Annotated in this window: 45 protein-coding genes and 1 tRNA gene (1 of these 46 running past the window's edge); 21 read left to right on the forward strand and 25 right to left on the reverse strand. The window is 58.7% G+C overall.

The features are described from left to right. Positions 1-42 precede the first annotated feature (42 nt). Positions 43-546 (forward strand): hypothetical protein, encoded by a 504-nt coding sequence (locus HZB23_02720; protein ID MBI5843566.1) that lies wholly within the window; start codon positions 43-45, stop codon positions 544-546. Positions 547-972: 426 nt separating this feature from the next. On the opposite strand, the gene HZB23_02725 is transcribed toward HZB23_02720, so the two are convergent. From HZB23_02725 to mltG, 3 genes are all read right to left on the reverse strand, one after another. Then, positions 973-1,959, reverse strand: coding sequence for a glycoside hydrolase family 3 protein (locus HZB23_02725; GenBank protein MBI5843567.1), 987 nt, complete (start codon positions 1,957-1,959; stop codon positions 973-975). Between the two features lie 58 nt (positions 1,960-2,017). Then, entirely contained in the window at positions 2,018-2,779 is a 762-nt protein-coding gene (locus HZB23_02730; GenBank protein ID MBI5843568.1) for a hypothetical protein, read from the reverse strand. A 207-nt stretch (positions 2,780-2,986) separates the two neighbouring features. Then, a complete protein-coding gene (mltG, locus tag HZB23_02735; GenBank protein MBI5843569.1) occupies positions 2,987-4,051 on the reverse strand; it encodes an endolytic transglycosylase MltG in 1,065 nt (354 codons plus the stop codon). A 330-nt stretch (positions 4,052-4,381) separates the two neighbouring features. Between mltG and HZB23_02740 the strand changes: the two genes are divergently transcribed. Further along, positions 4,382-4,738 carry a hypothetical protein gene (locus tag HZB23_02740; GenBank protein ID MBI5843570.1) on the forward strand — a complete coding sequence of 119 codons (357 nt, stop codon included), beginning with the start codon at positions 4,382-4,384 and terminating at the stop codon, positions 4,736-4,738. A 136-nt stretch (positions 4,739-4,874) separates the two neighbouring features. Here the strand turns inward: HZB23_02740 and HZB23_02745 are convergent, their stop codons facing one another. From HZB23_02745 to pilM, 8 genes are all read right to left on the reverse strand, one after another. Continuing rightward, positions 4,875-5,912 (reverse strand): LysM peptidoglycan-binding domain-containing protein, encoded by a 1,038-nt coding sequence (locus HZB23_02745; protein MBI5843571.1) that lies wholly within the window; start codon positions 5,910-5,912, stop codon positions 4,875-4,877. 64 nt (positions 5,913-5,976) lie between these two features. After that, on the reverse strand, positions 5,977-6,246 hold the full coding sequence (locus HZB23_02750) for a hypothetical protein (protein MBI5843572.1): 270 nt from the start codon (positions 6,244-6,246) through the stop codon (positions 5,977-5,979). A 37-nt stretch (positions 6,247-6,283) separates the two neighbouring features. Then, positions 6,284-15,679, reverse strand: a complete 9,396-nt coding sequence (locus HZB23_02755) for a hypothetical protein (GenBank protein ID MBI5843573.1) — start codon at positions 15,677-15,679, stop codon at positions 6,284-6,286. Positions 15,680-15,763: 84 nt separating this feature from the next. Continuing rightward, the gene (gene pilQ, locus HZB23_02760; protein ID MBI5843574.1) at positions 15,764-18,322 is read right to left on the reverse strand and encodes a type IV pilus secretin PilQ; all 2,559 of its coding nucleotides are present in this window, start codon (positions 18,320-18,322) and stop codon (positions 15,764-15,766) included. Positions 18,323-18,326: 4 nt separating this feature from the next. Beyond that, a complete protein-coding gene (locus HZB23_02765; GenBank protein ID MBI5843575.1) occupies positions 18,327-19,124 on the reverse strand; it encodes a pilus assembly protein PilP in 798 nt (265 codons plus the stop codon). A 34-nt stretch (positions 19,125-19,158) separates the two neighbouring features. Next, on the reverse strand, positions 19,159-19,881 hold the full coding sequence (gene pilO / locus HZB23_02770; GenBank protein ID MBI5843576.1) for a type 4a pilus biogenesis protein PilO: 723 nt from the start codon (positions 19,879-19,881) through the stop codon (positions 19,159-19,161). Further along, complete coding sequence (locus HZB23_02775; GenBank protein MBI5843577.1) at positions 19,878-20,537, reverse strand: PilN domain-containing protein; 660 nt, start codon at positions 20,535-20,537, stop codon at positions 19,878-19,880. Before HZB23_02775 ends, pilO begins: the two co-directional genes overlap by 4 nt. After that, a complete protein-coding gene (gene pilM / locus HZB23_02780; protein MBI5843578.1) occupies positions 20,534-21,592 on the reverse strand; it encodes a type IV pilus assembly protein PilM in 1,059 nt (352 codons plus the stop codon). The genes HZB23_02775 and pilM overlap by 4 nt, the downstream gene beginning before the upstream one ends. A gap of 395 nt (positions 21,593-21,987) precedes the next feature. On the opposite strand from pilM, the gene HZB23_02785 reads away from it, so the two are divergent. The 18 genes from HZB23_02785 to hisA all read left to right on the forward strand — a co-directional run bounded on the left by HZB23_02785 (position 21,988) and on the right by hisA (position 38,340). Then, positions 21,988-22,063: transfer RNA gene (locus HZB23_02785), tRNA-Gly, on the forward strand. A gap of 252 nt (positions 22,064-22,315) precedes the next feature. Continuing rightward, positions 22,316-22,888 carry a ribosome maturation factor RimP gene (locus HZB23_02790; protein MBI5843579.1) on the forward strand — a complete coding sequence of 191 codons (573 nt, stop codon included), beginning with the start codon at positions 22,316-22,318 and terminating at the stop codon, positions 22,886-22,888. Continuing rightward, positions 22,889-24,283, forward strand: coding sequence for a transcription termination/antitermination protein NusA (nusA, locus tag HZB23_02795; GenBank protein MBI5843580.1), 1,395 nt, complete (start codon positions 22,889-22,891; stop codon positions 24,281-24,283). It abuts the gene before it with no gap. A 160-nt stretch (positions 24,284-24,443) separates the two neighbouring features. Beyond that, positions 24,444-27,386 (forward strand): translation initiation factor IF-2, encoded by a 2,943-nt coding sequence (gene infB / locus HZB23_02800; GenBank protein MBI5843581.1) that lies wholly within the window; start codon positions 24,444-24,446, stop codon positions 27,384-27,386. Between the two features lie 227 nt (positions 27,387-27,613). After that, a complete protein-coding gene (locus HZB23_02805; GenBank protein ID MBI5843582.1) occupies positions 27,614-27,901 on the forward strand; it encodes a DUF503 domain-containing protein in 288 nt (95 codons plus the stop codon). 167 nt (positions 27,902-28,068) lie between these two features. Next, positions 28,069-28,434 (forward strand): 30S ribosome-binding factor RbfA, encoded by a 366-nt coding sequence (rbfA, locus tag HZB23_02810; protein MBI5843583.1) that lies wholly within the window; start codon positions 28,069-28,071, stop codon positions 28,432-28,434. Between the two features lie 14 nt (positions 28,435-28,448). Further along, entirely contained in the window at positions 28,449-29,435 is a 987-nt protein-coding gene (gene truB, locus HZB23_02815) for a tRNA pseudouridine(55) synthase TruB (GenBank protein MBI5843584.1), read from the forward strand. Further along, positions 29,419-29,688 (forward strand): 30S ribosomal protein S15, encoded by a 270-nt coding sequence (gene rpsO, locus HZB23_02820; GenBank protein ID MBI5843585.1) that lies wholly within the window; start codon positions 29,419-29,421, stop codon positions 29,686-29,688. Before truB ends, rpsO begins: the two co-directional genes overlap by 17 nt. Positions 29,689-30,442: 754 nt before the next feature. After that, positions 30,443-32,578 (forward strand): polyribonucleotide nucleotidyltransferase, encoded by a 2,136-nt coding sequence (pnp, locus tag HZB23_02825; protein MBI5843586.1) that lies wholly within the window; start codon positions 30,443-30,445, stop codon positions 32,576-32,578. Next, complete coding sequence (locus HZB23_02830; GenBank protein ID MBI5843587.1) at positions 32,523-33,788, forward strand: insulinase family protein; 1,266 nt, start codon at positions 32,523-32,525, stop codon at positions 33,786-33,788. Before pnp ends, HZB23_02830 begins: the two co-directional genes overlap by 56 nt. Next, positions 33,785-34,243 (forward strand): dUTP diphosphatase, encoded by a 459-nt coding sequence (dut, locus tag HZB23_02835; protein MBI5843588.1) that lies wholly within the window; start codon positions 33,785-33,787, stop codon positions 34,241-34,243. The genes HZB23_02830 and dut overlap by 4 nt, the downstream gene beginning before the upstream one ends. 49 nt (positions 34,244-34,292) lie before the next feature. Further along, positions 34,293-34,640, forward strand: a complete 348-nt coding sequence (locus HZB23_02840; GenBank protein ID MBI5843589.1) for a cupin domain-containing protein — start codon at positions 34,293-34,295, stop codon at positions 34,638-34,640. Continuing rightward, a complete protein-coding gene (locus HZB23_02845; GenBank protein ID MBI5843590.1) occupies positions 34,637-34,909 on the forward strand; it encodes a hypothetical protein in 273 nt (90 codons plus the stop codon). The genes HZB23_02840 and HZB23_02845 overlap by 4 nt, the downstream gene beginning before the upstream one ends. A 46-nt stretch (positions 34,910-34,955) precedes the next feature. Next, entirely contained in the window at positions 34,956-35,216 is a 261-nt protein-coding gene (locus HZB23_02850) for a hypothetical protein (GenBank protein MBI5843591.1), read from the forward strand. A gap of 143 nt (positions 35,217-35,359) precedes the next feature. After that, positions 35,360-36,196: an MBL fold metallo-hydrolase gene (locus HZB23_02855; GenBank protein ID MBI5843592.1), complete on the forward strand. Its 837-nt coding sequence runs from the start codon at positions 35,360-35,362 to the stop codon at positions 36,194-36,196. A 104-nt stretch (positions 36,197-36,300) separates the two neighbouring features. After that, positions 36,301-36,900: an imidazoleglycerol-phosphate dehydratase HisB gene (hisB, locus tag HZB23_02860; protein MBI5843593.1), complete on the forward strand. Its 600-nt coding sequence runs from the start codon at positions 36,301-36,303 to the stop codon at positions 36,898-36,900. A gap of 1 nt (position 36,901) precedes the next feature. Continuing rightward, a complete protein-coding gene (locus HZB23_02865; protein MBI5843594.1) occupies positions 36,902-37,591 on the forward strand; it encodes a hypothetical protein in 690 nt (229 codons plus the stop codon). An 11-nt stretch (positions 37,592-37,602) separates the two neighbouring features. Beyond that, complete coding sequence (gene hisA, locus HZB23_02870) at positions 37,603-38,340, forward strand: 1-(5-phosphoribosyl)-5-[(5-phosphoribosylamino)methylideneamino]imidazole-4-carboxamide isomerase (GenBank protein MBI5843595.1); 738 nt, start codon at positions 37,603-37,605, stop codon at positions 38,338-38,340. Positions 38,341-38,350: 10 nt separating this feature from the next. Here hisA and HZB23_02875 read toward each other — a convergent pair whose 3' ends face one another. The 12 genes from HZB23_02875 to HZB23_02930 all read right to left on the reverse strand — a co-directional run bounded on the left by HZB23_02875 (position 38,351) and on the right by HZB23_02930 (position 55,511). Further along, on the reverse strand, positions 38,351-38,551 hold the full coding sequence (locus tag HZB23_02875) for a hypothetical protein (GenBank protein ID MBI5843596.1): 201 nt from the start codon (positions 38,549-38,551) through the stop codon (positions 38,351-38,353). 3 nt (positions 38,552-38,554) lie between these two features. Continuing rightward, entirely contained in the window at positions 38,555-40,162 is a 1,608-nt protein-coding gene (locus tag HZB23_02880; GenBank protein ID MBI5843597.1) for a hypothetical protein, read from the reverse strand. After that, on the reverse strand, positions 40,162-42,006 hold the full coding sequence (locus HZB23_02885; protein MBI5843598.1) for a hypothetical protein: 1,845 nt from the start codon (positions 42,004-42,006) through the stop codon (positions 40,162-40,164). Before HZB23_02885 ends, HZB23_02880 begins: the two co-directional genes overlap by 1 nt. Before the next feature lie 15 nt (positions 42,007-42,021). Then, on the reverse strand, positions 42,022-43,800 hold the full coding sequence (locus HZB23_02890; GenBank protein MBI5843599.1) for a hypothetical protein: 1,779 nt from the start codon (positions 43,798-43,800) through the stop codon (positions 42,022-42,024). A 26-nt stretch (positions 43,801-43,826) separates the two neighbouring features. Next, positions 43,827-45,350 carry an AAA family ATPase gene (locus HZB23_02895; GenBank protein ID MBI5843600.1) on the reverse strand — a complete coding sequence of 508 codons (1,524 nt, stop codon included), beginning with the start codon at positions 45,348-45,350 and terminating at the stop codon, positions 43,827-43,829. Then, on the reverse strand, positions 45,350-46,966 hold the full coding sequence (locus HZB23_02900) for an ATP-binding protein (protein MBI5843601.1): 1,617 nt from the start codon (positions 46,964-46,966) through the stop codon (positions 45,350-45,352). Before HZB23_02900 ends, HZB23_02895 begins: the two co-directional genes overlap by 1 nt. 67 nt (positions 46,967-47,033) lie before the next feature. Continuing rightward, the gene (locus HZB23_02905; GenBank protein MBI5843602.1) at positions 47,034-47,396 is read right to left on the reverse strand and encodes a hypothetical protein; all 363 of its coding nucleotides are present in this window, start codon (positions 47,394-47,396) and stop codon (positions 47,034-47,036) included. A 20-nt stretch (positions 47,397-47,416) separates the two neighbouring features. Beyond that, entirely contained in the window at positions 47,417-47,938 is a 522-nt protein-coding gene (locus HZB23_02910; GenBank protein ID MBI5843603.1) for a hypothetical protein, read from the reverse strand. Between the two features lie 75 nt (positions 47,939-48,013). Further along, positions 48,014-49,168: a hypothetical protein gene (locus HZB23_02915; GenBank protein MBI5843604.1), complete on the reverse strand. Its 1,155-nt coding sequence runs from the start codon at positions 49,166-49,168 to the stop codon at positions 48,014-48,016. A gap of 158 nt (positions 49,169-49,326) precedes the next feature. Next, a complete protein-coding gene (locus tag HZB23_02920) occupies positions 49,327-51,081 on the reverse strand; it encodes an AAA family ATPase (protein ID MBI5843605.1) in 1,755 nt (584 codons plus the stop codon). A 94-nt stretch (positions 51,082-51,175) separates the two neighbouring features. Next, positions 51,176-53,890, reverse strand: coding sequence for an AAA family ATPase (locus HZB23_02925; GenBank protein MBI5843606.1), 2,715 nt, complete (start codon positions 53,888-53,890; stop codon positions 51,176-51,178). Between the two features lie 19 nt (positions 53,891-53,909). Then, complete coding sequence (locus HZB23_02930) at positions 53,910-55,511, reverse strand: hypothetical protein (GenBank protein MBI5843607.1); 1,602 nt, start codon at positions 55,509-55,511, stop codon at positions 53,910-53,912. 324 nt (positions 55,512-55,835) lie between these two features. On the opposite strand from HZB23_02930, the gene HZB23_02935 reads away from it, so the two are divergent. Further along, positions 55,836-56,462 (forward strand): HAMP domain-containing protein, encoded by a 627-nt coding sequence (locus HZB23_02935; protein MBI5843608.1) that lies wholly within the window; start codon positions 55,836-55,838, stop codon positions 56,460-56,462. A gap of 104 nt (positions 56,463-56,566) precedes the next feature. Here the strand turns inward: HZB23_02935 and HZB23_02940 are convergent, their stop codons facing one another. Together HZB23_02940 and HZB23_02945 are read right to left on the reverse strand one after the other, a co-directional pair. After that, positions 56,567-57,337: an enoyl-CoA hydratase/isomerase family protein gene (locus HZB23_02940; protein ID MBI5843609.1), complete on the reverse strand. Its 771-nt coding sequence runs from the start codon at positions 57,335-57,337 to the stop codon at positions 56,567-56,569. 211 nt (positions 57,338-57,548) lie between these two features. Beyond that, positions 57,549-57,671, reverse strand: the final stretch of a protein-coding gene (locus HZB23_02945) for a 3-hydroxyacyl-CoA dehydrogenase family protein (protein MBI5843610.1). The gene runs 1,038 nt beyond the window's last position; 123 of the gene's 1,161 nt are visible here — the last part of the coding sequence; its start codon lies beyond the right edge, outside the window — the gene reads right to left on this strand; its stop codon occupies positions 57,549-57,551.

The raw sequence follows: 57,671 nt of genomic DNA on the forward strand, positions 1-57,671 counted from the left end.
CACCCGCGCCCTTCTGAGGGCCGCCAAAGGAAGGAAAGAAAAATGGGACGCATCGCCGACTTCAAGAAAATGCTCAAAGAACGGCGCGTTGGATTCGTGATGGACGAGACCATGAGCGGGCATCACTCCTTTGAACCGGGCCAGGGGCCCTCAGGCACCCTGCCCTTCGTGTTCAAGGGCACCTGGGGACCGCGCGACCTCGTAAAATGGATCAACCCCTTTGGCGGACAGTTCATGATCCAGCCCATGAAGGGATGGATCACCGCAGGCGGCCTGTGCGAAAAGGCCCCCATGAGCGGCACCCTGGAGCTGGCCTACTTCACCGCAGGCAAGATCCGCTACACCTTCGATTTTTCCGCAAAGGGCAAGATGTATCGCTACGTGGGGGAAAAGGTCAACATAAGGCCCTGGAACCTGCCGGTTTCGCACACCACCTGCTTCGGCACCCTCGTGGAGAAGGAATCCGGGCGGCTCGTGTCCCGTTCGGTCACCTTCTTTAAGCTCCATACGACCCCGGGCTTCATAACCAGCCTCCGCTTTTCTTAAGGCCGCCCATAAGCGCGAACTGCTGTGTCAAACTTCGCCGGGCGCGGTGCGCACGTATCGCGATACGCTTACGCCCGCGCCCAGCTCGTTTTCCTTGCATTTCATCGCTTGTGATCGGCCTGCGGCGTTGAGGTTAAAAACATTTATGGCTCTATACTATTCTCAGCTTTTTGATGTAAGCAAAACGAAACCTGTAAAGCCCGGCACTCCGTCATTCCGGCGTAGGCCGGAATCCAGTCTTTTGCAGCTTGCAAGAATTTTCTGGACCCCGGCCTACGCCGGGGTAACGACTCGTGGCGGGATGCCCGAATCAACTTATGCTGAAAATTGTTCATAGCCACGAAACTATTTGTAAGGATAAAAAAGCCACCGGCGGCCAGGGATTTTCCCTGGCCGCCGGTGGCTTTTTCGGGTGAAGATGGATGGTTAGGCGATGAAGGCCATTTTTTTCTTGGCGGAAAAAATCCGGTTCACCGAGGCGCGGCAACGGGCCAGGGCCTGGGGATCGGATTCCAGGATGCGCACCGTGGCGTCAAAGGCCGCAGCCACGTTGGGGCCGGGGTGGCAGATCAGGACCTGGTCGATGTCGGCGGCAATGACCCTTTCCATGCATAGGTCAATTGGGTAGCGCCCGTTGACCGCTCCCATGTCCAGGTCGTCCGTCATCACAACGCCCTGGTAGTCCATCTGGCCGCGCAGGATGTCGCGCGCCACCCGCACGGAAAGGCTTGCGGGCCAGTCGGGGTCCAGGTCCGTGTATACGATGTGGCCGAGCATCATGCCCGCCGCCCTGCAATTTTTGAAGGCGGCAAGCTCCACGTCGAACAGGTCCTGGCGTGAGAGATGGCTTGTGGGAAGGTCCAGGTGCGAATCCAGGTTCGTGCGTCCGATACCCGGAAAATGCTTGCCCACGGCAAGTATCCCGTTTTCCTGGAACCTTGTTATCACAGCGTCTCCCAGGGCGGCCACGTTTTCCGGCCCTCCAGGAAAAACCCTTTCCGCCATTACCGAATCAGGATAGTCTGCGGTCACCACGTCCAGAACCGGGGCGAAGTTCATGTTGAAGCCAGCCCGACGAAGGTCTTTGGAACAGGCGTCGGCAAAGGCTAAGGCGTCTTCGCGTGTTTTGATGGAGGGGTTTCCGGCAAACTCCGTAAACGGCGCTCTCAGGCGCGCCACCCGCCCGCCCTCCTGATCCACGGCAATGAAAGGCGGCGGCTGTCCGCAGGAGAGCGCGAAATCCATTATGGATCGCGTAAGCTCCGCAACCTGGTCGGGGTCTTTGACGTTGCGCGAAAAGAGGATCACGCCGCCGACCTTGTTATCCCTGATGTACCCTTTGAGTTCGTCTTCCAGGGTCAGGCCGTCAAAACCCACCATAATCCGCTGGCCCGCGAGCTGGGCCACGTCCATGCTGCGATGGTCCAAAACCGTCGTATGTAAGTTATCGTCTTCCATGCGGTCTTTCTGATCAGAAGGCTATGCGGAAAAGTCCGTAAAAACCGTCAAAAGTGGCGTCCGTATACGTTTCGTCGTATTCCAGGTCCAGTATCAGGTAGCGATAGCCCAGGGAAACCCCCACGAAGGGCAGGGGCGTAACCACCACTTCTGCCGAGGCGTCCAGCACGGTGTTGGAACTGTAGGCCATTCCGGCCACCTTGACGTCGGCGGCAACCATTCCCAGAAGAATGTCCAGGTGCGCCGCGCCGCCGATCATGGGCACGGCGGGCTTGAAGCCGGATTCCACGGTCTGGCCGTACATGGTAAGGCTCGTGCTGGCGTCCATGAACTTTATCCGGCCAATACCGGTTAAAGACAGGCCCGCGAGAATGGCGTCGAATTTGATTATGTCATAGCCGTATTCCAGGTCCAGCATGGGCCAGTCAAGCTCGGTCTCTACCGGGGTGCCCTTGGGGATCAGGTAACCCGCGTAAATCTTGTCGGTTTTCAGAACGCCCGAAGAGGAAAAATTGAGGCGGGTGTAGGTTGCGCCGAGATGATGGCGCCCGGCTGCCAGAAAAGCCGTGACTTCGGGCACTCCCTCCTGGCCGAGGTTGAGATCGTCCTCAAAATCGAGGCCGCTTCCGATTGCCACCGTATCATCCACCCTCAGTTCGCCGCTTGGCATGGGATACCAGAATGACGCCTTGACTCCCAGGCCAGCAGCATTGGCAACGGGGACTGCAACCAGGCAAGCCAGAAGGACTGCCGCGATGACGCTTGTGCGCTTCATGACCGACTCCTTTTGATAGAATTTGAAAAACGGTGATATGTACTTACCACATTTTCTTCTGATTCGACAGGTTCTTTCGTTTGCAGAAAAAAATTCGTTTGCCTCGTAAAGCGCCACGGGCTTTGAAAGCACCATGCCTGCGGCTTCCTGGCTTTTAGTTTGAAACATCATGTGAGGCCGTGCAAGCCCGGCCTTTTGGGGCCGCCATCACTGGTGGCGCTGATACCGGGCGACCGCCTCGTTATGCTCAACGAGTGTTGCCGAAAACCTGTGGGTCCCGTCGTTTTTGGCCACAAAATAAAAATAGCCGGTCCTGGCCGGATAGAGCGTTCCTTCAATGGCCCCGGATCCCGGGTTGGAAATCGGCCCGGCTGGGAGACCCTTCCTGGTGTAGGTGTTATACGGATGGTCGGTTTTAAGATCAGCTTTCGTCAGGTTGCCGTTAAAGCCTGCCAGTCCGTAAATAACCGTGGGGTCGCTCTGGAGACGCATTCCGGCCTCGATCCTGTTGTAAAAGACCGAGGCCACAAGGGGATATTCTCGTGAATCACCGGTCTCCTTTTCTATCACCGATGCCAGAATCACGGTCTGATGCATGGAAAGGCCCAGGCTTTTGGCCCTTTCCCGCAATTTCGGGGTGAATTTTTCCCTGAAGCGCTCAACCATGGTAACGAGCATGTTCCGGGCGGCCTTCTCTTCCTCAGGGCTGGCGGCGCCGTTTTCGGTAAAAGACTTTTCAACTGACTCAATGTAAGGGAAAAAATAAGAATCCGGAAAAAGGTAGCCTTCAACACTCTGGCCCGGTAGGCCAAGGCTGCGGGCGAAGTGCGGGTCGCGGGCAAGGGCGGTTATGACCGCAGCCCTGGCAAAACCGGCCTTCTCGGCGGCCTGGGCGATTTCGGAAACGGTCCAGCCCTCGATCACCGTAAGCCTGTTCAAGCGCCCCTTGCCAGAAACAAGGGCGTCCAGAATTTCGGCGGGAGACTGGGCGGCTGAAAACCGGTAGCGCCCTGCCTTTACCGAGATGTCCTTGCCGGAAATTTTCGCGTAGACCCTGAAGAGAAACGGACGCCTGATTATGTGCTCTTTTTCCAGGCTTTTCACGGTAAGGGAAAAGCCCTGGCCATCGGGAATGTTTATGGCCACGGCCTTTCCCGCCGGATCGTTGGGGCTGTTGATATAGAAGTTGAAGAGTTGGGCTCCGAACACCAAAACCGCAAAAAGGACGGCGCTTGCCACCGCCGTCTTTGAAAATGCCTTGCCCTGCGCCATTAAATTGCCTTTCCAGCGCCCCTTGGGGCGGACCAGAATTTACCGCTTGGTTTAAACATTCAAGAAAAACCGGCCCGTGCCGGAGAACGATCAGAGTGGTTCAGTCCTGCAACGCGCGGAGGAAATAACGTTCATACATTTGATAATGTTACGCTTTATCCGCGTTGCCAGCACCTCTAATTCGAAAAACGGTTAATATTTTGCGTTTTAACATTCAAACCGTTACAATGGCAATGCGTTTGAATCCGAAAGGCTTTTTTTCGCAATATTAAGCGGAGCATGGTTCTTTTCCATTTTTAAAAATCCGGTAATAATGAACGGGGCAGGCCGATGGACAGGAAACAAAAAAGCGCCCAAACTTCCTGCATCACCAACATCGATGCCTTTGCCATAAACGAGGCCCAGCTGATCCTTGCCGAAAAACGCACCACTCTTGCGGTTTTGCGGACGGGTATTGCAGTTTTCGCGCTTCCGCTTTCCGTTCTGTCCTTTTTAATCGCCACCAGCAGCTACTACGTGGCCTCAGAGGTTCTTCACTTCCTGGTCCCTGTTATCATCCTATGCCTGGCCCTGGGGGCGTTCGGGGCCTTTCTCATCATTCGCTCCGGCGCAAAAATCCGCCGCCAGGAAAAAATGCTGGAGGAACTGAAGAAAAAACACACCCTTCTGTCCAAGCTCACATCCTGACCTGGCCTTTTTCCCCTCCGCCGACCAACTTTTCCGGTTGCCCCGCAGTAAAACGAAAAACAGCGCAGGAAGCGGTGCGGGAGGATTCTCGCCGCACATCATCCTGCGCTGTCGATTTTCTTAATGCCTGCCAAATTCAGTACAACGGGGCAGTATAGGCCCTCACCAGGGCGCCCGGGCACAAAATCTCCGGGCTGTCCAGCACAACGGCGGTGGATGCCTCGTCTTCCACGTTCAAAACCAGAACCTTGGCCGCGTCAATATCAGGCAGGTCAACGAAGCTTTCATCGTCGAGCTCGATGGGATCCTGCTTGTAGTATGCCGTGTAAACCTGGCCGACTTCCACGCCCTCCTTTTTACCTATATCCAGAAAGACCACGTGTCCGTCGCCGATGATGTTCAACTGGTCTTCCGCCGCCACTATGTGGCCGGTGATGCCGGGCTTGCCGGGGAAAACCGGCATGGGCTTGTTCGAAATGTCCCGCATGGGCATAAGAAGGTCGCCCGCCCGTATCCCGTCATAGGATTCTTCAACCTTGGCGGTGACTATTTCCCTGCCGACATTGGTGACCGAGACAAGGCCCATGATTCTGTGATGAACGCCCAGGGGCTGATTTTCGCCCTTGTACGGGTTCGCAACAATCCCCTCGTTGCGCCAGATGGTGAAGCGGTCTCCCACTGCGTATTTCACGGAGGCTTTCGGCTTGATGTAAACGATGACGCCTTCGCTCAGCATTACTCCAAGATTGTTCCCCTTCACGATCAGCCCGCTGGAAGGCATGGCGTACTTCCTGATGAATCCGATCTGGTCGAGGGACGGAATCCTCACCGTCTTGCGCCTGAACGCGCCCGACGCATCCTGTGCGCCCATGTCGCCTTCGCCCACCCACTCTTTTGAACGGCGAAGATAAAGGGTTACGATCTGCCCCGGATATATCCAATGGGGATTGGTGATATCCGGATTGTTGCTCCAAAGGTCCGGCCAAAGAGAGGGCTGGTCGTAGAACCTATCTGAAAGGTCCCACAGGGTGTCGCCCTTCTTTACCGTGTGATACACTCCCTGGCTGAATTCCACGTACCCGCCGGGCTGGTCTTCACAGGGAGCCGGGGCGGTGATAAATCCGGCAAGGATTATCACCGCCGCCGCTATGCAGATGGTCAATATTTTTCTCATGAGCGTTTTCCCGAAGTTATCGCCTTCAAGCTCATGGGCACATGAATTTCGAGCCCGCCCCTTGTCAGTAATTGCCGATCTCGGAGACAATCATCTGTTGTCCGCCTGAACAGCCCGGTATATCTGTATCGCAGTAGGCAGTGAAGACAAGCTCCACCTTGTCGAGAGTGCCGGCCTTGAACCTGGCGCTCCAGACGAAGGGCCTGTAGGTTGTCTGGTCGTTCTTGTCATACCACGTTCCGGCGCTTCTCATCTCATCGCCGTAGTCCTTGATGGGAATGGTGTCGATGAGTTCATACTTGTCGTCCTTCAACTTGTAACGCTTGGCTACCATCGTGGAACCGTGGATGGGAGGATTGCCGTTAAGGTCTTCAATTCGCCAGGTATAAGTCACGTCGGTATAAGTTGTGTGACCGGCGACACTCTTGCTGTCCATGTAGAACTCGACTCCACCCGTACATGTGGATGCCTTCTCCGCCCGCGAACAAGGCCCCCGGCGCGACAGGATCGTCAACGGCCAGAACCCTCTGGGCGAAGAGGGATGTATCGTCCGGCGGATCGTACTGGGGCAGTCCGTCGGTAACGGGCGACCACGCGACAACGTCGGGCAATCCTTCCGCAGTGAGCGGGCGCACGTAAACGCTTCCAACCGCGTGAGGCTCGGCAGACCCCCAGAAGTACGAGATGGCGTAGGCGTAGTGGTTGACGGTATCCAAAAGGATATCAACAACCTGGTTGCCAGGATCGCGCACAGTCCTGAATGTGAAGGTGTCGCCCACGACAAAGTCCGCTTCACCGTCTGTTATGGTGAAGGAGATGTCGCCGGTATCCGAATGATAGAGACTTCCCACCGTAACCGCAGTGGCCTGCGCCCCTGAAACGGTTCCGGAAAGGCTGAAGGTGCCTCCGTTGGCCGCCACCGCCGTGCAGGTCAGGGTCCAGGTTTCGTTGACCGTGTTGGTTCCCACGAAAACGCCGCCGGAAATGGTTCCGTTGCCGGTGCTTGCCGATGTAAGCACCGGAGTGGTTGCGCGAACTCCGTTTCCGAGGCCGTCATTGTACTGCACCCAGTCGGTGCCTACAGTATAGACCCAGATTCCGGCGTCGTCGGTTCCGGCCCATACGATGTCGCCCACCAGCGCGTCACGGGTGACCTCGATGGTCTTTATGGAACTGCCGGAGAAACTGGTTCCCAGAGGAGCCCAATCCTGGCCGCCGTTGCTGCTCGTCCAAACCTTGTTCAAGGTTGCGGCGTAAAGGGTGGCCGAGCCTCCCGTGGTCCCGTCCGGGCTCTTTACAATGTCTCTTACGTATTTGCCCTCAACCAAGCCCGACGCAGCCTTGCGCACTCCCCAGCCGTTGTCGATGGCGGAAGTTTGGGTACAATCAGTATAGTAATAAACTCCGCCGCCTGCTGTTCCTATCCACAGATAGTCGCTGCCGTCATCGGCCAAAATCGTGGTGATGGCCGAAGTGAGGTTTAACATGCCGAAGACTTCTTCAATATTGTCCGAATTCCACGTTCCGCCTTGGTTAAAACTCCGGTAAATTGCTCCCTTGCCTGCGTAACCCGTGGCGGCAAAGACAAAGTTGGGATCATCCGGGTCGACAGTAACATCATTAATATAGGGGTCTATCCAGTTCTGGCCTAAATTTTCTGGCCTGGAAGACCGGCTCACGGTTTTCCATGAAGCGCCACCGTCTTCGGACTTGTAAACGCCGCCGCCGTTGGTGCCCACGAACATCGTATTCTTGTTCCAGTTGGCCGGAACAACCGCTATGGAGGTGACGTGCGTGGTGCGCCCTCCGTTGTTGGCCTCCATGGTTGCGGACAGGAAGCCCTGCACTGGCGTGAGACCCCCGCCGGACATGAGGTTTCGGGTTGCGACGCCGTTGACCGTTCCAGCCGATGCCGGCACCGGGAAGAGCCCGCCCGTGTTGTAGGTTTTAAAGGAAATGGCCGTGTTATCGGGAATGGCCTGGCCGTAAATGTCGGCGGCGACGGCCGTAACAGGGTCCTGCAGTCCGGCAAGTCTCAAACCCGAAATGTTGAAATACGAGGCGAACATTCCGAATTCTTCGCCAACGGGCGGACCGTTGTCGATTGCCACCTGGTTGCTGGCAGTGGTGACATTGGTGTCGTTTGCATAGGTGGCCCTGATGGTTACGGTTCCGCTCTTAAGGCCGCTCTTAAGGATCGTGCTGACACGGCCATCCTTGGTGTAGGCGTAGAGGGGCACTATGGCCTCTCCGCCGTCCGGGCCTGTTTCCAGCCTGAAATTTATTCGGTAACCGTCGGCCACGTACTGATTCTGTGCGTCTTTCACGTCGAACACGAGGAGCGAAGTGCTCTGCCCGCCCGTGCCCTTTATGCTTATGGATGCCGGGTTGGGATTGGCCGCAGGCGTCATATCGGATATCTGGATGCTTGCCGGGGGCGGCTGTATGGTGATTGTGGCCGATCCGGTCACAATTTCCCCGCCCGGCGTGGTCCACGATGCCGTTACGACAACGTCGCCGCCTGTGGTTCCGGCAAGGAATGTCACCTCGGTGTACCCAACCGCATTTGTATTGGCGGTCCTGGGCGTAAGGGTTCCCATGCTTTCATCGGAGAGACTGAAAGTCACTGCCGTATAATCTGCCGGGTCGCCTGCCGCGTCGGTGACCGTCACGCGCACGGACGTAGATTCGATACCGGTGCCCTTCAGGGTGTTGGGTATGACGGTAAGCGCCACCTTGCCCGGCGTATAAACGACAGTCAACTCATGGTTCCGTCCGGCGCAGGTGCCCCGTATAGTGGCGGAATCGCCAGCAATGGAACTGGTCAGAGCGGTCATCGCAATGCCGCCCGCAGTGGTGCGGGTGTAGGCGGAAAGGCTACCGCTTCCGGACACGATGGAGAACACGACCTGGGTGCCGTCAGGAGCCGCGCCTCCGCCCTGCAGAGTGACATTGGCGAAGATGGTGGCCTTGCTCATGCCGTCTCTCGGAAGCGTTGTGGGATCGGATGTCAGAGTAATGCTGCCGATTGTGGGGCCGTTCAACTGTATCGGGACTTCCTCTGTCACGCCGTTGGTGGCCGCAGCCCTGATCAGCGCAATATTGCCGTCGGGGACCGAGGATGGCGTGGTGTAGGTTATGGTTCCCATGCCTCCGACAGGATTCAACGTAAGGGAGGAAAGGCGTCCCTGGTTTGCCGGGAGACTGAAGGTTATGACTGTGGACCCGTTCGCCACGGGGTTGTCGTTGGAGTCCAGCACCGTGACGTTTATCTGCGAGGTGTTGGTACCGTTGGCCTCAAGTGAGGCGGGCGTTGCCGACAACCTGATTTCCGCCACCGGCCCTGGAATGAAAGACACGGAGAGCGCGGCGTTAAGGCCCAGCACGGAAGCGGTAACAGTGCCGGTGCCGGTGTGCTGCGGGCTGTAAAGATCAACCGTTACCTGCCCGCCTGCCGTGACCTTGTTCAATGTCGATACCGAGCCCGGCCCTCCGAGACTGCCGCCGGTGGTGTTGAAGCTCACCACGGTGCCGTCCTTGACAGGCAGCCCTGCGGTGTTCAGAACCGTGGCGACCAATGTCACAAAGCTGGTTCCGTCTGCAACAACCGTGGGGTCATCCTCGCCTGATGCGGCTGCGAAGATTAAGGTTGCAGCCTGTTCAGGCGTCAGGATCACCTGGGTGGTCCTGGTTATGCCATTGGGCGACCGGGCCATTATGGTGTAAGTGCCGTCCTGCTGGGTGGCCGTGAAGGTGAAACGGGCCGAACCTGAGGCGGTAAGGGCCACCGTGGGATCGCCATGCGGCGCTCCGAACGGATCGGTAACGGTGAATGTGATACCGGTGTTGTCGGAAATGAGATTGCCGTTGACATCCCTGGCAGTGGCCGTGATGGTTGACGAACTGTAGCCGTCTGCCGACAGGGTGCCGGGCGAAGCTGTCATCGTCATTGCGGACGTGGCCCCTGACGTGAAGACCACCGAGAACATTCCGCTCGTGGACTGGCCCGACACCGCATAAACCGACGCAGTTCCGGACACTGTGCCGCTTGTAAGTGTGACAGAAGCCTGGCCAAGACCGCCTGCGGTGAAAGCCGTATCGGCGGACAGGGTTCCAAGGGTGGAGAAGAACCTGACCAGTACGCCGTCCCCAATGGGCGAACCGTCGGTGTTTCGAACCGTGGCGGTAAGGGTTGTGGTCGATGCCCCGTCTGCCGGTATGGCGCTTGAAGAAGTCTCAAGATACACGTCGCCCGTGGAGAAAGGAACGCCATAAATCTGGCTTGCTCCCGAACAACCAGGCGGAGTAGCTATGCTGTCGCAGAAAGCGGTGAACACCAGTTCGGCATAATCGTAACTGCCGCCGAAGCCGAAGGCCGCCCGGAAAGGTATGCCGCTCCTTCTTGTTCCCCTGTTGGTGAGAACGTCGCCGTATTTTTCCAGAAGCACGGTAGCCACCGGCGTGGTGGGATCGTCGCTCTTGTAATACTTGATTTCCATCGTCGACCCGGCAATGGGCGGATTGCCGTTTTCATCCTCAACGTACCATTCATATTCGTAAATATAACCGCCGCCCGGCTGTTCCTTTACCGCCTGGCTCAACCCGGTGATCTCGCAAACACCGGTGGTAAGGACGATGGTCCTTGCCATAAGGAGATTGGTGAGCCCCGATTCGCTGGCGTACCAGTCCAAAATGCCGGAAAGCATGTTGGTGGCGCCTATGAACTTGGCCGCCTTGTACAGATGAATGCCCTCGCCGCCTGCGAACACCTTGGAGGGGTTGGCGGGGTTGTCAAATGCAAGGACGTGCATGGGGAAGAGCGTCGTGTCATCCGGCGGATCATACTGGGGAAGGCCCAGGTTGGCCGTGCGCCACAGTACGCTGAATCCCGGAGTTGCAGGCACGCCGTCGTAAATGTGGCCAGTGGCTTCGAGGTCGTGTACCCAGATGTTGCCGGATGCGTGCGGTTCCAGTGCTCCGTCGAACCTGGTTATGGCGTAAATCTTCTGGTTGTTCATATCCACCAGCACGTCTTTTATGGACAGCGCCGGGTCGCGGATCGTGTCGAAGGTGAAGGTGTCGCCAATGGCAAAGGGAGTCTCGCCCTGGATTACGCTAAAGCTGACCTCGCCTTGGGTTGAAGCGTAAGGCGTCCCGGTTGCGGCCTGGGCCGCCTGGACCCCGGACACCGAACCAGCCACTGAAAACCGGGTGGTGGGAGCAGTGGCCACGCAGGTGAGGGTCCAGGTTTCGGTCTGGGTGTCGGCGTCGGTGACAACAAGGTTGTCTATGGTTCCGTTTCCGATTCCGCCAGCCGCCATGACCGGCTTGGTGGCGCGAAGTCCGACGCCCAAGCCGTTGATGGACTTGGTCCACTGTAAAAGAGCGCTGTCATAGACCCACACGCCGTTATCCGCAGTGCCCGCGTACAACATATCCGAACCGTTGTTGTAGATATCAAGGGCGGTTATGTTGTCGCCGGTGAACCTGGTCAGAAGGCTGAAAGTCCTTCCCCCGTTCGTCGAGCGATAGACGCCTGCAGGCGTTGCGACGTAAATAACAGCGGTTGCCCCATGAGTTGCGGGCGACCGGACTATGTCGGTCACTATGATTCCGTTGCCAAGGCCTTCGGCCTGGGTGAAGGAAAGTCCTCCGGCCACTGCTGAAGCGGCTTTTGTCCTGTTATCGGTGTAATAAACGCCCTTTCCGCTGGTGCCTACCCACATATAGGACGTTACGGCGTCGTTATCGCAAAGAATCTTGGAGATGGCCATCTTGGGCGTTGTGGAGAACACGCCGGAAACCTCTTCCAATCTTCCGCTGTCCCAGGTCGCTCCACCGTTCTTGCTTCTGTAGAGAGCACCTGTTCCGCCGTAACCCGTGGCTGCCCAGACAGTGTTCAGATCGTTGGGATCGACTGCCACGTCATTGACGTAGGGATTGATCCAGTTCTGGCCCATCAGGGTGGTTGAGCGACTTACGCTGACCCAGCTCGAACCGCCGTCCGTGGACTTGTAAACGCCGCCGCCATTGGTGCCTATAAAAATGGTGTTGATCTCATTCGGGGCGACACTGATCGAAGTCACACGGGTTGTGCGGCCTCCGTTGTTCACTTCCGCAGTCAAAGAAGAGAAGCCCGAAATCGGAGCCGGAACCGGGGTGCGGGTGTAGTTGATGCTCGCGGATCCGTTAACGGTTAGAGCCGATGACGGCACCGGGAACAGACCGCCCGTGTTGTAGGTTTTGAATGATATCGAGGTCGAATCGGGCACCGAGTTGCCCACTATGTCGCCAACCGTCGCGTAAACAAGGCCCGAAAGGTTGGGCGTCACCGGATTGAGGCCGGAAACATTGAGATACTGGGATGTCAGGGCGAAAGCCTCACCCACCGGCGGACCGTTGGATATGCTGATCCAGGAGGTGGTAGAGGTCACATTGGTGTCGTTGTTGTAGGTGGCCTTTATGGTGAGGGGTCCGCTCTTGAAACCACTCCTTAGGGTGGTGCTCACCTGCCCGTTTTGGGTGTAGGCGTAAAGGGGCGTGAGCGTTTCGCCGCCGTTGGGACCGGTCTGTATGGCGAAATTGACCCTGTACCCGTTGGCCACGCTCTGGTTCTGGGAGTCGCGCACGTTGAAGGTTATGACCGAGGTGGTGTTTCCGCCCTGTCCGCGCTGGCTGATTGCGGCCTGGCTTACGGAAGCGACGTCTATGACGGCGGGCGGGGGCTGGATGATGATGTCCCCTGAGCCCTTGACCTCGGTTCCGCCTCGCATCCAGGTGCCGGTGACCGTGAGCGTCCCGCCCTTGGTTCCGGCCTTAAGTTTGACTTCGGTGTAGCCCTTGGAATCGGTGTTGGCTGTGTATGGGTCGAGATCGCCCATTTCCTCGTCGGAGAGCGAGAAGGAAATGGCAGTACCTGTCACTGCACTGCCGTCGGCCTGGGTCACAACAGCCTTGACAAGGGCGGTTTCCCTGCCGGTTCCGAGAACTGATGAGGGAACGATGGTGATGGCCACGTTGCCCGGCTGGTAGGGAACCTGGATGTCGGCCCTGCGTCCGCCGACTTCCGCTCGGATGGTGGCCGTGCCGGGGGTGGAGCCCGCAGTGAGGGTGGCCAGCGCTACGCCACCTGATGTTGTGGAAGAAGGCGTGATGGAGCCTCCACCGTCAATTATGGAGAAATCGACGGCAAGCCCATCTGGCGCGGGGGCTCCACCTGCCAATGTCACTGTGGCCGTTATTGTTCCCGTACTTTTGCCGTCGGCAGGCAGGCCGACCGGATTGGCGGTCAGAGTCACCGTGGCAATTACCGGCGCCGTCAGGGTGATTATGGTTGTTCCGAAAACAGAACCAACCTGGACCTTGATCGTGGCCGCATTGCCGGCAGGGGCGGTAGAAGGCGCAGTATAGGTGAATTCGACAACGCCGCCTGATGTTGTCTTCTGCAAGGCGGAAAGACGGCCTGTTCCGGCAGTGATGGACAGGTTTGCAATGGTGCCGTCCTTGACGATGTTGCCATAGGCATCAACAATTATGGCCTGCAGATTGCTGATGCTTATCCCATCGGCAAGAAGAGTAGCGGGATCGGCGGAAACATGAACCGATGCAGCCGCCCCCGGGATAAACTTTACACTGGTTGAGCCGCGTTGCCCGCCCGCTTCGGCTGAAATATCAGCCACGGCTACGATGGTTCCGGAATATAGCTTTATCCTGACCTGCCCTGCCTGACCTGCTACTGTACCGATATATTGACTTGTTCCGCCACCACCGGCGGTATAAGCCAAAGTTCCGGCGGTGGTGGTAAAAACCACCAGAGTGCCATCCGGCATGGGAAGCCCGGACTGGTTCTTTACGGTTGCCAGCAAGCTTACGTAACTGGTCCCATTTGCCACTATTTCCGTGGTCCCGCTGGAAATGACAACTGAACCGACCGGCGCCGATGTGAAGGCTATGGGAAGTGACTTGGATACTGAGCCGGAAACCGCAGTCACCGTATAAACTCCAGCCGCCGCAGTGGCGCTGGCGGTGAGGGTGGCTTCGGCCTTGTCGTTTTCGATGGTCACGATTTTCGGATCGATTTCCGAGTATTCGGAACCGTCCGGCTTGTAAGCCGAGAAGGTTACGGTGGTGCCTGAAGCCACGGGATGCCCGAATGCGTCGCGGACCCTGGCGGTCAGAACGGTGTTGTCGGTTCCGTTGGCCTCAAGGGAATTTTTGGCTGTGGTAAGAAGCACCGTGGCGGGAGCGCCCGGCACGAGGGAGACAGAAAGATCAGTGGCGGCAATGCCCTGGGCAGAGGCCTTGACCTTGAGGTCGTTCGAAACCGTGGTGCGACTGGTGAGGGTGACCAAGGCCCTGCCGGTTCCGCCGCTGGTCTGGACGGAGCCCACCGACAGGTCTGCAAGATTTGCCGGTGACAGGCTGAAATTGACCACTATGCCGTTTCTTGCCGCCTTGCCTGAAGACGTCTTGACATCGGCCTGAATGGTTATGGTTGAAGTACCGTCGGCGGTGACCTTGGCTTCCGGCAACGCGGTAAGGATTACCTGCGCAACCTCGTCGCCGATGTCGGGTATCTCGTTGTTGCTGCCGTCCACCATGAAAACCGAGGTGCTGGTTGTTGGTGGCTCGGAACTCGGATCGATTATGGTCACGGTAAGGGTGCGGCCATTGTAGGGCACGTGAATGTCCGTGAAATTGACGCGTCCGTCGGCGCCCAATACCTGGAACTTGTCTCCAAGGAAAACAATGGTGCCCGCAGGCTTTGAAATGATTCCGGAAGCGTTGCCCAGGTGGCTGCGGTCCTCGGCAAACACGCCGTAGAAGCCGCCTTCCTTTACACGCATTCCGTTTCTGGCGTCAGCCAGGGTATATGGCTGGTTGCCGTTGGCCGGGTTGGGAACAGTCTGCCACTCGTGGGCCTCGGCGTTGAAGTGCAGAACCTTGAGGGCCGGAGTGTTGTAAGGGTCGGGAAGGGTAAGGATGGTGGGAGCGCCGCCGGGCTGGCTGGCGTTGGGTTCCAGGTCGCGCAAAAGCCCAGGACCGACGTTGACGACAACCACGGGCGCCTGGCGCTCGGCATTGGTGTTGAGTCCAGCCGTCCGGTTTCTGCTTTCGGGAAGCGGGAACGGCAGGGCCTTGTTGAGATCGATGTTTTCAAGGCTTATGGGAAGGCTGTTGACCAGTGCGCCGTTATAATTGAATTTACCCGAAATTTGGGCCGGAACAAGAAGGGTTGCCGTATAACCGTTGCTGGAAGCGTCGGTCAGTTCGTTTGAAATCAGAAAATCCCCGGAAAGGGCGGGTATGGTTTTTGACGTGCCGGAAAAACTCTGAAGGGGAAAATATTCGGTTGTCACAGTTCCCGAAACGAGGCTCACCCAGCGGAGATAATCTGAAAAGCCCGATGTGGGATCACTGTACAGCAAGGTATGATTGCCGGTGATTCCATCCAGGGAAAACTGGCCTGAGGCATTCGTGCCGAGCGTGTAGGCGGAACTGAAAAGGAAAACCACCCCAGGTTTGTTATTGAGAGTGTTGCCCACGTTGTCGTAAACGGTTCCCGTAAGGGTCACGTTGGAAACTGGGGTTGGCGTGGGGTTGTCCGTCGAGCCCGTTGACGAATCAACGGCGGACGAGCCTCCCGGGCCGCAGGAAGCCAGCATGAGCGCCATAAAAAGCGCCGTGATAACAAGCGCAGAGGCGCGAAAACCCTTAACGCGCCGGAATATCGATGTCCTGCCGAATAGCGCATGACCTATCTTCATGGGACTCCCCTTACGAGACCTTGGCGATGTTCCCGACTTCATGTTCCCCCCGCTTAACCCTCACGCCCGAAAAACGGCGTAGTTTTACCTTTCCACGTCCACAATGCGGGGCGTGATGAAAATCAACAGTTCTTCCCTGTTCTCTGTGTCGTTGTCGGTCTTGAAAAGCCAGCCGACAACCGGAAGCTTGTTGAACCAGGGGACTCCGGTCATGGACTCCCGCCGATCTGTCTTTATCACTCCGCCTATGACGACGGTGTCCCCGTCGTTCAGGAGAAGATCTGTGGTGGCTTCCTTGGTGTTGAAGGACTGCTCGCCGGCATAGACTTCACCGAGGTCGTTCTTTGTCGTATGAATCGAAAGCGTGATTCTCCGATCAGCCGTCACGTGGGGCGTAACCTCAAGCAGAAGATCGACCGGATGATATTCTATGGTGGTGTTTCCCGAATCGTCCAGCTTGGCTATGGGGTACTCAAGCCCCTGCTTTATGGTGGCCTTCTTGTTGTCCAGGGTAAGCACCTTGGGAGACGATACTATGCGCACGTTCCCTCTGCTCTCCTGGGCTGAAAGGGTGGCGTTCAGGGTGAGCTGGCTCAAGCCCATCAGGCGGGTGAAGTTGATGCCCGCCGTGCCGTAGAGAGCTGAAGTGAGGGGATAGTTGACCGCCCAGTTGTATCCGTAGGTTCCGCCAAGGGTGTCGTAGCCCCGCTGCGGCCCGACGCCTGCCTTGGCGTCCCCGGGCTGTACTCCCGCTTCGCCGTCCCATCCCACTCCGATTTCCCTGGAAAAGGTGGTGGTGGCTTCAACGATCCTGGCCTCGATCATCACCTGGGGCGTCGGCTTGTCCAAGTTTGAAACCATGTCCTGGGCCGCAGTGATGTCGTCGTCGCTGTCGCGGATCAGTATGGTGTTGGTGCGCTCGTCGCACCTGACATTGGTGAAGCGCTTCACCTGGGTGGTTTCAACCCTCATGCCGTCCTGGGACAGGATGGGCTTGTCCTCCATGATGCTCTGGAGATGCTCCGTGACTTCCTTGCACTTGGCGTAGTTGATGGGTATGTAGGTCAGCCGCTCAGGAGCCTGGCTCTTCTTGTGGAATTCCGAAACCACTGCTGACGCCTGCTCCATCTGCTTCTTCTTGGTTTCCGCCTCGACCTTTTCGAGTTCGGCCTTGCGCGCCTCGTCCAGGGTGGCCCTGGGCGCTATACGGATGATATCACCGACCTTCACAGCCTCGAGATTGTTCATCTGAAGGATGAGGAACAACACCTGGTCCCAGGGAACGGGCTTGTCCAGGGAAAGGGTGACCTCGCCCTCAACGTCGCGGTCTATTGCGAAATTGAGGCCGGATACCTCCTTTAAAATGCGGAAGACGTTTTTGATGTCTGTCTTGAAAAAATCAAGCGCGATGCGCTCGCCCTTGAAATGCATGGGTGCGTCCGAGGAGCGGCTCGTATCGAAAATGTCCATTGACCCGGCTGCCTGGGCCTTGGCCTGGTCCTCTCCGCCCGCAACATCGGAATCGGGAGCGGAGTCCTGAAGCACGGCCTCCCAGTCGGGAAGCCCCGCGTCCGAAAGGGGACGAGGCGGAACGCGTGAGGCGTCCAGGTGGATCAGGATGGTGTCCTTGTCCCTGTCAACCCGGTAAGGAACCATCTCCCGGAGCTCTATGGAAACGGTGGCCACGCCGTCACGGCGCATGATGGGCGCGATCCGGTCAGCCGCCGATTCAAAGCGGGTGGTAATGAGGGGGCGCTGCTGCTCTTTGGGAATGAACACTCCGGGCAGCTTGAGAAGAAGCCTCCTGGCTCCCGCCTTTTCCAGGGTGTAATCAACCGGGCTTGTGGTTGAAACCTTGACAACCGACCGGCCCCTGTCCTCGGTTATGAAATCGACCTGTTTCAGGCGCGCCCTCTGCAGGTAAGCCTCTCCGCCCGCCTTGTAGGTGCGGGGAGCCGCAGCCCTGGCGACAGGTGCAGCGGCCTTTGCCGGGGCCGCCTTGCCTGAGGAGGCCTTTGGCTCCGGGGGAGGAGCCGCAGCCGTCTCCGACTTCAAGGCGGAAGGCTGGGCTGGTGCGGTTTCAGGCGCAGCGCCCAGGGCCTTGAGAGCCACAACAAGGTTGTTGCCCTCCTGTCTGGGCGTGAAGGCTGCATCCTGCAACAGGCCTATCTCCACCTTGACTGAAGGACGCGAACCGCCGTTGGCCTGGGTGATTCCCACGCGCCTCACCAGTTCGCTTTTAACCCCCGGCTCCTTGGGCACGCCCGCTGCGGACGTTTCAGGGAAATAAAGGTCTATTCCCTGATAGAACGGAGACTTGACCGCAGTGTAGGTGAGCGGACCGCTTCCCTTCACTGTGATCAAAGCGCCGTCCGCCGTGTCCTCCACCGTTACCGACGTGATGGCCCTGGTTGTCTGCAAGGCCTTGTCGGCTTCGACGTTAAGGGCTGGAGCCGACGCTGCGGGCGATGTGCCCAAAGGCGCGGCTGCCTCCGGCGCGGAGGCGGACGCCACAGGTTCGGGCCCGGCGGTCTGCGACGCAGTTTCAGCGTCCTTGTGTCCCGCACAACCCATTACGCCGACGAAAATCACGGCGACAACCCACGCGGCGGAAACGAAAAGCCTCTCCCTTGTTCGCTTCATATCCTTAATCCCCGGCCGTCTTTTTGACTGATATTGTCTGGGGACGGCTCTGCCATTCCCCCGTCACGTAATCCTTCACCATTTCTTCCACGATAACGGAATCCAAGGATATCTCCGTCACCAGTGCGTTCGTCCTGCCAAGCCGGACACCCTTGGTGATGGAGTAGCCCTTTTTGGTTGTAGGGTCCTCCACCATCGCCACCGGGGCTCCGCCCGTAGATTTGGTAACAACCGCCACCAGCTTGAGCTGTCTCCAGTCGTAATCCGGCAGAATCGGAGGCGGCGAGCCTGGAGGAAGCGGCGGCAGTTCTTCTGCGCCCGCGCCCTCGCTGACCTTGGTCCCATCCGCCGTTTCCCTCACAAACGGCTTGAAAGGATCGACCTTTCCAGCCGGATTGTAGGAATACGCAAGCTCCAGGTCCGCATCGGCCAGCCCGGACAGCCCAGCCCCCCCGCCGATTCGCATTCCGGGGGAAAAGGAGCCCGCTTCTGCAAAGGCGGTTGAAGGGGAGAGGCCCATTCCCTCGGCTCCGGCCACAAGCGGCGTGGCTCCGCCGGCAGCGGCGACCGCAGTGGCCGGCGTCAGCGCAGTTGGCAGCGCCGCAACCGCAACCGGGGTTGCCTCCATTGGAATGGCCGGTGCTGTGGCTCCCGAAGCGAGCATGGGAACGCCCTCGCCCGGAAAAGGAGCCATCTTGATCTTGATGCGCACCGCCGTGGGCCCCTTGGGTGCTTCGGGCGTCGGCGCGGGCGGCTCATCCGAACAGCCCGCGCTGAACACCAGAACCAAAAGGGCCGCCATTGCGCCGATTAATCCGGCGGTCCGCCGCTCTGGGCTATTTTGGCTTCGCGTTTTCATCGGCCTTCGTGGCTGCCTCTTTGCCTTGATCGGTTCCGGCGGCCTGGCCGCCTTCCTTTGGTTCGCTCGGTTTGTTCTCCACGAATACGTAAGCATTGGCCTTCATGGTGGCCGCAAGCAGATCGGAATCAGCGCCGACCTGGGTCGAACGCTTGGCCGGCTCCAATTTGAATTCCAAAAGGGTAACTATTCGGAACAGCTTGGCGAGACGATCGAAAAACAGCGCAATATTATGGTATGAACCGGCGATTTCAATGTTCAAAGGCTTGATCGCATACAGTTCAGCGCCTGTCGTCTTTTCGCCGGGCCTGAAGCTCGTTATGCCAACGTTGACATCCTTGCCGATCTTGGCGACACCGTCCAGAAGCTCCGGAATCTCCTCCTGGTCGGGCAGAAGCCTCAGCCCCTTCTTGTACTTGACCTCGGCCTCTTCCTTCTTTTTGCGCACCTCTTCAAGAAGAGTCGCCACCTTCTGGTATTCGTTCAACTTTGTCTCAAGTTCGGCAAGTTCAGTGTTCAGCCGGGTGTAATCCTCATACTTCGGCTTGAAGGAGAAATTGGCGAACAGGGCCGTCACGGCCAGGAACATGGCCACGCAGATGAGTATCCTCTGGACCTTGGTGAACTGGGAGACCCGGTTTACGATCTTGTCTAGGGCGCCATCGGTGGAGGGTGGCGGAGCTTCGATCTTTTTTTTCATTTGCCGCCCTCCTTTCCGGCCTCAGCGGGTTTCGCTCCGGCCTCGGGGGGTTTGGCTCCGGGCGCTCCGGGCGCTCCTGGCGCAGCCGCATCGGGCTTGGCTTCCTCAACCGGAACCGGCTTGTAGCAGGTAAGGAAGAATTCCTGGAATGTCATTCCGGGAAACTTGCTGGCCTTATCCATCCGGTCCAGGCTCACCACCGTGAACTGGGTTGAATTCTCAAGGCGCTTGTGAAAGACGGAGACCGTGTTCTCGTCCACGGCGATTCCCGAAATGACGAGCTTCTCCTTGGTGCTCTCAAGGGAAGACAGCCACATCCGGTCGGGAACCGTCCATTGGGTCATGTGGTCGAGCAGTTTCACGGGGTAGGCGCGGTCGGCCATTAGCGTCTTTATGACGTCCAGGCGCTTTTCCACCATCGCCAGGTGAGCCTTCATGGCGTTGACTTCCTCGGCCTGTTTCTGCACCTTGGCCAGCTTGAGTTCGGTGTCGCCCTTCCTGTCCTGAAGGCCGCCCACCACGCCGCCAGCCCAGATGTGCACCCCGAACAACGCCACCACGGACAAGATAAACGCCAGGATAAAGACCGTCACCTGTCGCTTGACGTTCTCCTGCTTGCGGGCGGCCCGAAACGGAAGCAGATTGATCCGGATCATTTGTCGGCCACTTTCCTCAGCGCGAGACCAAGGCAGATGGAAGCCTGGGAGCCTATGCGCTTCAGGTAGGATGTGTCAAACTGCTCGTCGTTCACCTGCAACGACTTGAACGGATTCATGACCTCGACGGGAATGCCGGTTTCTGCGGCGAGCATCTCCCGAAAACCGGTGACGAGCCCTCCGCCGCCTGAAAGGAGAAGCCTTTCGGGCCGTTCCTCGTTGATGGAATAAAAGAAGTCTATGGCGGGACGGATTTCCTCGCACCAGCGGGCGGACGCCAGGGCGATGATGTCGTTCATCTCCTCGGCGTCCATCTTGGCTTCCTCCGCCCTGATCTTCCAGTTTTCCGCCTCCTCGAAGGTGCAGCCTCCGTGGGACATTATTTCCTGGGTGATCTGGGCCCCGCCCATGGATACGTCGCGGATGAGAACGCTCTTGTTGTTCTTGACTATGTTCACGTTGGTCTTGGTGGCGCCGATATCCACCAGGGCTACTATTTCGTCGGTCTTTTCTGTGGTGATCTCGTAGATGTTCTGGAGGGCGAATGCGTCAACGTCCATGATGCAGGGATTGAGACCGGCAAGTTCGGCTGCGCTAACATAATCATCGATAAGGTCCTTCTTTGCTGCAACGAGGACCACGTTCATCTGGTCATCCTTGCCCTCGACGTCGCCTATTATGTGAAAATCCATATAGACGTCCTTGACATCGAAGGGCAGGTACTGCTCGGCCTCGACCTGGAGATTTTCCTGCATGGCCTCCTCGGTCATTTTGGCCACTGAAATGTTTTTTACGATGACGGAGTGGCCGGATATGGAGATGGCGGCGTTCGGCTCCTTGATGTTGTAACTGACGCAAAGGTCCTTGATCGCCTGAGCCACCGCCTCCGGGTCCTTGATGAGGCCGTCCTCTATGGCCCCCTGGGGCATATCCATCATTCCGAACCGGAACAGGCTTCGGACACCCGGTTTTTTCTCGATGATCTGGGCGACCTTGATGGACCCCGACCCGATGTCCAAGCCTATCAAACTGTCACTTTTTTTGAATAGCGCCATGTCGTTCCACTCGCCGGATGAGATGGCCGCCGGACAGGCCTGCGGCAAGGCTCCCCTCGCATCCGGGCAAAAAGCGCCCGGTCAAAGGGAATGTACTGGAATCAAAAATTCGGTCGGGATAAAGGACACCCGGCATTTATTGTAGCCGATTCTGCACCTTTACCCATCTGTGTTGCGAAAGTCAAGCATTTTATGGAGATTAGGTGCTATTGCACTATTGAATTGCCTGTCATGCCTTTATCTTTCCCATACCATAACGTTTTGCCGCATTACAATCCCAAGCATCGGAAATGTGAGTACATTCACATGAAATCGAAGCAAATCCCACACCATGCCAAAATATGATCTTGACAACGCAGTCCCTCCGATAATATAAATCCGCCGATGTGCCACGTGCGGGCATAACTCAGTTGGTAGAGTACGAGCTTCCCAAGCTCGGAGTCGCGAGTTCGAATCTCGTTGCCCGCTCCAGGCAATATATTGATGCGGACCATGTGTCATGGGTTTCCGTGCTTCGTTTTTTCCGACCGGTTAACCGGTTTTGCCTGTTTCCCATTTTGCGGCTCGCCTCCGCCACCGTTTCGGGGCGTCTTTTGCTGCTGATGCGGAACTGACCTCGCCAACGTTGTTCGGTGGCGTTCTTTTGCCTGACAATTTTGTCGCGCAGGGGGAAACGGGCGTTTATGCCCGTTTTTTGTTTTTTGGCGCGAACCAGCTTTCTGTATGGAAACCGTGAAAAACGGCACCAAAAAGATAAAAACCGACAAGGCCAAAAAGGCCGCGCCCCGTGTAGGGAACCTGCCGGAAAAAGGCGAGGAGCGCGAAAACGCCCTTGCCCGCATGGAGGGCGAACTGACCGGGATCGTCGCCCCGGCCCTTGCAGCCGAAGGGCTGGAGCTTGTCGCGGTCCAATACCGGGGCGAGAGCCAGGGCCGGGTCCTGCGCATCTACGTGGACAGGCCCGGAGGCGTGAGCCTGGATGACTGCGCCTTTGCCTCGCGGCACCTGGGCGATCTTCTGGACGTTTATTTCACCACGGATGCTTCATATCGTCTTGAAGTGTCATCACCCGGCGAGGACCGGCCCCTGGTCACCGAGGAGCATTTCAAAAAGTTCGCGGGCGAGAGGGCCGAGGTCAGGACCAGGATGAAGCTGGAAGGCCGGGCGAGATTCACCGGATCCATCGTCGAAGCCGGGAACGGAGTCCTGACCCTAATGGTTGACAACAAGACAACGGCCATCCCCATTTCGGCCATCGCGAGGGCGAAACTTGCGCCTTCGGTACGGAGAGGATAAATGCTGAGCGAAATCGGGCGAGTCATCGAGCAGGTAAGCAGGGACAAAGGCATTGAAAAGGGCATCCTTGTCTCCACCTTGAAGGAGGCCTTGCAGTCAGCCGCCCGCAAGAAGCTCGGACCCAAGGCCGAACTCGACGTGCGCCACAACGAGGACACCGGGGAAATCGAGATTTTCCAGTACAAGACCGTGGCCGAGGTGGTCACCAACCCGGACATGGAAATCTCTTTAAAAGAGGCCCTGGCTCTCGACCCGGAATGCGTGGACGGCGACGAGCTTGGCGTCAAGATGGACGCCACCACCTTCGGGCGCATAGCGGCCCAGTCCGCCAAGCAGGTCATCATACAGAAGATGAAGGAAGCCGAACGCGACGCCGTCTACAAGAACTTCATCGACCGCAAGGGCGAGATTTTGAACGGTATAGTGCTTCGCTCGGAGCGCGGCGACCTGATCGTTAACCTCGGAACCACCGAAGGCGTGCTTTCGGTCAGGGAGCAGGTGCCCCGCGAGCTTTACAAGCGTGGAGACCGGGTCCGGGCCTATATCGTGGACGTTTCCCTTGAGGGCAAGGGCCCCCAGGTGATCCTTTCCCGCACCCACCCCAACTTCCTCATCAGCCTGTTCAAGGCCGAGGTGCCCGAAATCAGCGAGGGCATCGTGAGCATAATGGCTGCGGCCAGGGAGCCGGGTGTAAGGGCCAAGATCGCGGTGGCGTCCTCCGATTCCGACGTGGACGCCGTGGGCGCCTGCGTGGGCATGAGGGGAAGCAGGGTGCAGAACGTGGTTCACGAGCTTCGGGGCGAGAAGATCGACATCGTCCCCTGGCACGCAGACTCGGCCAAGTTCGTGTGCAACGCCCTGGCCCCAGCCCAGATTTCCCGCGTCATAATAGATGATGAAAACCACGCCATGGAAGTCATCGTTCCCGATGAGTTCCTCTCCGTGGCCATTGGCAAGAAGGGCCAGAACGTCCGCCTGGCCAGCAAGCTCACCGGCTGGCACCTGGACGTCAAAAGCGAGACCAGGTTCACCAGGGCCATGCAGGACGGCTACAACTCGCTCCTGGCCCTGCCAGACGTCAGCGTCACCCTGGCCGACGCCCTTTACGAAAAGGGGTTCTACTCCCTGGAGGAGCTTGCCAAGGCTTCCATAGACGATCTTCTGACCATCAAGGGAATGGACCGGGAAAAGGTGGACGCCCTCATGGAGGCCGCCGGGCGGTACCTTTCGGAAAACCCGCCTGCGGCGGAAGGCGAACAGGATAATGCGCCGGAAGAAAGCGCACCTGAACAGTCTCCCGAAGAAGGCGCACAGGAATCCAACGAAGAAAAAGAGGAAGACACGGAACGCGACGTCGCAGCCGCCTCGACCAAAGACGAAACGGCCGATGATTAGCGTAAGCCGCTTGAGCGGGAAAAAAAACCTGATTTTAAGCAAGACACTGAAGCATATCGTTTTTTTACGGGTTGACAGGAAGTGTCTCCGCCCCGACCGTCTCCAGTAAGGGGGACGGACCGGGCATGGCGCCGGTCACCGAAACGCCAAGGATAAATGGATGGCGAAGACCAAAGTTCACGAACTTGCCTCACTGCTCAACATGACCAACAGGGAGCTTCTTGAAAAGCTCCAGGGACTCAATATCCCGGTCAATCTCCAAACCCCGCACATGACCGTGCTGGACGAGGAATCCACAGCCAGGATCAAGGCCCACCTGACCGCCAAGCCCCACGCCAACGTGGAGGAAAAACGGATCAGCGACAAGGTCATCCGCCGCCGCAAGAAGACGGAAGAGCCTGTGAGCACAGCGCCCGAACCTGAGCAGGACGCGGCTTCCGCCCCCCAGGCCCCTCCCGCAGGGGAAGAGGAGGGGGCCGACGGAACGCAGCCGGAAGCCGTTTCAGGTCCTTCTTCGTCCGAATCGCCGACTTTCGCCGGATCAGCCCCGGAAGCGACCGATGGCGCGGGCGATTCCGTTGCGGAATCCCAGGAAGCCGTCTCCGGTGCGTCCGGCGCTCCGGCTCCGAAGGCTTCCCCAAAGGTCGAGAAGGCCAAAATCATCAAACCGGCCGCTCCTCCCGTTCTTGCCCCGAAGGCCGAAGAGCCGGAACCGGCCCAAGCCGCAGCTCCGCCTGCGACCGAAGCATCGGCCCCGGTTAAGGAAGAACCCGAAAAGCCCTCCGTGGAAGCCGCCCCGGCCCAGGAGCCGGTTTTCGAGGAAGAATCCGGCCCTGACTCACAGGAGGAAACATCCGCCCAGGAAACCGAGTCCGGCGCAGAAGCGTCCTCCGACAAGGGTGAGGCGGGACGACCGGGCCAGCCCATAATCCAGAAGAAGAAAAAGAAGAAGGAAACCGCTGCCCGGATCATCAAGCTGCCGGACGCCCCGGTAAAGCCCACTCTTCCAGCAACGGCCGCCGAGCAGCGCCCGGCAAGGCACTATCCGCCAAGACCGGCCACAGCCCCGCCTCCCGCCGTCAAGCGGGACGACCCTGCTTCCCAGGCAGCGGCGGCAGCCGCCGCCGAACGGGACAAGAAGAAAAAGAAGACCGTAAAGCGCAAGGAAGACGAGACTCCCGAAGCCGATCCGCGTTTTCTCAAGAAGAAGATTTCCTTCCGTAAGCGTGAAGTCGTGGAAGGAGCCGCCCTGTATGACCAGGAGAACGTAAGGGGCAGGAAGGGCGGAAAGGGCGGCAGGGCCGCCATGAAACCCAAAAAGCCGCTTCCCACGGTTTCCAAGGCCATCAAGCGCCGCCTTCGCGTGGACGACAACATAGTGGTGTCCGACCTTGCCAAGCGCATGGGCATTAAGGCTTCGGAACTCATCAAGAAGCTCCTCATCATGGGAACCCCGGCCACCCTGAACCAGAGCATCGACTACGACACGGCAGCCCTTCTGGCGACGGAGTTCGATTACGAGGTTGAAAGGGCCGCCTTTGAGGAAGACGCCGTTTTGAACATCCAGGCCGTCGTGCCCGAAAACCTGGTTCACCGCCCGCCGGTGGTAACCATCATGGGCCACGTCGACCACGGCAAGACCTCGCTTCTGGACGTCATCAGAAAGACCCGCGTCACCGACACGGAAGCGGGCGGCATCACCCAGCACATCGGCGCTTACACCGTGGAAACGGAACGCGGCAGGGTGACCTTCCTGGACACCCCCGGCCACGAGGCATTCACCCAGATGAGGGCCAGGGGCGCGAAGGTAACCGACATTGTGGTTCTGGTTGTGGCCGCCGACGACGGCGTCATGCCCCAGACCATCGAGGCCGTGCACCACGCCAAGGACGCCAAGGTCCCCATAATCGTGGCAGTCAACAAGATGGACAAGCAGGGGGCAGACCCGGAACGCGTCATGCGGGAGCTCGCCAACCACGGCCTCCAGTCGGAGGAATGGGGCGGCGACACCATTTTCGTGAAGGTTTCGGCCAAGGCCCAGACGGGCATCGACACCCTTCTGGAAATGATCCTGATCCAGGCCGAAGTCCTGGAACTCACCGCCGACGCCCAAAGGCCCGCCGTGGGCCACGTTGTGGAGGCCCGCATGGATCCGGGACGCGGCCCGGTGGCCACCATCCTGATACGGGAAGGCACCTTAAAGACCGGCGACGCAGTGGTCTGCGGGGCCCATTACGGGAAACTGAAGGCCATGACCAGCGACCGGGGCGAGATGATAACCGAGGCAGGGCCGTCCTACCCGGTTGAAATTCTTGGCCTTTCCGGCGTACCCTTTGCGGGCGACGAGCTGGTGGCGGTGGATACGGAAAAGAACGCCAAGCAGGTGGCCATGCACAGGGCCATGAAACTGCGCACCGCCGATCTTGCGCGCATCGCAAGGCCCACCCTGGAAAACCTCTTCGCGCATCTCAAGGAAGGCGAAACCAAGGACTTGAAGCTCATCATCAAGGCCGACGTCCAGGGCTCCATCGAGGCTTTGCGGGAATCTTTGGAAAAACTGTCGGGCGAAGAGGTCCGCATAGTCACCATTCACGCCGGAACGGGAGCTGTGAGCGAATCGGACGTAAGCCTTGCGGCGGTTTCCGGGGCCATTATCATCTCCTTCAACGTCAGGCCCAACGCCAAGGTGGCCGAGTTCGCCACCTCCGAGGGCGTTGACATACGCTTCTACGACATCATCTACAACGCCATATCCGACGTGAAGGACGCCATAGTAGGGCTCATGAAGCCCACCTACCAGGAGCACGTTTCCGGGCACGTCGAAATAAGGAAGACCTTCACCATTCCCAAGATCGGAACCATCGCGGGCTGCTACGTCACCGACGGCAAGGCCGAGCGCAACAGGAAGCTCCGGCTTCTGCGCGACGGCGTTGTGGTCTACGACGGCAAGGTGGCCTCCCTGAAACGCGTCAAGGACGACGCCAAGGAAGTCGCGGCGGGCTACGAGTGCGGCATAGGCATCGAGAACTTCAACGACATCAAGGAAGGCGACGTCATGGAGTTCTATTATATAGAGGAGATAAAACCGGTCTTCGAGCAGTAGCAGCCTGTCTAAAAACGCGAACTGCTGTGTTGCGCTCAAAAGCCAATTCCGTCACGTACTTTCAGTACGCTTACTCATTGGCTTTTAGCGCGCCTTGCATTTCATCGTTTTTATCCAGGCTTCACATCACGCCTTTTTCAACAGGCAGGTAAAACCGGCCCGTTAAAAACGCGAACTGCCTTTGGTGAAAGCGGGGCGTCATGTCGAGGCGGAAAGACGAAACCAGCATGGTGGTGGGGTTCGGGACCATCGTCCTCCGGCTTCCCGAAAACCATGATTTGAAGGGCAAGCGCAAGGTGGTGAAATCCGTCATCGGTCGTATTTGCAGCCATTTCAACGTCTCGGCTGCCGAGGTCGGATCCAACGACATCCTGCAAAAAGCGGTGATAGGCGTGGCCCTGGTGACCAACGACCACGCCCTGGCCGACTCGAAGCTGGACATGATAGTGAACTTCGTGGAGGAAATGATGGTTGCCGAAATCATCGATACCGACATGGAAGTAATGACTCTTTGATTTGTAACAGTCCGCTTGAAAAGGCAGAATGCGAAGCCTGATTAAAAACGATGAAGTGCAAGAAGTGCGAAAAGCCAATGAGTAAGCGTACTAAATGTACGTGACGGAATTGGCTTTGAAGCGCGGGCACTGTCAATTCGCGTTTTTAGACGGGCGCACAAGGCGATATGAGAAATTATCCGAGAGCCAAGCGGGTTGAAGCCCTGATTCATGAGGAGCTTTCCACCACGCTCTTGAAAAAGATTCAGGACCCCAGAATCGCCGGAGTGACGATAACCGGGGTCAAGGTGTCCGATGATCTTGCAACCGCGCGCATCTACTTTTGCGTGTCGGACCGGCCTAACGCCAGAAAGGAGGCCCAGGAGGGCTTCAAGAAGGCGGGCGGCTTCATAAAGCGCGAACTTGCGGCGGTTTTAGGTCTTCGCTACATGCCGGGGCTTTTTTTCAACTACGACGAGTCCCTGGAATACGGGCGCAAGATTGACGAAGTGATACGCGGCATCGCACAGGAGAAACCCGAAAACGAGGTTTAACGCCTCGCTCGCTGATGGACGGAATAATCGCAATAGACAAGCCTGTCGGAATGACCTCCGCCCAGGTGGTGGCCACGGTCAAACGGGCCACCAGGGCCGCCAAGGTTGGTCACACCGGCACCCTTGACCCCTTCGCCACCGGGGTTCTTGTGTGCTGCTTAAACCGCGCCACCAGGCTGGCGTCGTTTTTCCTGCACGGCGACAAGGGCTACGAAGGCGAGATGCTCTTAGGGGTTGAAACCGACACCCAGGACCCCACCGGACGGGTGATCCGACAGGTGGAGGACGTAAGCGTTTCAAACGCAGCAATAGAGGAGGCATTTTCCCGGTACAGGGGCGTCATCAGCCAGGAGCCGCCTGTGTATTCGGCCTTGAAACACGAGGGCGTACCCCTCTACAAGCTGGCCCGCGCAGGCACCCCGGTTCAGAAACCGGCGCGCACGGTCACGATTCACGAGCTTTCAGTAAAAAGGATCGACCTTCCCCGCGTTTCGTTCTTCACCCGGTGTTCCGGCGGAACCTACGTGAGGGCCCTGGTCTCAGACATAGGCCGCGACCTTGGGGTCGGCGCTCACCTCGCCCGCCTGAGGCGCACGGAAAACAGCGGCTTCACCTTAAACGATGCCATCAGCCTGGAGGAACTTTCCCGGCTGATCGCGGATGGCCAGCTACACACGCGGGTTACGGGCATGAATGCGGCCCTTCGTTTCATGCCACAGGTTCGGGCGGACGCGGCCCTCACGCAGGCCGTCATGACGGGCCGCAAACTCACGCGCCAGGACCTGCCGGGCGAGGCCGGGGCGATGACCGGCAATATCAAGATCACGGATGAAGCGGGACGGCTTCTGGCCGTCATATCGGCCGATCCGGAGGGAACTTTTTTCAGTTATTCATGCGTTCTTGTCGGACCCGACGCCGCCGCCGCCGACAGAAAGCGCCGTTTCAACCATTCGGAAACACGAAATCAAAAGGAGGCAAGGCAAAGTGGTTCTCACCCCTGACGACAAGAAAAACACCATCGAAACGTACAAGCGCCATGACGGAGACACCGGCTCGCCGGAGGTTCAGGTCGCGCTTCTGACGGATCGAATCATCTATCTTACGGAGCACTTCAAGACCCACAAGAAGGATCATCACTCACGCCGTGGCCTTTTGAAGCTGGTCGGCCAGCGCCGCCGCCTGCTCAATTACTTGAAGAGCAAGGATGTGTTTCGCTACAGGACCATTATCGAATCACTGGGCATCCGCAAGTAACATCAGGCAGCCTGAAAACGTGATCTGCTGTGTTGCGCTTCAAAAAGAATTCGGTCACGTACAAAAGCGTACGCTCCCTCATTCTTTTTTCGCGCGCCTTGCAGCTCATCGTTTTCAGGCTGCCTGCCGTATCGCGTCTTGTTAGGGATTTTTAAAGCCCTCTGGAGAAGAAGACGATGCAGGGTCTTGCTTCACCGGTTTTCGTGCACGGCGCAAACAACTCTTCCTGTCATGGACCGGGTGTTTTGGACGGGGCCATGACAGGCCAATGAGTATCCTGAAAAAAGCCTCCTTGTGTCAGACCATGATACAATATATTATGGTCGAGGTATTTCATTAGGGGCTGTTTCCAAAAAAAAATTTGTGGCACCGAGGCAAGCGAATTCGCCCCGACGACAAGGCGCGTGACTGAGGAATACTTAACGTATTCCACAAGGAGCGTTGGCAAAGTCGGCGGGGATAAAGGCGCTACCGTTTGCAAAAATTTTTTTTGGAAACAGCCCCTAATACACAATCAAGGTGTTGAGAAAACCTTGTGAGGCTTTTTACGGACTCATCAAATCTGATGTCTGTGTAAATGCCCCTGCCGGAGCGTGCGAGTCCGCTCCTTTAGGCGGGATTTAACGTCATAGGTGTCATGCCATCAATCTTTTCCCGCTAACGGCTCGGTTTTTTACACACACATCGTGATGAAGCCCGCCAAAGCAGAACATCGAGTCTTCACGCTTTTTACGGCATCATCCAGGAGAAATTCATGCAAGTCACATTAGAGGCCCAGGTTGGAGGCAAGACCCTTTCCATCCAGACGGGCAAAATCGCCAGGCAGGCCAACGGCAGCGTCGTGGTGACCTACGGCGAAACCATGGTCCTGGTCACTGCGGTGGCCTCGAACGAGGACCGCCCCGGCGACTTTTTCCCCCTTACGGTGGAATACCAGGAAAAGGTCTACGCGGCAGGACGCATTCCCGGCAACTACTTCAGGCGCGAAGTAGGCCGCCCATCCGAAAAGGAAACCCTGACCGCAAGGCAGGTGGACCGCCCCATCCGCCCCCTTTTCCCCAAGGGCTACATGCAGGAGGTCCAGGTGATCGCCACGGTCCTTTCCATGGACCAGGAAAACGACCCGGACACCCTGGCCCTGGTGGGCGCTTCGGCGGCCCTGTGCATTTCCGACATCCCCTTCAACGGCCCGGTGGCCAGCGTCCGGGTGGGCAGAATAGACGGCCAGCTCATAATAAACCCCACCCTTGCCCAGATTCCCGAATGCGACTTGAACATCACCGTGGCCGGAAGCAAGGACGGGATAGTGATGGTCGAAGGCGGCGGAAAGTTCCTTTCCGAAGCCGAGGTCACCGACGCCGTCTACTTCGGCCAGGAGGCCATCCAGGCCATTATCGGCATACAGCTTGACCTTATAAAGACAGTGGGAGTCGCCAAAAGGCAGTTCAATCCGCCTGCCAAGGACGAGGAACTTTGGAACAAGGTCAAGGAAATGGCCGCTGGCAGGCTTCGCGCCGCCTGCGACATACCGGATAAGCTCGTCCGGGCCGACACCATCCGCGCCTTAGGCAAGGAAGTAATGGCCTCCCTGGGCGAGGATTACGCGAGCCGGGGCAAGGAAGTAAGCGAGATCATGCACGATCTGTTGCGAGAAGTGGTGCGCAACATGGTTCTGAACGATGGTTTGCGCATCGCCGGGCGCGGCATGGAAGAGGTCCGGGCCATCACCGCCGAAGTCGGCGTTCTGCCCCGCACCCACGGTTCCGCCCTTTTCACTCGCGGCGAAACCCAGGCCCTGGGCGTTCTCACCTTAGGCTCCGCAGGCGACGAGCAGAGGGTCGAGACCCTCTCCGGCGACGAAAGCCGCCCCTTTATGCTGCACTACAATTTCCCGCCCTACTCGGTGCGGGAGGTCAAGCGCTTGGGCGGCCCCAGCCGCAGGGAACTCGGCCACGGCGGCCTTTCCACCAGGGCCATCAGGGAAGTGCTGCCCGAAAAAGAGGTCTTCGATTACACCATCAGAATCGTCAGTGAAATACTTGAGTCCAACGGTTCATCCTCCATGGCCACCGTGTGCGCGGCCTCCCTTGCGCTCATGGACGGCGGCGTTCCCATAAAGAGCCCGGTCGCAGGAATAGCAATGGGGCTCATGCAGGAAGGCGCCAAGGTGGCGGTGCTTTCGGACATCCTGGGAGACGAGGACCACCACGGCGACATGGACTTCAAGGTGGCCGGAACCCGGGACGGCATCACCTCGGTTCAGATGGACATCAAGATCGAAAGCCTCTCCCGCGCGGTCCTGGAAAAGGCCCTTGAGCAGGCCCGCCAGGGACGCCTGCACATCCTTTCCAAGATGAACGAGGCCATAAGCGGCACCCGGGCCGAGCTTTCCGTGCACGCGCCCAGGGTCTTCACCATCAAAATTCACCCGGACAAGATCCGCGAAGTGATAGGCCCCGGAGGCAAGGTCATCCGCGCCATCCAGGCCGAGACCGGCACCAAGGTGGATATCGAGGACACCGGGCTTGTGAAGGTGGCCGCAGTAATCGCCGCAGACGGCGAGCGCGCGGTTCGCATGATAAAGGCCATCACCGCAGAGCCCGAAGTTGGCGAAATCTACGAGGGCACTGTGACGCGCACCACGGATTTCGGGGCCTTTGTCCAGATCATCGGCAACACCGAGGGCCTGTGCCACATAAGCCAGCTTGACACCCAGCACGTCAAGAAAACCACCGACGTGGTCAAGGAAGGCGACAAGATCAGGGTCAAGGTTCTGGAACTCACCAAGGACGGCAAGATCCGCTTGAGCCGCCGGGCGCTTTTGGAAGAAGCTGATGGAAAAGGCAATCCGAAAAACGAGACTCCCCAACGGAATCCGAATCCTAACTAAAAAAATGCCCCACGTGCGCTCCGTCTCGGCAGGAGTTTGGGTCGAGGCGGGCGCGCGGGACGAATCCGAGTCGAACGCAGGCGCAGGTCATTTCATCGAGCACATGGTCTTCAAGGGGACGCCCACGCGCTCCGCCTACGACATCGCCGTTGAAACCGACGCCCTTGGCGGCCACACCAACGCCTTCACCGGCATGGAGCACACCTGCTACCACGGCAAGGTGCTGGACTCCCTGTCCGGCAGGCTGATGGGGATTCTCTCGGACATTTTTTTGAATTCCGTGTTCGACCCCGTTGAGCTGGACCGGGAGCGGGACGTGATACTCCAGGAAATCCACATGCTGGAGGACACCCCCGAAGACTATCTTCAGCTCATGATGGGAAGGGCCTTTTACGGGAAGCACCCCCTGGGCCGCTCCATCCTGGGGACGGAAGACAGCCTCGCGCGGCTGGACCGGGACTCCCTGAAAAAACATCTTTCCGACTGGTACTTTCCAGACAACATCATCATCGCCGCCGCAGGAAACCTTGACCACGACGCCTTCCTGGAAGCGGCCATGCCCGGTTTCGCGGCCATCGAGCCGGGAGAAGCGCCCGCCCGGCGCTCGCCGCCCCAGCCCCTCGCGGGCACCGACATAAGGGAAAAGGACCTGGAGCAGGTCCATCTCTGCCTGGCCACCCCGGCCCTTTCCTCCACCGACGAGCGCCGCCACGCCCTTTACATCTTGAATACCCTTCTGGGCGGCAACATGAGCTCGCGCCTGTTCCAGGAGATACGCGAACGCCGGGGGCTTGCCTACTCGGTCTATTCGTGGGTGTCGCCCTGCGCGGATTCGGGAATGCTTGCGATCTACGCAGGGGTGAACCCGGACGACGTGGAGGAAACCCTGTCGCTCGTAAGGGACGGCATGAGGGCCTTTGTGGAAAAGCCCGTTTCCGAAAAAGAGCTTTCCCAGGCCAGGGACTACATCATGGCCGGCGTTTTCCTCTCATCCGAGAGTACGGACAGCCAGATGATCCGCCTGATCCAGAACGAGGTCCACTTCGGCCGCCACGTCCCTTTAATGGAAATCGCCGAAATGATATCCAAGGTGACCGCCGAAGACGTGCTCGAACTGGCGGCCCAGATTCTGGACCCGGAAAGGGCGGCCCTGGCCATCCTTGGGCCGGTGGACCCGGCCTGCGACTACGCGGGGGTCCTGCACGCATGAACGCGCCCGTCATACCGATTCTTAGGCTGCGCCCGGAAAGCGATTCAGACATTCCCCTTCCCCGCCGTATGACCGAAGGGGCTTCCGGTATGGACGCGGCTGCTGCGGTGGCAGGAGATATCACCATCCAACCCGGCGAAATCTCCATGATCCCCACGGGCTTCGCCATGGCCGTGCCGCTTGGCTTCGAGGTCCAGGTACGCCCCAGAAGCGGCCTTGCGGCCAGGCACGGCGTGACCGTGGTGAACGCGCCCGGCACCGTGGATTCCGACTACCGGGGCGAGGTGATGATAGCCCTCATAAACCTTTCCCGCACCCCCCATGTCATCCGCCGGGGAGACCGGGTGGCCCAGCTTGTGGTTGGCCGGGTGATCGCCGCCGAATTCTCCGAAACAGACTCTCTGGACTCCACGGACCGCATGGACGGAGGCTTCGGCCACACCGGGAGAAAGTGAGCGATGGGCAGTCGGCAGTAAAACAGATTCTGCATCATGGGAAACATCCTTGAAAACCCCGGTAAAAAACATATTCGCCGAAGTCCCGGAAAACCTCCCGGATGAATTCGTCGAGTCTCTTCTGCTTCGAGCGGGGTTTAAGCTCGAACGCATAGTCTCGAAGGGCCACGCCTCCCCGCCCGGTTTCTGGTATGACCAGGACAATGACGAGTGGGTGATGCTGGTTTCGGGAAACGCGGAAATTTTGTTTGAAGGCGAGGATGAGCCGCGAACCATGTCGTCCGGCGACTGGGTCCTGATACCCGCCCATCGCCGCCACAGGGTTTTATGGACAGACCCCGAAAACGACACGGTATGGCTGGCCCTCCATTTTGACAACAAGGGCGGCGGAAAATGAGGGACCTCTTAAAAATCGCCTTCACGGTTCTCGGACTTACCGCCATTGTCATGGCCTTCATGTGGAACCATATTCTGCTGGCGCTTTTGGACCAGCACCTTTCTTCCCCGCCGTCTCCGGCGAACGCTTCGGCCATGCAGGAATTCGCGGCATGGATGTTTCAGGGTACATGGCGCATGATAGGGGCGCGGGCGGCCCTTTTCGCCATATCCGTCGGGTGCTTTTTTCTCGCCCATCTTATCGGTGACAGTTCGGATCAGGAATCCTGACTTCGGGTGGGGGCTCATCGCTGTTCAAGGAAATATTGAAACATACATGAGAACCCTGTTCGCCCTTTTAGGTGTGGCTTTTTTTTCAGCAGGCCTTCTCTGGCCTTTTCTGATCCGTGACTTCATTTATTTCACGCTTCTGCCCGAACCCCTCCATTATTCCTCGGACCTTGAAAGAATCCTTCGCGCGGCGGCTTTCTGGGTCGTGGATGGAAAAGGCCGAATGCTCGGCATCCAGTTTTCCCTTGGGATCATGTCCTTTATCTGCTTTTACATGGCGAACTTCCTCGAAGACGACGACGAGTGACTCTGGCGCAAGCCCCCCAAGCCTTCAAGAAGTCTTGACATCCAGTGGGTTCTACTGCATATTGAGGTTTCGAAACCGTAAAATACATCTTGTAGGCGTTCAGCCCAATCCCGATTTTTCAATTTCATCAGGTGCATGAAAAAGTGAAAAAACGCCCGTCTTCGCCCGATTGTCCCACGGATGTCGAACCCCAGGCCCCTCCAGCCGCGCTTTCGGTATGCGTGCTGGCTTCGGGAAGCAGGGGAAACGCCATCTGGATTTCAGATGGGGCCACCAGCGTTCTTTTCGACGCGGGGCTTTCGGGAAAGGAGATCGAGGCCAGAATGGCGGCGCGGGGCCTTTGCCCCCAAAGCCTCACGGCCCTGGTGCTCTCCCACGAGCACACAGACCATCAGCAGGCGGTGGGGGTGCTTTCAAGGCGCTTTGGCATAAGGGTCCTTGCCACGGAAAAGACCTTCAGGGCCGCGTCTGCGGTGGTGAAAAAACCGGCGGGCCTTTCACATTTTTCGCCCGGAAAGACCTTCGAGATAGGCTCTCTTTCCGTCTGCCCGTTTTCCACCAGCCACGATGCAGCCGACCCCACGGGCTTCACCATAACCGGGGCAGGGGTTAAAATCGGTCTCGCCACGGACCTGGGCGTGGCCACCAACCTCGTTGCCCATCATCTTTCGGGCTGCCGGGCGCTTTTATTGGAATCCAACCACGACCCGCAAATGCTTCAGGACGGCCCCTACCCCTGGCACCTGAAGCAGCGCGTAAAGGGCCGCACCGGGCACCTTTCCAACCAGGATTCCCGCGACCTTCTTGGCCGCGTACTTTGCCCCGCCACCAGCCACGTGGTGCTCTGCCACTTGTCCGAGACCAACAACACCCCGGAAACCGCCCTTTCCGCCGTGGCCCCGGCCCTTTCGGGGCATAAGGCCCACCTTTCCGCCGCCAGCCAGGACCGTCCCGGTCCGTTGATAATGCTATATCAGTGAACCCGCCGCTTTTTTTCCCGGCTTCGTCCCGCCGGTTGCCTTTCCCGCCACTTTGGTGTAATCAGAAGATGTGACCCGTTCCCGAACCCAAGGATTGGACCATCATGGATACTTCTGCGCCCGGATTCATAGAGCTTGAGCGAAAGACCCGCGAAACCAGCGTGAAGGCCGCCCTAAGCCTTTACGGTGAGGGCAGGGCCGAGGTGGAGACCAGCATAGGATTTCTCGATCACATGCTGACCCTTTTCGCGGTTCACGGACGGTTCGACCTTGCCGTCACCGCCACGGGCGACACCGGAGTGGACTATCACCACACCGTGGAGGACGTGGGCATAGTTTTGGGCGACATCCTTTCCCGGTTCCTGGACAAGGGCGAGAACCTTGCCCGCTACGGCGAGGCGAAAGTCCCCATGGACGAGGCCCTGGCCGAGGCTGTGGTGGACCTTAGCCGCCGTCCCTTCCTGGTCTTCGACGCAGCCTTCGGAAGCCCGCTGATAGGCGGCTTCGACACCCAGCTTTTCGAGGAGTTCTTCCGGGCCCTGGCGCACAGGGCGGGGATCACCCTCCACCTTAGGGTGCTTTACGGAAAAAACGACCATCACAGGATAGAGGCCGTGTTCAAGGCCTTTGGCCGGGCTCTGGCGAAAGCCTTCACAAGGGACGAACGGGTGCGTGGGGTTCTCTCCAGCAAAGGAGTCCTGTAAAATGACGCGAGCCGAAAAATACCCCGCAATCGCGGTGTTCATGGCCTTTCTTGCGCTCCTGGCTGCCTCCTGCGCCACGCCTGCCGCAACGCCGCCAAGGACGCTCCCCGGAATGAACACCGTTCTGGTGACACCCTTTGTCGACATGTCCGCCCTGCACGGGCCGGGCCAGACCGTGCGCTCCCCCGTAACGGGCGGTGTTTTCACCACCGGCCCCGTGGCCGAGGGCGTTTCGGATGAACTATCCCGGACCCTCATTGCCCAAGTGGCCGCTCTTGGCTACACGGTGAGCGCCTCCGACGACGCCGAGGGTGCCCGGTCCCTGGCCGTGGCTTCCAAAAAGAGCATGTCCGAGCGGGACCTCGCCCTTGAAATGGGCCGCAAGTCCGGAGCTGACGGCGTGATCATCGGTTGTGTCTATCGCCTGGAGGAGCGGGTGGGGGCCAATTATTCGGCGGAAAAGGCTGCGTCCGCCGCCTTCGACGCGGCGCTCATACGTGTGGCGGACGGCGCGGTGCTGTGGAGCGCCCGGTTCGACGAGGCCCAGAAGCCCCTTTCGGACAACCTTCTGGACATGTCCTCCTTTCTGAAGCGTCGCGGAACCTGGGTCACGGTTTCGGACTTCGCCAAAGACGCGCTCACGAAAAAACTCGAAGGCTTTCCCAGGCCTATTGGCCCGGCAAAACAGTAAACGGCAGGCAGATGATAATCATACCAGCAGTTGATATACGGCACGGCAGGTGCGTCAGGCTTTCCCAGGGACGGGCCGACGCGGAGACGGTTTACGGCGACGATCCTTCGGCCATGGCCCTTCACTGGCAGGACTTGGGAGCAGCACGGCTCCACGTTGTGGACCTGGACGGCGCTTTCGAAAAAAGCCCAAGAAACGCTCTTGCGGTGGAAAAAATTCTGAAAACCGTTAGCGTTCCGGTAAGCGTAGGCGGGGGCGTGCGCAACCGGGAAATCTTCGACCGCTGGATTTCCCTTGGGGTGGACCGGGTGGTTGTGGGCACCGAGGCCGTGAAAAACCCGGAATGGGTGAAGGCTGCGGCCCTGGCGCATCCGGGGCGGCTGGTGCTTGGAATAGACGCCAAAAACGGAATGGTGGCGGTGGAGGGCTGGACCGAGACCACCGCCCTTTCCGCCATTGACCTGGCCCTTCGCTTCCAGGGCCTGCCCGTGGCGGCTGTTCATTTCACCGATATCGCGCGCGACGGCATGCAGACCGGCGTGAACCTCACCGCCACCGCCGATTTCGCCCGCAAGAGCCCCTTTCCGGTGGTGGCCTCTGGCGGGGTTTCGGTGATCGATGACATTGAGGCGCTTCTTCCCCTGGAAAAACTGGGCGTGACCGGGGTGATAACGGGCCGGGCCCTTTACGCCAAGACCCTGTCCCTGCCTGAGGCCATAGCACTGGCCGGAAAAAATCCGGCCTCGTAATCCGCCGGTTTCAAAAAAGCCGGAAAGCCGTGAAGGCGGCGGCCAGTACAAGGGTTAGGGCGAAACTCAAAATTGCCGCAGGTTTCACGAGGCTTAGGGGCAGTCCCTCCCTTTTACCGCGCACCCGGCGCAGAACCTCGTCAAGCCCGCTTACGGGATATCCAGGCGGAGAAGGCCAAGATTCCGCCGGATCAAGCCCTTTCAGCCCCATTTTTCAGCCCTCCCTTTTCCGTCCTGCCGCGACCGTTGGCTTCCATTTTACGTAACCCGGCACAAAGCCTATGGAAAGGCCGTTTCCAAGGGCTGCGCACAAGGCCCTTTTTTCCAGGAACCCGGTTTTTGCCCTGAGCCTTTTCCGGTAAGGGGAGCCGGGTTCCGCTGGCTCTTCCAGGCGCCTTGAGAAGTGGGCGGCCATCCACAGGACATCCTCCGGCAGGCTTGCCACCATATCCCATTCCTCCGCCATCTTCAAAAACCGGCGGCGGTCATAAGCGCCCGCCCGCAATAAAAGCGCGGAAGCGAGAAACTCCGCCTCGTGTTCAAGGCACAGCCCGCGCACATCGGAAGCGCCGGAATCAAGCGCTCCCGAAAGGCCCACGATTTCCGACACAAGGCTCGCGTTTGCCGCAAGTATGTCCCCCGGGCCGGCGGAATCCGCGTCCAGTCTAGCTATCTTCCGGTAATCGACGGCCATACGGTAAAGGTGAGCGTTGTTGAAGCCGTTATCGTTTTCAGGGTCGTAATCGTGTTCGATATCCCACAGGTCGCGGTAGGGCGAAAATCCGAGATGGGCCAGTATGAAATTTTCATCTGATGAAAGACTTTGGCCCGGATCTCGCCTTATAAGCTCCATCCAGGTGTCCAGGTAGGCGTAAACGAAAAAGGCGTTCAAATCCGACGCCGACATGGGCCGCTCATTAATGCTGCGCAGGCGCCGCTTTCCCTGGGGCGGCGCGGTCCGGGCCTTTTGGGCTCGATCCCGCCCTGACGCCTCCCTTTTGGCCTTTTCCTCTTCCAGAAAACATAAAAAAAGGAGCGAGTTGCCAAGGGCGAGAAGGAACTGCCTCCGGTTTTCGGCGTCAGCCTCCGAAGGCGCTTCCGGGGAAAGAATGCCATCCAGAAGCGCCTGATGTGCGCGATGGGCGAAATGGGCCGCAACGGCCTCGTCAAAGGCCGTATATCGCCCGGCCATGAAAAGCCGGAGAAAAACCTCCTGCAAGCGGTTCTTTCCGCCCCCTTCAAAAACGGCCCGGATTCGGCCCCCGCTTTGGTCCCACCAGCGCAGAGCCGGAAGGCGTCCGCTTAAAGGCACAAGGCCCCTTGCCAGGAAACGGACGGCCAGGCCGAAGAGCGGGCGGCCCTGGGTATGGAGGCGGGTGACCGTGATACCGGTATATATGATCCTGAAAATTATCAGAAAAATTGAGGCTGTGAAAAAAAGGGCGGCGCAGGCCGCCCCGGCCCGCCCGGCGATTACGAACTTAGCGGGCGATACGGCGAGGAGGAAGATGAATATTGAAACGGCCAAGAGGTATATGGCAACCGATGCTGCAATGAAGGCGTCGACCCTGGCTGTTGGCGGCGATTTCAGATGCAGCAGAAAAATCAGCCGCAAACCTGCCTCGTTTGAAGCAAGCAAAATGATTAGCCAGGCGATGAAGCCGACCCATGACGCGCTCGCCCCAAAACGGGTAAGGACAAGAAGGACCACCAAGAAAATGAAAGCGATAAGCCAGAACAGCAAGGATTCGGGCAGGTGTCCGAAACACCGCAGGATGACTTTCGGGGTGGCCTCGCGGCTCCTGGAAAATTTCCCGGCCATCAAACCGGATGCCCGCAGTTGGAGCAATTTTCAAAGCGGACCTCTCCGGCGCTTCCGCGAAAGCGAAGGCCTTCGTGCATGGAGACGATGGCCTCCCTTTTTATCCGCAGTATTTCCGGCTTATTGTCCTTGGACGAGGCTATAATGAAAATGTGATCGAAAACCCATCTCTGCCAGTCTGTCCCAATCCAGGCCGATTTGTCCGGAAATTCTTCGCAGCCGCAAAGAAGCGGCCCCATGATTTCGCAGGCATCCGACGGATCCCCGACCCCGAAAACAAAGGGGGGGTGAAGCGTGAAACCTTCGGGCAGGAACACCAGAGCGCCCTTCATTTTCCAGTAGGGCTCGGCGTAAAAGAGCCTTCCGCCCGCGCCCAGTATGCCGTAATTGTCGGAATAAGTTGAAGAACCGCCAGTGGCTTCCGCGCCAGCCCGCCCCCAGGTTCGCCCGGAAATCAGCAAAGGCGGCGTCAGGATGTGGCAGGCCGTGCGCTCCCCGTCAGCGCCGATTATCCCCACACGGCAATAGCCGGTGTTTTCCAGGAACCTCCTGGAGCAGTCCCTGACGAGCTCCGTAAGGCTTTCGTCTTCTTCCCCGTGAACGCTTATCATGAGGGGGGGCGATGCTGTCTCACCACCTGTAACGGCACCGGCCAGGGCGCTCGCGGCGTCCCGCTCGCCCTTCACCAGGGCCAGTTCATGCCTCAAAAGGCCCAGGCGTTTATTTAGGACCCTGATGTCAGTTCTGCGCAATTGAACCCGGTTTTCCAGAATCCTGATTTCACGCGCGATGGAGTGCCCGCGCATGGATTTTTTGTCATGCCCCGGTTTCACGTTTTCGGGCGCATGTTTCAGTTCCAGAAAAACCCGGATGCCGCCCTCGCCCGAACCGGAGAGGTTCTCCGCAAGATGCGCTATTTCCGGGGCTTTGCGGGGATCGGGCCTCACGAACCGGCTTACCGGGAAAAACTCCAGGGAGGTGACCCCGATGTCGTAATCCCGGCCCCCGTCCCTTTTTCCGCCTGAGGCCAGACGAAGGCCCTTTTCCCTGGGGGCCAGCCAGCGCCACCAGCCCGTTGGATAGCGCCATCCGCACGCCAGATAGACCTCCCTTGGCCCGTCCCCACCAAGAAAATAATACAGCACGCTGTTTCTGGGGGCGATGGGGGGCTGCCCGTTTTTTCCCATGAAGGCCAGGAGCCAGAAAAGGCCTCCGGCCTCACCATTTTCCGGCCTGCCCGCTTTTTCCGACACCGGGCAGGCCATGATGTGGCGAATGCCCAGGCTCCAGAGATAGCCTAGTTCCGGCCCTATGTCATTTTTGGGGATCAAAAGCAGGTACTGGCTGAAAATGCGGCTTCTTAAACCGCTTGCTGCGTTTTTCACCAGTTCCTCGAGGCGGGCGAGCTTTTCGGCCTCATGGGACCCGGCCCCGCCGGACAGCGCCGCAGGCATGGTTTTGATCATTTTCTCGAAAACATCGTGCATGGCCGAGCAGAGAATCGCGTTCCTGGGCTCCTCCAGGAACCCCGGCCTTTCTTCCCGGACCGGGCCGACCTCGGCGACGAGATCGGCAACCCTCTTTTCGAAACATCCCAAAGGGGCGGAATCCGCCGTTCTCCCCATAAAAAGGGCCAGCCTGTCCTCGATCCGGGAGAGGGCCGCGTGTTCCGAAGCATGCCAGTACCAGACGCCGTCCTTCAGAAAGGCCGTGGACTTCTTGATTTCCTGAACCTTTGCGTGTGAAAGCTCAAGCCCGTTCAAAAATCCCAGAAAGGAATCGAGATTCCCGAACCTGCACCACCCGGCGTCCTTTTTCGGAGAAGTCCTGCTGTCTGTGGCCATCAGTAATTTTTCCGCCTAAAGGCTCTTGGACGATAGAATCCTTCTTAGTGCCCATGAACGAAAGCCCTGAAAAGGATGGGGACATGAGCGTTCCTCCCGCCCTGCCCTGCCCTTTGAGGAGGAGGCCCCGTCGAGGTTTCCGAAAACCAGAAACGGCCTGTTCCCGCCTTCTCCGGGCCTTGCCTCCACCACCATGGCGTCCGACCTGCCGGAAATGAACTGAAACATGGGGCTGCCCCCCTGCCTGAGGCTTCTGCCCAGGGCCTCGGAAAAACCCGGGCCGCCCATGAAAAAACTGAGCTTCCGGCCCCAGTCCCGCCTGTCCGCCATGAGGTTCTTCCATTGGGCCAGCATTTGGGACACCGGCTCGCCCGGCTCGACCTTCCCGGATAAGGCCCCGCCAGCCGCTTCTTTCGGGGCGGGGTCGGTTTCCTTTTTCCATGACCAGCCCGGGGCATGATTGAAGAGGACGGGAAAGACGTCGGAAGCCGAAAACAGGAGGGGCCGCTCCAGATTGCCCCGGCTGCGCCCTGGGCTGAAATCCGAGCCCGCCAAAACGGTGGTTCGCACTGACGGAGCCAGCCCCTTGGGAGTAATGCCCCCGGCGTCGCCCCAGTTTTGGTCGTGAAACATGAAGGCCACGTCAAAGGCGGCTTTATCGCTTAAGCCGGGCAGGGCAAGAAGATCGTGCGCCACCAGGAAGGCCGCCAGCTTCAGCGCCCCGGTAAGGCCCCATTCGGGGCGGCCAGCGCCGTTATCGGTCCTGGCCGAAGGAAGGTCTATGGCAAAGACCACGCCGGTTGAAAGCGATTCCCGGTCCTGCCAGACATCCAGGTAGGCCGGAACCTTGTTCTCCGCCATCAGCCTCATGACCACAGGCTTGGGAGCGCCAAGGGCCAGGGGATGCCCCGGCGGAGCCCCCTGCCCTATCACCCGGTGCTCGAAGCCGCTTTTCTCCCATTCGCCCACAACCGGCCTGGTGAACCTGCCCGGCGCTGAAAGAGTGGCTTCCTTGGGTGGCCGGGCCGCCTCTTTCCTGTAGTCGTCCATAAGACTTAAGTCGCAGGCAACGCCCCACATGGCCCTGCGGAAACCGGGCCTTTTTTCGCCCTGAGCCTTGAAATCCTCCTCCGAAAGCCCGTCGGGCTCCGCCCCCGGCCCGGCCAGCCTCCGGCTGCCCTCCCCGGAAAGGCGCATCTCGTAACGGCAAAGGCCAAGGCACCTTTCGAAAATTTCGGGCGCTTCCTCCATAATCTCGGAAACACGGTTATTTTCGAAAAACCCCCCGAAAAAGGACCCGCCCGCAAAACCCCGCCCGTCGGCCTTTCTCCATTTTTCCGGGTCCTCTTTTTCAAAATTCCATTTCAGAGCCTTGTCGATGTCGGACACGAACAACGCGCTTAACCCGTTCAATTCCAGGGCAAGGAAAAGCTCGTGAAATAAAGGGCGAAAGGCCAGAAACCTTCCCCGTTCCGACTGCCCGTTCACGGCGAATCCGCCGAAAGCCTCCCACCCGGCCACCAGCCGCGCCACCGACTTCATCATGGCCCCGTAGGACCTGCGTCCGTTCAACTTGAGGGGCAGGGCGGGATCGGCTAAAATCCTCAAAACATCGTGGGCGAAAAAAAACGGCGTGGCCAGGCCCATTTTCACGTAGCGGAAATGTTCCGCCCAGGCGGTTTTCCAGGCATCGTCAAATATCGCCCAGGGCAGCACACTCGTCTCGCAAAAATGCTCCCGGCAGAAATCCACGTATCCCGACGCCCTTTCAAAGCGCGGGCCCGGTTCAGGCATTTTTGGCTGCTCGTTTTCGGGCATCCTCATTCGCTCCGGGGAAGGTATTGGGAAAGGCCCCTCACGAAATCCTCCCTCACCTCCGGGCTTTCCCAAACGTGCTTGAAAACCGCGCAATCGGCTTCGGTCGGCCCGGCAAGCCCCTTGTTCCTGAAAACGGCGTGGCATCGGGCCAGCTTGTACAGGATTTTCAGCTTGCGGCCCGACAGCCGGCAGTATGGATGATGATAAAGCTCCCTAACCATTTCCTCGAAGAGCGCCATGAAACCATCCGTGGGCGCGAACTTCTGAAATGGATGCAAGGCCCCGCCCCTTGGCAGCGAATCGTAGGGCGCAAGGCACATGGCTCTTGAGAGCAGCAGGATGTCGTTAATGGACGCGTGGCTTTCCGACGAAACGAGGCTCCAGCGCTCCTTCTTCTTTTCCAGGCTGTACAGGTCGGAGTAAAATTTGGCGTTTTCCTCGTCGTCCTTATCGAACGACAGGTTGCCGTGGCTGGTCTCGATCTGAAAACCCTCCCTTCGCCAGGCCCTCTCCACCACGTGCAGAAAGCGCGAGTTGTCCTTCCCGTAGGTCGTTGGTTCCGAACCGGGACTTGAGGAAGGCCCAGGGTCGGGCTCGACGGAGATTTCAGGGAAATGGAGCCTTACGCCCATCCGGTCGTAGATGGCCGCCGAATCGACATCATTATAAGGCGGGTCGTTGGCGGCCAGAATTATGACCGCAAGGTCCGAGGCGGCGAGCCTTCCCTCGGAGTGGAAGCGCCTGTCCGAAAGGAGCGTCAAAAGGCTGTGCAGGATGGGGCTGTTGGCCTTGAACACCTCATCTATGAAGGCTGCCCTCACCCCAGGAGCAGTGATTGAGCCGCTCTGGCCGCGCACCATTCGCCCCTCGTACATTGCGGGTATGTTGAAGGAACCGCAGATTTCCTCCGGGGTGGTGAACTTGGTAAGAAGGTACTGGAAAAAGCCGTTGCCGCCCCCGTCCCTGCCGCTTTCCTCGGTAAGACCCAGTCTTGAGAAAAACTCCACAGCGGTGCGGGTCTTGCCCGACCCCGGAGGCCCCAGAAACAGCACCGGCTCCTGGGCCACCGCCCCGCAGACCAGCATGTCGATCTGCTCCTCCAGGTAGCGCATGGCCTGCTTCAGGCTCTCCTTAAGGTCGTTGACGCGGGTGAGGGAGCGGGCGTAGAGCTTGTACACCTGGCAGGGATGAAGCAGGTAAAGGGCCGTGGACCAGGTGCCGGAATTGAATTTGGCCGGATGCCTGACCTCTTCGTCCAATAAGGGTTCCAGGTCCCAGTCTTCGGGGCTTTTGACTTTCCTGTTTTTCTGAACGTCAAGCTTGATCAGACCGGCAAGGGCCTTCACTTCCTTCGAGACCAGGCGCTCCCGGTGGATGTTCTTCCATTCCTCCACGCAGCAGTCGCCGTGCCGCAAAATTTTTGCACGGCCGTTCAAGGCCTCCCTGAAATTTCCGTCATCCCTCTGCCTGCACGCAAGGCCGCAGACGGCATCCTCCAGGGCCTTTGAAAAGGAATCGGCATCCATCAGTACCGTCCTTCCCTTTCAAGTGTTTGTGACTGCCGCACAAGCTCGGTAAGATCGGTTACAACGGCTGCGAGGTCAACGGGGGTCCACCTCAAAAAGATTCTCCGGCACAGGCCGTACAGGTGATCGCCCGCCACGAATATCCTTTTTTCCCTTTTCACGTCGTCCTCATAGATTTCAAGCTCCGAGACCAGGGATACGAAGGCGTCTGCCCCGTCTTTCAACAGGCCTTCTATGCCGGTGTCTTCTATGTAATGGCGCAGGATCGCCGCGATGGATTCGGCATCGGGATGCCCCACCGGAATCTGGAGCCCCCCGCGCCCCGGCCGCAGAAAGGCCGTGTCCAGGTCCTCCCGGCGGTTGGTTGCGCCCACCACGAAGACCATTGTGTCTTCCGAAAAACCGGCCATTTCGGACAACAAGGTGCTGGCTATGCCGGTTTCCACGCTGGCCGCCCCGCCTCCGGATGCCCTGGTTTTGAACAAAGCGTCCATTTCATCGAAAATCAGCATGGATGGGGCGTTCAGGCGGGCCTCGGCAAAAATCCGGCGCACGTTGGCCTCGGAAGCGCCCAGAAGGGAGGCTTTTACGTCGCTGGGATAGACCACCCGAAAGCGAAGGCCCATTTTGGAGGCCAGCCACTTGGCCAGGAGGGTCTTGCCCGTTCCGGGCTCGCCGTAGAGGATTATGGTCTTGAAGATGTGATTCCTGATTTTCTTTTTTTCGTCGGGATCGGAGGCGCCAAACCACTTCTTATAGGGCTTGATGACAAGCTGATGAAGATCGCCGTTTTCGCCCACGATGTTTTCATAGCCCAGGAAATCGACCATCCCGGGGGCCGCCGTCATGTGGGACGTGCGCTGGGCCGCCTCCCTAAGTCTTGAAAGGATGTCCTCCCGGTTGCCTCCCCCCACCATCGCGTATTTGACAAGCCGCCTGAAATACAGGGGATTGACCTCCTTCACGCAGTCCACGACCTGGCTTGCGTCCTCTTTGGAAATGGCCTTCGCGCCGGGCTGGCAGAGGCTCCGGGCCTCGTCCCTTCGCAGAAGCCTTGGAAGGTTCTCCACGGAAACCCCCGGAAGCCTTATTTTCATGGGAAAGACCCCGGCAAGGGAGCGCGGCAGGGGCGGGCCGAAGGGGTCCTGAAAGGCGAGCCACACGGTGCGATTCAAGATATCGTTTATTATGTAGGCTGGCTCGTGGTAGAGGGCCGGGTTGAGCTGGCCGTTCATCATGGAAAGCAGTATCTCCAGGGAATGCCACACCACAATGGGGGCGTCGCCGCCGCTTGTCCTGTCTTCGCCGTAAAGCCTCAAAAGCTCCTGGTGGACGGTGTTCTTGAGGCTCTGCTCGCCGCCCCGGTTCATCATGGTGGGCCTCGGAAGCTCCACAATGCGCCCGTTATCGAAATCGGCCCGGTCCAGCCCCAGCAAACCGACTATCTTTTCCACCGAAGGGCGCACCGTTTCGGCGTCGGCGGTGACCAGCACGTTTACGCCCGCTTTCAAGGCCCGCGCTATATCCCTGTACTGGGTTTCGCAGACGTGATTCAGATAGGTGGCCGGTTCGAACTCGTCGCACAACACTTTATCCAAACTGAAGGAATCAGGCATCACGACCTCCTTGCGGGCGGGAAATTCAGCCGCTTGATTAAATTCTGTTTCATTATGGGATCGCCTCTCACTCGTAAACGGACTCCAGGCTTCTTACCCTAAGGTCCCATTCGTCGGCTTCCACCGCTGGTTCCTCAAAAATTTTCAGGTTGCGGCATTTCACGGGGTCGAACACTGCCCTTTGGGAAAGTCGCTGAAGCTCCCATTTCATCTGGGCCTGGGTAAGCCTTACGGGAAGATCGATCACAAGATCGGGCCTGTCGAAGTTTTCATCGGGAAAATTGAGAGCCCACAGGATTATGGTCTCCGCAAAAACGGACTTGTCCGGTTCGAGCTCGTCGCCTGAAAAACCGTCGTCCGCAAAAACATCCATGGACCGTTTCCCGGTGTCGAGGCTCTCTCTTATGGCGTATTTCAGTTTTTTGGGCATGATCGGCGGTCCTTCGTCTTTCAGGGATTGCCCCAGTTTTGCGCGGCTTCCATCTCGTATTCCTCCACCCAGTCGCCGTTGGAGTCAAAATAAGCCACCGCCTTCGTCCAACGGGCGCGGCCCTCGAACTCCTTCCTGGAAAGCTCGTGGGCCGTGGCCATTGCATGAAGCCGTTTGATTTCCGCCAGGGCGAATTTTTTAAGAACCATGAAATCCCCTTCCGGCATGTTTTGCGGGCCGGCCTTAATGGAAAGCTCGTTTCGGGCGAAATCGAGCCGGGCCTCGATGGAAGAGGCCGAAGGCGCGGGAAGGCTTATGGTTTTCCCGAATTCGGGGCCCTGGCCGGTCCAGCCGTCGAGAAATTTCCTGAAATTTTCCGGTAGGTATCCCGCGCCGTTTTTGAAGACAGCCGAAAGGCCAAATGCGCCCAGTTTCCCGAAAAGGGCCGTAAGTTTCCATGTCCGCCCCGTAAAAAGCCCGTCCATGCCGTATTGAACCGTATAAGCTATTCGCGCATGATTCCCTGAATTGTCCTTCGGCATAAAACCTCCTTCATTATGTTGCGCGGGGCCGAAAGGAAGGCCGACCCGGCGGGCTGCTCCATGCTCCGTGGGGGCTCAAAGCCGCCCGGAATACCTGCGGGATTCCTTAAAAAGTCTGGCCGTCCGGTCATGCAGAACATCCAGGCCGCCCAGTTCGTAACCTGCGCACCAGGAAAGTTCCTTTCGGAGCAGCATGGAATGCCGCAAAAGAATTTCCTCGGAAACGCAACCCTTTAGCCCGGAGGTTTCCGGCCAGGATTCGCTTTCCATGCACCGCCTGAAATACCCCGCGCCGAAAAAGGCGAAAAACCGGAGAATTTCCAGGGCCCTGGCGGCGGAACCGGCGTCTTTTTGGGGCAGGGCGGCCCTGGTCATGGCCTCGTCCAGCATTTTCTGCGCCGTTGCGAAGACCCGCCCTGCCGGGAGCCAGCCCCGGCCCCCTTCCAATATCCGGCTGGCGGCCAGCGATGACAGGGCCTCGTTCTCGAAGACCAGGCAGCAGAGTTCGGCAAGGGCGTCATCGGGAGGATTCCGGTAAAATTTCTCCAGCTTGAAAAGCTCCTCGCCTATCCGGCCAAGCCTTTCGGAAGCCTCGTCGATAATGGCCTCTTCCGGCCTTTTTCCGCCTTTTCCGTAAAGGGCGATAAGTTCGTTGAGCGCCTTTTCGCCAAGGGCGGAGAGCGGCGCTTCCACGGGGCCGAAAAAAAACGCGTCAAAGGCCTCTTTTGCGGCCCTGGCCTGATCGAACAGGATGGCGAGCACCACCAGATCGCCGGAGCGCAGCCGCGTCTTAAGCTCCACAAGGCCCTCCAGGTGATTTTTCACGTTCACCCTCGCCATGTCGAAAACGGCTTTTTTGCTGGCTCCCTTTGCCGATGCGAGGTGGAACTCCGCCCTTGAAAGCAGGAGGGCGTCATATAAGACAAGGGTGGCGAAAAAGGCGGCGGGCCCGTACTCGTAAGGGATCTTTTCATCCAGCCCGCCATCCATAAGGCGAAGCCAGGGCAGTTCACTTAATAGATAAACTGACACGAGCCTTCTCAAGCCCTCCCTGACCCCCGGAAAGCGAAGCCAGGAAATCTCCGCATTCTGGGGTGTTTCCCATTTCCCCGTGCCCCATAAGGGCAGCGGGTCGGAAGAACCCGAATCCAGGGGCTCGAAGGGGCTTTCAGCGCTTTCCAGCATTCGGGAAATGGCCTCGGCAATGACGGCGTCGGAGGGTGCTCTCAACCTAGCCCCGTGCGAGGCGCGGCTTTTTCCGGGGCCTGCCGCCCTGCCCGCCCGGCCCTTTCCCGGCCTTCCCAAAAATGTCGCGAAGGAAAATATTCTTGACCTTGCGCCGCCCACTGCCTTCGCCTCCCGAAGTTTTCCTGCATTCAACATCCCGTTCAGTTGGCCGGGCGTCCTCCGAAACCCTGCAACACAAGGGCCTTCAGCTCCTCCAGCCTTTCCGCCGAGGAGGCGCTCTCCGGGCCGCCTCCCTGGTTCACTGCGTACATGGGCGTCATTCCCTTGAACCGTTCGGCTATGTCCTCATAGTTGAAATTGAACTCATCCTCGCTGTTCGCCCTTGCATAGGCTTCTTCCGCCGCCGAATTTATCACGTGCTCAATTTCAGCACCGGTGAAGCGCTCGCTCAATCCGATCAGGTTTTCGGGCGGCGACGACCTGGTTTCGGCGCGGTGTTCGGCCTCGGCCAGCTCGGCGTTCAGAAGGCTTTCCAGCTCATCGGGATCGATGGACGCGCCGTTTCGCCTTATTTGCCGGATGTGGCGCGAAAGATGGATGGCCAGGATGTCCCTTCGCTCCCGCCCGCCCGGCACGTCCACGAAAAAAATGTTGTCGAAACGCCCCTTTCGCAGAAATTCCGGGAAGTTGTCGGCAAAAAACCGGATGCTGTTGGCCGTGGCCATCAAGAAGACCATTGACTGCTTTTCCTGCATCCAGGTGAGGAAGGTGCCGAAGGTGCGGGCGGAAGCCCCGCTGTCGGCCTGGTTCCGTGCCCCGGCCATGCCTTTTTCGATCTCGTCCAGCCACAGGATGCACGGGGCCATGCTTTCGGCCAGGGAAAGCGCCTGGCGGATGCGGCGCTCGGTTTCGCCAAGGTACTGAGAAAAGACCTTGCCCATGTCCAGGCGCAGGAGTGGCAGTTTCCAGGTTCCGGCGGTGGCCTTGGCCATGAGGCTTTTTCCGCCTCCGCTCGCTCCCACCAGAAGGACGCCCTTGGGAAGGGGGATTCCGGTCCTGGGCCGGCCCGTTTCCGGGTCCATTTCCCAGGGCCTCGCCTCGATGAGCTTCTGGCGCTGGGCAAGCCACGATTTGAATGCATCGAGCCCGCCCACGTCGGCGAGGGTCACCTGGGCCGGAAAAAACTCCAGGATTTCGCTTTTCTGGATGATCTGCTGTTTTTCCCTCAGCATGAAATCGGCCAGGTCCCTGTGGACAATCCTATTGGCGCAGAACATGCGCCTCACGGTTAAGGAGAACTCGTTTCCGGTAAGCCCCCGCCCGGCCCGGCAGATGGTGTCCCTTATCTCCCCGCTTTCGGAAAGGACCCCTGGAAGGCTTCCGGCTTCCGCTCCGGGAGAGCGGAAGGAGCCCGCGATGGACTTGAGCGAAACGGCCAGCTCGTCGAAATCCGGAACCGGAAAATCCACCATCTCGATGTCCTTTTCCAGTTCCCTTGGTATTTCGTAGGTGGGGGATACCATGACCAGGGTCTTGTATTCCCGGCGGGACGGGTCCGAGGATTCCGTGCGGCATTTCCGGGCAAAGTCCTTCAGGTACCTTGTGACGAGGGGCGCGTCGCTTGCGGCGTACATGAGGTGAAGGTCGTAAGCCACCACCATCACGTCGTAATTGACCGGGCAGTTGGCCAGGTATTGCAGGCCGCCCGGAACGTAGACCCTGTCGTTCACCAGGGCCTTGGTTATGAGAGCCGGGCTCGACTGGTGAGGGACGGGCAGCTTGAGCTTCTCCGACATGGTCCATTCGGCAAGGTGTTTTCCGGTCCCGTGCTTTAAATTGAGTTCGCACACGAGTTTATCAAGGAATTCCTTCACCCGGTCCTCCTCGTAGGAGCGGATGTAAATGATGGGAGTCCTTGCCTCTATGAGAAGTTTGAGTTCCTGCCGTGCGTCCATGAGATGCCCCCTTTGTGCGCAAGCCCTTCAACGGGAATTTTTTCCCGTAAAACCGAAACCGTTTACGTTCCCCCTGAAACCCTCCCGCTCCAGCTTAAGAAGGACAGGAAGTTTTCTTCACGAATCCCTCAATCCATTCGACCACCATGCCCGGATCGGGAGTTCCGGCCCCTTTACAGAAGAGGTCCACAAGGGCTTCCTCCACCATGCCGTAAAGGTCCGCCGGAAAATGATTCCGGGTGAAATCGAGAACGCGTCCGCTGAACCGGTGATCCGCCGAAAGCAAAATGCCCTTCCGCCTGAAGAATTCCTTCAAAAGAGCGCCCCTAAATTCGGGCGAAAGGGGCCTATCAAAATCGAAAACCCTGTCAAGGCGGCCCTTGCGGCTGATCTCAGGAGCCACCATTTTTCCGTTGGCGGCGGTTAAAGCCACGAAAACCGAATCCCTCTTTTCCTGGAGCCATGTGAGAAAATAGCCCAAAAGCCTGATTGACGTAGCCGACGGCCCGGAGTCGTCGGGGTTTGCCGACGATACCGAAAAATGCCTGTCCACGTTTTCCAATAAAAGTACATTGGGGGCGGAGTTCTCCACCGTCCGCAGGGCCCGCAGAAACCTTGCCAGATAGGCCCCGTCTTCGGGAACCTGGTCTTCGGGGCGCGCCAGGGACGGGTAGACCGCGTTCAAGTCCAGGCGATAGAGCGGAAGCCGCCACTGGCGGGCAAGGTGGAGGACGGCCTCGGTCTTCCCGCATCCGGGCGGCCCTGAGACCAGCATCCCACGGGGGAACTTCAGGGCGTCCCTTGTTCTTTCGGGAAGATCGGGAACCAGCTTCACGCGGTTTTCCACCCAGTCAACAAATTTTGCATGTTCTTCGCAATCCTTCGAGATGAACTCGTGATCGGGCAGCATCCGCCAGTCGGTGAAGGCAAGGGGCAGAAACCTTCCGAGGCTCCGGCGCTTGCGTTCCGAGGCCAGCCGGAACAGCTTTTCCTTCAGCCGGTCGGCGTCCCCGGCCCATTCGGCCAGGACCTGACGGCACATGGAGAGCACGAGCCTGGACTGGGCCTTGGTCATGCCCTGAAGGCAGAAGGAGAAATCCCTGATGAAGTCGGGGCCAAGGCTTCGGGCAAGGTCCTGAAACCCGGTCAGGGCGAGGCGCTCGATGTCCCCCAGGCCGGGGGCCGGAAAGGAAAGAACGTCGAGCTGCCTTGCAAGGCCGGGGGGAACCAATACGTCGCGGGCGAGAATGATGGCCGCCACCCTCTTCGGGTTTGCGGCCCCGCCACCGTTCGATGGCCTGTTACGGACGGCCCGGAAGCGGCGGGAGAAATCGGAAAGCATCCGGGTTTCGGCTTTGGAAAGCCGGTCCACCACGAAAACGGCCATCAGTTCGTCGGCGTTTTCCGCCTTCTGGCCGATAGCCTTGAGAAGCCCGCCGAAGTCCTTGGCTTCCAGGATGGTTTCGTGGGTGACCCCGCCTTCCTGAAACCGGGTCTCCCGAAAGCCGTCCGAGGGCGTGAATTCCAAAAGGCGGATCTTCCTTTTTCCGCAGAAATCCCTCAGCCAGCAAAGGGCCTCGTCGTCGTCGAAGGTGACCACTTCCAGTACGGAGGCGTTGTTTTCCCACTTTTCCGCGAATTCGCATCCGAATTGACGGATGCCCGAAGAATCGAACGGCGCAACCCCGTCGGGCGCATCGTCCGGCAAACCGTCCGGGGAGGCACTTCTGTCCGAAAAGTTCAGATGATAGCGGCGATCGGGATGCCCGAAAAGCTGGTAGAGATGCCAGGCGGGTTCTAGGGGATGAAGCTTTGAGACCTTCACCCTGGCCCGGCGCACGGCCTCGCCGATTGAGTCCCCATGAACCAGAAGCCGCTCGTAGAAGGCCAGGGCGAAATCCGTGTGGGACCGGTTTGCGGGCAGCTTCTGTGGGCAGCCCACAAAATGCCTCACCCCCGCCGCCAGAAAGTCGGCGGCAAGCCCCCTGTTGGGGCTGGGATCGTGCCGGTAGTCCGCACCGCAGCAGCTGTTGGAAAAAACCAGATGCGGCGCGGTTTCGATCTCCCGCGTCTCCCTCAGGTGCCCTACGTTGAGGTGGATTTCCTTATCCTGAACGCACCGGCCTTTTGCCGAGAGCCTTGCCCTGAAGCTGAAAGCCCAGCCCCAGGGGGCTTCCCGTTTCTTGACGCCGGACGAATCCCCGTGGCCGATGAAATGCACCAGGTGCGCCCCGTTCATGGCCCCCGCGAGCCTTACGCGCAGGGTGTCAGACTCGCCCTGGTCCAAAACTTCGACCCTGACGCGATTTTTCCCCAGCGTTCCGAAAAAGGCCCTGAGTTCCTCCAGTTCCTGCCGAAAGACCGAGCCCCCGTCCTCGTCCGCAGCCCCAAGAACCAGAAGCACCCTGATGGGAGGCTTCCACTCCGGCGGGTCCGAAAGCCGCAACTCCGGCGGATGCATGGGCAGGCAGCGGGCCACGCTGAATTTTTTTGAAATGGATTCGCCGTCTATGGTGAGGGTTTCCAGGGGAAGGACATGGGCTCCGTTTTCGAAGCTGAACCAGATGGAGCTTTTTTCCTTCAGGGCGAGCCGGAAAAATTCCCTGCCGCTTTCCAGGATGAGAGCGCTCAGCTTATCGAGTTCTTTTGGGTCGTGCTCCTTAAGCTGGCATTTGTCGAAAAGCCCGGCAAGCTTTGCCGTAACCGCGCAGTATGGGACAACCGAGCGCTGGGGCGCGCCTCCGATATCGAAATCCAGCGCAAGCCACGCCTTGTTTTCCAAGAGTGCCGCCTGGACGATTCTGGGCATGGCTCCCCCCTTGCTTCGTTCAGGCCAGGCACTCCACCAGGGATGAAAAAACCGCCTCCCTGAAAGGCGTTTCAGGCTCCCGTATAAACCTTGTTGCCACCCGCCCGCCCATGTCGGCAAAATAGTGGGCGCTTCTGGCCCAGGGTGCGAGGTCTGCGCCGGGGCAGGCGCCATGAAATCCCAAAACCCTGTTAAAGACTAAAAGCGCCCGCTCATGCTCCTGTTGGCAGACAAGAAGCCAGCCGTCCAGCGCGTATAGATATCCCAAAGCCTGCTGATCCGGCTCCCCCGGAAGAATGGCATCCCCAAGGCTGGCGATGACGCCCGAAACCCTTCTTTCGGCCTCGTTCACAAGGCCGTCGGTTACGAGCCCGAAAACCAAGGACAGGTCCTCTTTAAAAGGCGCGAGGCAGGGCCGGGCCGCCAAGTCGTCCAGATGCCCGGTAAGGGCGAGGCTCCCAAGGATTTCCCTCCACTGCCTTCGCCGGTTTTCGGAGGGCCTGGGGCCGCCCAGGTGAAGGGTGAGGGGCGCGGCTTCGAGGGTCAGGGCGTCCAGGGCCGCCGCGAACAGGCTCCGCCTTTCGCCCTGAAGGCCGCTTAGGACGTCCTTGCGGCGCTTTTGAAGTTCGCGGGCAGATCGACCGGACGCGGCGTCAGCGTAGATGGCCAGGAGGGCCGGAGCGTCGCTTATCTCTGCCACGTCGGTGGCGGAAAGGGTGAGGGTGGACTCCCCCGCCCCGGACCTGATGAGAAGTTCGAGTTCCTGGGCCAGGTCCACGGTGAACCTGCCGGAACCCTGCCGGGAAACTGCGGCGCTGTAGCCACGGGCCTCCACGTCTGCCTTGCGGTCGCCTTTAAATGTCAGGCAGACCGACCGGCCCCGGTCCGTGACGGCAAGGGCAAAGGACCCCGGCCCGTTTTCCTTCTGAAACTTGAGCTCGGAAACCGCCGCAATGGGCAGGCCCGGCGGGAAGCCCTTAAAGGCCGAAACAAGGCAAAGAGCCGCGTCGCCGTCTTCCGGAGAAATTCCTTCGGACGGGCCGAGCGGCCTTACCGGCATTGAGCCGTCCCCGGTTTCAGGCTCCCAGGGATCTTCCCGGTCACCGCTGGTGTTCATGAAGCCTTCGTCATCGCCCTCATCCGGCTCATCGGCGTTTTCGACGTAGGCCCGGACATCGGCGCGTTTCAGGGCAAGGCGGGCAAGCATCCCGCAAAAAAGCGCGGTTTTGTCGCCATATCCGATAATGGCCCTGGCCGCATTCACGAAGTCCTTTCTTTCAAAAAACTGTTGGTTCAAAAGACCCGATTTTTCGAGGACTTCCGGCGACAGGCCAATGCCTGCGAAATGCGGGAGAGCCCGTTCAAGGTCTTCGGGGGTTAGCGCGTAAAAGGCCGGAGGCGATTTTTTCTTGAGCCAGTCGATGACCGCACTTGCCGCCACCATCCTGACGTAGGCCCGGCGGTTTTCGGGCTTGGCCCTAAAGATGCTTTTCTGCCTTTCCACTATGCGCGTCCATGCGCATGATTTAAGGTCGTGAAATTCGACGGGAAAGGCCCTGGCCCTGCATACGCCCTCCACGGTCGCCCGGTATAGCCTCACAAATTCTTTGTCAACGGGCATAAATGTCCCCGCCATCATCAACGTAGGAATGCAAAAGGCCCTTGTGGGATGGTGAAACTTTTTAAGATTTTTATATTCAATGTTTATCATAATGCAATAAAATTTTACTACCCGGAACAATATTTTTATATCTGTCAATACATGATCATAACTTGATGATAAACCGGGATACATAACAGCAGGCATACACAGAGGAAAGCAGGTATTAAATGGCTATTGACTTTGGCCCCTGCCGGACGGAAAAGCTGTGGAGGGAAAACCGTGCAGAAGACGGGAAATCGCCCGGGGAACCGGGCCGGTCACAGCCTTTTTCGGAGACACGCCATGACGGGCAACGGAAACCGCATAAGCCTTGCGCGCACAATGATCGTCTATTTTCTTCTGGTGGGCCTGGCCTGCGTTCTTCTGGGGATGGAGTTTGCGGCGGACATCGAGGGAGCGCCCCTTAAGGCCGCCCTCACGAAAAACATCGGGCGGTACTGCGAGGGGAAAATCGCGGCCCCGGAGGTTCTTGCCCCGCTTACGCGACTTCGCAACAAGGCCCTTTTGATGGTGGCGGTTATACTGGTGGTGGTGGTGGTGGTGCTCACCCTTTTCGTGAAAAGGATAAGCGGCCCGCTGTCCCAGATCATAAGTACGGCCAGGGCCATTTCGGACGGGGACCTCTCATGCACCGTGGAAGCCGAGGCAAAAAACGAGCTTTCCGAGCTGGCCGGGGTGTTGAACGATCTTACGTCCAATGTCCAGGAGCTTCTGCTTTTTGCGCAAAATCTGAAGGAGACCGGCGACGCCCTGGCTGAGGCCGCCCGAAAGGAGGCGTACGACGGCATAATGGGAGTGGAAAAGGAGGCCCTCATGGCCCCTGTGAGGGAATGGACCGGCCAGTCCGAAAATCTGGCCCGCTTCCTGGAAGGGTTCCGCTTCTATTCCGTATCCGGGAAGACCCCATAAAAAAGGCGGCCTCGGCAATCGAACGCCGGGGCCGCCTGTAACAGCCTGTTGAAAAAGGCTTGATGCGAAGCCTGACACTTAAGTTCGCGTTTTTAGACAGGCTTCTACTCGCCGATAAACACCGCCGGACGCTTCTGGGCAAAGGCCATCATGCCTTCCATGGTGTCCTTGGTCTCGAAGAGCTTCGCCAGTTCCTCCCGCTCGTGCTGAAGGTGAAGATCGGGTGAAATCGAGGCGGCCTGGGCCATCACCCGCAAAATCGCCTTCACCGCAAGGGGCGGACGCCCCGAAAGGACCTCGGCCATTTCCAGGGCCTTGGCGAGCGTCTGGCCCTCTTCGGCCAGGTGATTCACAAGCCCCATCGAAAGAGCCTCCTCCGAAGGAATCTGAGCGCCGGTCAGGATGCACTCGATGGCCTTGGCGCGCCCGATCAGGCGGGGCAGGCGAAGGGTGCCGCCGTAGCCGGGCATGATCCCCAGGTTGGTTTCCGTAAGCCCTATGCGGGAGTTCACCTTCAATATCCGCAGATGGCAGGCCATGGCCATTTCCAGGCCGCCGCCGAAGGCGTGGCCGTTCATGGCCGCGATCACGGGAATGGGCATGAACTCGATCTTGTTGAAAACGTCCTGGGCCATTTTCAAAAAATCGATGGGTGAGTACGGGCCGAATCCGCCCGTGAGGTCCGCGCCCGCACAGAAAATCTTGTCGCCGCTTCCGGTTATGATAAGGGACCGGAGGCTCTTGTCCCTGGCCGCGTTGTTCAAGGCGTCGTTTAATCCGTTGAAAACCTCCAGGGAAAGCTGGTTGGCCTTGGGCTTGTTGATGGTGGCGATGGCCGCCTTGCCTTTCACTTCGTACAGTACAGCGTCGGACATGTCCCTTCTCCTTTACAGGCTGTCGAAAAACGCGATCCGCTTTGTTGTGCTTCAAATCCAATTTCGGTCACGTACAGAAGAGTACGCTCCCTTATTGGCTTTTCGCACGCCTTGCGGCTCATCTTTTTTCATCAGCCTGTAGCGCTTGAGTTTTTCAACGGGCTATCAGTGTTCGATGTATGCAAACTTCGATTGCTATACCGAACCATTACTATAGTTTTTTATAGGAGCCGTCAACAATCTCCGGCTCCGGCTTGAAGATGTTCAGTCCGTAGCGGGCGTGGAGCTTTTCCAGGCTCGCCGCCAGCATGGCCGGGTCAACGTTGGCGCAGAT

It is taken from the genome of Deltaproteobacteria bacterium, from assembly GCA_016235345.1.
In the GTDB taxonomy this organism is placed as follows: Bacteria; Desulfobacterota; Desulfobacteria; order Desulfobacterales; family Desulfatibacillaceae; genus JACRLG01.

Coding starts and splice junctions, on each gene's coding strand:
- pilM (MBI5843578.1), bottom strand. CDS start 21,592: ATGGCGCTATTCAAAAAAAGTGACAGTTTGATAGGCTTGGACATCGGG.
- HZB23_02885 (MBI5843598.1), bottom strand. CDS start 42,006: ATGGCCACAGACAGCAGGACTTCTCCGAAAAAGGACGCCGGGTGGTGC.
- HZB23_02850 (MBI5843591.1), top strand. CDS start 34,956: ATGAGAACCCTGTTCGCCCTTTTAGGTGTGGCTTTTTTTTCAGCAGGC.
- HZB23_02740 (MBI5843570.1), top strand. CDS start 4,382: ATGGACAGGAAACAAAAAAGCGCCCAAACTTCCTGCATCACCAACATC.
- pilO (MBI5843576.1), bottom strand. CDS start 19,881: ATGAAAAAAAAGATCGAAGCTCCGCCACCCTCCACCGATGGCGCCCTA.
- HZB23_02720 (MBI5843566.1), top strand. CDS start 43: ATGGGACGCATCGCCGACTTCAAGAAAATGCTCAAAGAACGGCGCGTT.
- HZB23_02910 (MBI5843603.1), bottom strand. CDS start 47,938: ATGCCGAAGGACAATTCAGGGAATCATGCGCGAATAGCTTATACGGTT.
- HZB23_02750 (MBI5843572.1), bottom strand. CDS start 6,246: ATGGTAGCCAAGCGTTACAAGTTGAAGGACGACAAGTATGAACTCATC.
- nusA (MBI5843580.1), top strand. CDS start 22,889: ATGCTGAGCGAAATCGGGCGAGTCATCGAGCAGGTAAGCAGGGACAAA.
- HZB23_02790 (MBI5843579.1), top strand. CDS start 22,316: ATGGAAACCGTGAAAAACGGCACCAAAAAGATAAAAACCGACAAGGCC.
- HZB23_02730 (MBI5843568.1), bottom strand. CDS start 2,779: ATGAAGCGCACAAGCGTCATCGCGGCAGTCCTTCTGGCTTGCCTGGTT.
- pnp (MBI5843586.1), top strand. CDS start 30,443: ATGCAAGTCACATTAGAGGCCCAGGTTGGAGGCAAGACCCTTTCCATC.
- HZB23_02865 (MBI5843594.1), top strand. CDS start 36,902: ATGACGCGAGCCGAAAAATACCCCGCAATCGCGGTGTTCATGGCCTTT.
- HZB23_02805 (MBI5843582.1), top strand. CDS start 27,614: ATGGTGGTGGGGTTCGGGACCATCGTCCTCCGGCTTCCCGAAAACCAT.
- HZB23_02830 (MBI5843587.1), top strand. CDS start 32,523: ATGGAAAAGGCAATCCGAAAAACGAGACTCCCCAACGGAATCCGAATC.
- HZB23_02890 (MBI5843599.1), bottom strand. CDS start 43,800: ATGCCTGAACCGGGCCCGCGCTTTGAAAGGGCGTCGGGATACGTGGAT.
- hisB (MBI5843593.1), top strand. CDS start 36,301: ATGGATACTTCTGCGCCCGGATTCATAGAGCTTGAGCGAAAGACCCGC.
- HZB23_02775 (MBI5843577.1), bottom strand. CDS start 20,537: ATGATCCGGATCAATCTGCTTCCGTTTCGGGCCGCCCGCAAGCAGGAG.
- HZB23_02935 (MBI5843608.1), top strand. CDS start 55,836: ATGACGGGCAACGGAAACCGCATAAGCCTTGCGCGCACAATGATCGTC.
- pilQ (MBI5843574.1), bottom strand. CDS start 18,322: ATGAAGCGAACAAGGGAGAGGCTTTTCGTTTCCGCCGCGTGGGTTGTC.
- HZB23_02930 (MBI5843607.1), bottom strand. CDS start 55,511: ATGCCCGTTGACAAAGAATTTGTGAGGCTATACCGGGCGACCGTGGAG.
- HZB23_02845 (MBI5843590.1), top strand. CDS start 34,637: ATGAGGGACCTCTTAAAAATCGCCTTCACGGTTCTCGGACTTACCGCC.
- truB (MBI5843584.1), top strand. CDS start 28,449: ATGGACGGAATAATCGCAATAGACAAGCCTGTCGGAATGACCTCCGCC.
- HZB23_02895 (MBI5843600.1), bottom strand. CDS start 45,350: ATGGATGCCGATTCCTTTTCAAAGGCCCTGGAGGATGCCGTCTGCGGC.
- rbfA (MBI5843583.1), top strand. CDS start 28,069: ATGAGAAATTATCCGAGAGCCAAGCGGGTTGAAGCCCTGATTCATGAG.
- HZB23_02755 (MBI5843573.1), bottom strand. CDS start 15,679: ATGAAGATAGGTCATGCGCTATTCGGCAGGACATCGATATTCCGGCGC.
- HZB23_02745 (MBI5843571.1), bottom strand. CDS start 5,912: ATGAGAAAAATATTGACCATCTGCATAGCGGCGGCGGTGATAATCCTT.
- hisA (MBI5843595.1), top strand. CDS start 37,603: ATGATAATCATACCAGCAGTTGATATACGGCACGGCAGGTGCGTCAGG.
- infB (MBI5843581.1), top strand. CDS start 24,444: ATGGCGAAGACCAAAGTTCACGAACTTGCCTCACTGCTCAACATGACC.
- HZB23_02765 (MBI5843575.1), bottom strand. CDS start 19,124: ATGGCGGCCCTTTTGGTTCTGGTGTTCAGCGCGGGCTGTTCGGATGAG.
- mltG (MBI5843569.1), bottom strand. CDS start 4,051: ATGGCGCAGGGCAAGGCATTTTCAAAGACGGCGGTGGCAAGCGCCGTC.
- HZB23_02925 (MBI5843606.1), bottom strand. CDS start 53,890: ATGCCCAGAATCGTCCAGGCGGCACTCTTGGAAAACAAGGCGTGGCTT.
- HZB23_02920 (MBI5843605.1), bottom strand. CDS start 51,081: ATGGACGCACGGCAGGAACTCAAACTTCTCATAGAGGCAAGGACTCCC.
- HZB23_02725 (MBI5843567.1), bottom strand. CDS start 1,959: ATGGACGTGGCCCAGCTCGCGGGCCAGCGGATTATGGTGGGTTTTGAC.
- HZB23_02940 (MBI5843609.1), bottom strand. CDS start 57,337: ATGTCCGACGCTGTACTGTACGAAGTGAAAGGCAAGGCGGCCATCGCC.
- HZB23_02880 (MBI5843597.1), bottom strand. CDS start 40,162: ATGGCCGGGAAATTTTCCAGGAGCCGCGAGGCCACCCCGAAAGTCATC.
- HZB23_02875 (MBI5843596.1), bottom strand. CDS start 38,551: ATGGGGCTGAAAGGGCTTGATCCGGCGGAATCTTGGCCTTCTCCGCCT.
- HZB23_02905 (MBI5843602.1), bottom strand. CDS start 47,396: ATGCCCAAAAAACTGAAATACGCCATAAGAGAGAGCCTCGACACCGGG.
- HZB23_02900 (MBI5843601.1), bottom strand. CDS start 46,966: ATGCCTGATTCCTTCAGTTTGGATAAAGTGTTGTGCGACGAGTTCGAA.
- dut (MBI5843588.1), top strand. CDS start 33,785: ATGAACGCGCCCGTCATACCGATTCTTAGGCTGCGCCCGGAAAGCGAT.